This window comes from Tepidimicrobium xylanilyticum, from assembly GCF_900106765.1.
GTDB lineage: Bacteria > Bacillota > Clostridia > Tissierellales > Tepidimicrobiaceae > Tepidimicrobium > Tepidimicrobium xylanilyticum.
The window spans coordinates 1-42,624 of record NZ_FNNG01000017.1 but is presented as its reverse complement, the minus strand read 5'-3'; the positions used below and the strand labels follow the sequence as shown (position 1 = coordinate 42,624).

Below are 42,624 nucleotides of genomic sequence, written 5' to 3'. Positions count from 1 at the left end.
CTTGGTATATCTAACTCAATTTCTCCAAAACGAGTGCTTACAGTCTTTTTCGTAGTACCATTTCTACGATTATCTGTATTTTTGTTCTTTTTATCTCCTTTTACATATCCTAATTCTACCTCTAATTCTGCCTCTAACATCTCTTGTAGTGCATCTTTAAACATTTCTTTAAGATATGTGTGGAGATCATTTACTGTTTTTAAATCTCCATCTACTATCATATTTCTTAAAACTTCCTTTGGTAAAGTTGCCATAAAAAATTCTCCTTTCTAGTTTTGGTCTTATTTAGATTCTTGCCAGAAAAGAGAATTTTATTTCCTAAAAGCACAAATTATTTTACACTACCTAAGTTTGTGCTTTAAACAATTTAAAATTATTCTAATCTGTCAAAAAATATTAACTAATTTAGTATAAATCAAATTTTATTTAGTATTCTAATATTTTTACTAGGTCATTGTATCTGTAAATTAGGTCAAAGGCTTAATTACAGTACAATGACCTTTTGCATTATTTTATTAAGTTAACTACTATAAATTAAATTGAAACTATTTTAAAGATAGCTTTTTATTCTACTTTAATGACATATTAGTAATCTGCTTAAAATAGAATCCAATTTCTATGTTTTTAAGTACTTTTATATCAATATTCTGACTTGTTAAATATGATATTTTTTCTCATGATTGATTCACTGGAGGTACAGTTACTACTTTATATATTTTTTACGTTACATCTAATATAGGCAACTTTACGCAAAATTTAGCATTTCTTCTTAATTTTATGGTGTGATGCATTTAAGCATGAAGGGATATTTTTATCTACTTTTATATATGCTAATTAAGTCTATAACTTTGTTTAACATCTCATGCAATATATCTTTATGATACGAAAGGAGCTTACTTGCTGTTTTAAATTTTCATTAGTAATTGCTAAGATAAGCAATCAACATATTTAAATACTATTTCTAAATATAGTTTTGCCAACAGCTTGACACACCAATTTATGCTTTGATATATTTAACTTATGGAGGGATACTTGTGGAAAATAGATCATCGGTTAATGCAATATCCAATAAAAGACTAAATCGTAGTAACTATGAAGACAAGCTACTGTGTTTGGAAAAAATTATTGATAACCTTGATGATGGAGTACTTTTAACGGATAAGAATGGCAAAATAATAATTTATAATAGAGCTATGGAAGAATTGGAAAAGAGGAAAGCCTCAGATATGGTTGGCAAATTTATATGGGAAGCCTATGAATATTTCGATAAGAATAAATCTGAACATATGAGAGTGCTAAAAAGCGGCAGCCCCATTACAAAGAGGTATAAAGCCCATGCTTATAACGAAGATGGACCTGTCTATAAATTATATAGTACCTTTCCGATAGAAATTGACGGTGAAATAATCGGAGTATATTCAATAAGTAAAAATGAAACTAGATTGCAGTTTTTACTATCTGAAATTACTGAAATGAAAAATGAATTCTTTAGACAGAGGATTCTTAAGTCAGATGATATTAACCCCAATGGTACGAAATTTACATTTTCAGATATAATTGGTTCAAGTAATGTAATGAAGAAATTAATACAGGAAGCACAATCTGTTGCTTGGATAGATAACAATATATTATTAGTTGGAGATACAGGAACAGGGAAGGAAGTATTTGCTCAAAGCATTCATAACTACGGAAATAGAAATTCTGAACCGTTTATAGGAGTAAATTGTGCTTCTATTCCAGAAAATCTCCTTGAGAGTACTTTATTTGGAACGGTTAGAGGAGCTTATACAGGAGCTTTAGATTCCCCAGGCTTAATTGAACAAGCGGGAAGTGGAACCTTATTTTTAGACGAGATTCACAATATGCCAGTGAACATGCAGGCCAAATTATTGAGAGTATTACAGGAAAGAATCGTTAGAAGGATTGGTGGAAGTCAGAATTACCCGGTTAAGTGTAGAATAATCAGTGCCATAAATGAAGATCCCTTTCAGTTAATAGAAAATGGGCAGCTAAGACAGGATTTATACTATAGATTGGCAGGATACTGTCTTTATATCCCTCCTCTTATAGAAAGAGAAAATGATATATTTGAGCTATCAGAATATTTCATTAAGAAAAGCAATTTAATTATGGGCAAAAATGTAATATATATGACTGATAGATTAAAGGAGATTATGAAAAACTACAGCTGGCCAGGAAATGTAAGAGAACTTGAACATTTTATTGCCAGCATAATGATTAGGACTAATGTAAATGATAAGTATTTAAGGGCTAAGAACGCACCAAAATATTTAATAAATATGATGAAGGCCAATTGTGGCAATTACTATGAAATCCAAAGTGGTTCAAATTTAACACTACAAGAAAAATTGGATAGTATAGAGAAAAAAATGATCTTAGAAGCCTTGGACAGCAATTTATGGAATGTAACAAAAACTGCGAAAGAATTAGGAGTTACAAGGCAGAGTTTAATATATAGAATGAGAAAATTAGGTATAAAAAGGAAGGAAAATAGAGATTAATAGATGTTGAAAAATGAAATAAAATAATTCAAAATGAACTATTATATAAATTAGGGCAAATAAAAAGTGTTTGATAATCAAACACTTTTTGCTTATCAAATATTAACCAAAAAATAAAGTGTGCAAAAGGGTTGATTTTTTATAGTTTTTAAATTGGCATAAAAATTGCAAGTATATAATTTTAAATAAAATTATATGAATTTAAATCGGGAGGTAATAGAATGATTGACAATAAAAAGATTTCAGAATCTATGACTATTAAGCTCACGGATGTATTTAAAGAATTGCCACCAATGCCCAAATTTGTTGAAGGGATAAGAAGGGCACCTAAAAGGGAGTTTAATTTAACCAAAAGGGAAACTGAAATTGCCTTAAAGAATGCATTAAGATATATACCAGAAGAATGGCATGAAGAATTGGCACCAGAGTTTTTAGATGAGCTGTTAACCTATGGTAGAATTTATGGTTATAGATTTAGACCTGAAGGAAGAATCTATGGAAAACCTATCGATGAATATAAGGGGAAATGTTTAGAGGGAAAAGCTTTTCAGGTTATGATAGACAATAATCTGGATTTTGAAGTAGCTTTATATCCCTATGAACTAGTAACCTACGGAGAAACAGGGCAAGTATGCCAAAACTGGATGCAATATCAACTCATTAAAAGGTATTTAGAGGAATTAACAGAAAATCAGACATTAGTAGTAGCATCAGGCCATCCATTGGGCTTATTCAATTCAAGTCCAAGTAGTCCAAGGGTAATAATAACCAATGCATTGATGGTAGGAATGTTTGATGACCAAGACCACTGGATAAAGGCCACAGCAATGGGAGTAGCCAACTATGGTCAGATGACAGCAGGAGGTTGGATGTATATAGGACCTCAGGGCATAGTTCATGGAACATATAATACCATATTAAATGCAGGAAGAAAGGAACTAGGAATAAAAGAGGATTTAAGAGGCCATTTATTTGTAAGTTCAGGATTAGGAGGCATGAGCGGGGCTCAAGGTAAAGCAGTAAAGATAGCAAGAGGAGTAGGAATAATAGCAGAAGTAGACTACTCAAGAATACAAACGAGACTAGAACAAGGTTGGATAGATGTAGTGATAGACGACATCAAAGAAGTTTTTGATGTTGCAAAGGAATATATGGATAAAAAAGAAACCATAGCAATAGCATATTATGGAAACATAGTAGACTTACTTGAGTATGCAGTAGAGAACAATATAAGGATAGATCTACTATCAGACCAGACATCATGCCATGCCCCCTATGATGGAGGATATTGTCCACAAGGATTAACTTTTGAAGAAAGAACTAAAATGTTAAGCACTGATAAAAAGAAATTTAAGGAATTGGTAGATAAATCTCTAGCTAAGCATTTTAGACTAATCAAGGAATTAGTAGATAGAGGCACTTACTTCTTCGACTATGGAAACAGTTTTATGAAAGCGGTATTCGATGCAGGAGTAAAAGAAATAGCTAAGAACGGAAGAGATGAAAGTGAAGGATTTATATTTCCATCCTATGTAGAAGATATAATGGGACCGATGCTATTTGACTACGGCTATGGGCCATTCAGATGGGTATGTTTAAGCGGGAAAAAGGAAGACTTAATAAAAACTGATAAAGCAGCTATGGAATGTATTGATCCAAATAGAAGATTACAAGATAGAGACAACTGGGTATGGATAAGAGATGCAGAAGAAAACAATTTGGTAGTAGGTACCCAAGCAAGAATCCTTTATCAAGATGCGTTAGGAAGAAGGAATATTGCCTTAAAATTCAATGAAATGGTTAGAAAGGGAGAAATTGGTCCAGTAATGCTCGGAAGGGATCATCACGATACAGGAGGAACCGATTCACCTTTCAGAGAGACAGCTAACATCTATGATGGAAGTAACATTATGGCAGATATGGCCACCCATTGTTTTGCTGGTAATGCAGCTAGAGGAATGAGTTTAGTAGCCTTACACAACGGTGGAGGAGTAGGAATAGGGAAATCGATAAATGGAGGATTTGGATTAGTATTAGATGGAAGTGAGAGGGTTGACAATATAATAAAGACTGCCATACCATGGGATGTTATGGTAGGAGTAGCAAGAAGGTCTTGGGCAAGAAATGAGAATGCAATGGAAACTGTAATAGAATATAATAATCAATTTAAGGATACAGACCATATTACCCTTCCATTTATGCCTAATGAAGAGTTAATTAAGAAGTTAGTAGATGAGAAATATAAATAAACTTTCTGAAATGATGCAGTGTTTGAATTTTAAACATAATGTTTAAGATTCAAACACTGCCCAAATTATTTATTACTATAAATATGAACATAATGTGTTTTTAGTTTAAACATTTATATTGAGTTTAGCCCATGTATTGAATTATAGAAACTCATAAAAATAAGATTTATGTATAGGTATAAAACTTGCATATATAAATAGCGAGAATAGTCGATTAATTCGGAAAATTATTAATACTATGACAAATATTGGATATTTTTTTAAAGGAGGTTAAAAAATGAGCAAAGTTATTATTACAGGGAATTCTTTGACAATAGAAGACGTGGTGGCAGTTTGTAGGGAGTACAAAGAAGTGGAACTTTCTGAAGAAGCAAAGGAAAACATACTGAAATCTAGAAGAACAGTTGACGAATTCGTAGAAAATGGTGAAGTAGTATATGGAATAACAACTGGTTTTGGGAAATTTAGCGATGTGACTATATCAAAGGAAGAAACAAAGCTCCTTCAAGAAAATTTAATTGTATCCCATGCAGTTGGAGCAGGAAAGCCTTTCGAGACTGAAATAGTCAGAGGTATTATGCTTTTAAGAATAAATAGCTTGGCAAAAGGCTATTCTGGTGTTAAAATTGAAACTATACAAACTTTAATTGACATGCTTAATAAAGGAGTTCATCCTATTATACCGGAGAAAGGCTCATTAGGTTCAAGCGGTGATTTAGCTCCTTTATCTCATATGGTTCTACCTATGCTTGGATTAGGTAAAGCTGAATATAAGGGAGAAGTAATGTCTGGCAAGGAAGCTATGAATAAAGCGGGGATAAGCATTATAGAATTAACATCTAAAGAAGGCCTTGCCCTTATAAATGGGACTCAAGCTATGACTTCTGTTGGGGCTCTTACAGTATATGATGCTATTAACTTATTAAAAGTTGCAGATATAGCAGCTGCATTGAGCTTTGAAGCTCAAAATGGAGTAGTTAATGCCCTAGATAATAGGATTCATCAATTAAGACCTCATAAAGGGCAGATTGATACAGCCAGGATTATATTGCAATTGTTAAAAGATAGCAACATGACTACAAAACAGGGAGAAATCCGAGTTCAGGATGCTTATGCTTTAAGATGTGTGCCCCAAGTTCATGGTGCAAGCAAAGATGCCATCAACTATATCAAAGAAAAAGTAGAAATAGAGATAAATTCCGTTACAGATAACCCACTGGTATTTGATGATACTAAGGAGGGCATTTCAGGAGGTAACTTCCATGGTCAGCCTATGGCATTAGTATTTGACTTTTTAGGAATAGCATTAGCTGAGATAGCTAATATTTCTGAAAGGCGTTTGGAAAGGTTGGTGAATCCTGCATTAAGCGGACTTCCAGCATTTTTGGTGGAAAAAGGTGGATTGAATTCAGGATTTATGATAGTTCAATATTCTGCAGCAGCTCTTGTATCTGAAAATAAAGTTTTAGCTCACCCTGCAAGTGTAGATTCAATTCCATCCTCAGCTAACCAAGAGGACCATGTTTCAATGGGGACGATTGCAGCAAGGAAAGCAAGGGAGATAATGAAGAATGTACGAAGAGTGCTTGCTATGGAAATAATGGCAGCGTGTCAAGCCATAGATTTAAGAGGGAATAAAGGTTTGGGAGTAGGTACAAAACCTGCTTATGAACTTGTAAGACAATATGTAGAAAAACTTGAAGATGATAGACCTCTTTATGAAGACATTAATAAATGTGAAGATATTATAACAGACGGAAAAATAATTAAATCTGTGGAAGATGCAGCAGGTGAAATGGTATTTTAATGTTTTGCAGCAGGTACAGCTTTGCTGTACCTGATATTCTATATTAAGAAAGGAGTGATTAAAAGGCTAATTTTAATTCATTGATTTAGTATTAATTAGATTCGCATTATTCAAAAATAATATTAGAGTGAGGTGAATTATATGCCTGTTGTTGTATCCGTTCTTGTAATGACAGTTTTATGCTTATTAAAGCTAAATGTAATCATAGCATTAATAATTTCTGCCCTCGTTGCTGGAGTTCTTTCAGGTATAAGTATGACGGAAAGCATTTCATTATTAATTGCTGGTATGGGTGGGAATTCAGAAACAGCTCTTAGTTATATTTTATTAGGTGCTTTGGCTGTAGCCATCAATAAAAGTGGTATTGCCAATAGACTAGTAATAAAGTTGTCTAAAAGCTTAAAGGATAAAAGAGTATTGTTTGTGTTGATAATTGCTTTCATTTCATGCTTTTCGCAAAACTTAATTCCTGTGCATATTGCATTCATACCAATTTTAATCCCACCACTTCTTGGAGTAATGAATAAATTGAAAATCGACAGGCGAGCTGTTGCATGTGCTTTAACCTTTGGCTTAAAAGCTCCTTATATTATGTTACCTGTTGGGTTTGGTTTAATATTCCACAACACAATAAGGGATGCACTTATTGATAATGGAATGCCAGTAACTACTAAAATGATTTGGAAGCCTTTACTTATACCTGGGGTAGGTATGATTATTGGCTTGTTACTTGCTATATTTATAGCTTATAGAAAACCAAGAGAATATGAAGATATTAGCTTTGGCGAAATTGCAGCGACCGATGAAGAACAAAGTTCAAACATGACCAAGGAAGAAGTAGGAGTATTAATAGGTGCTATAGTAGCTTTTGCAGTTCAATTATTGTCGGATTCTTTAGCTTTAGGAATATTAACTGCTCTATTAGTAATGTTGTTATTTGGTTCCTTCAAGTTTAAAGATATTGACAATTTAATGGATGGCGGAATTAGAATGATGGGCTTTATAGCCTTTGTAATGTTAGTTGCATCTGGATATGGTAATGTATTAAGGGAAACTGGAGCTGTAGAAGCTTTAGTAAATAGCTCAGTAGAACTAATAGGCGGTAGTAAATTATTAGGAGCTATATTAATGTTGTTAATTGGATTGTTGGTAACAATGGGTATAGGCACTTCCTTTGGTACAGTTCCTATTATAGCCACATTTTATGTACCTTTATGCATCCAATTGGGATTTAGTCCTGCAGCAACTATAGCTCTTGTAGGTGTTGCTGGAGCATTAGGAGATGCAGGTTCACCTGCTTCAGATAGTACATTAGGACCTACATCTGGCTTAAATGCAGATGGCCAACATGATCATATATGGGATACTTGTGTTCCAACATTTACCTTCTTTAATATACCTTTATTAATATTTGGAACAATTGCAGCAATGATTTTATAAATTGGATTTTAATACTAAACACCCTAGATGCGGGAAAGCTCTTATATCTAGGGTGTTTTTAATTATAAATATGCTATTCCTTCTGATACTATTTCAACTAATCCATCTAGCTTAATGGAGTCTATATTATTAGATTTCCAGTCAATAGAAATTTCTAAGCTACCACCAGGTTGCTGGATTTCTTTTGATATGGAGCTTTCGCTTTCATAGGCCAAGGCTGCTCCTAATGCTGCAGTTCCAGAGGCACAGCTTCTTTCCCAAAAAAGGCTATCAGTGTTTTTTACATATACTAATGGGGTTAAGAAATTGCTTTCTCTATCGTAATACATGATTCCAAAGGCATCATATTCTTCTTTATCCATTTCATTCTTAATTACTTTGAAAAAACTATCTTTATCTTGTACTTTATTGGCATCTACAATGAAATGAATTATACCAGGCAAACTAACTTTAATCGATTTTATACTATTATTGCCTTCTTTGAAATGAAATTCTTTAATTAATAGGGGTAGTGGCATGTTAATTTCTGAGAAAAAACTATTTCCCTTTTCTGTAGGAGTAACCTTACAAGTAATAATGCCTTCTATGCCTGAGGTTTTTATAGTGACTTCATATACTTGATCTATCTTTTTTATATTGGGGTATTGGCTATATACTATGAAAGCTGCTAGAGACCTAGAAGCATTACCACAAAATTCTCCACCCATCATCTGAAGCCTTATGAGGTCCTGTTCCCTCTCTATAAACCCTACCTGTTCTCCATGAATATTGTTATAACTCATAAGTTTATTGGCGATTTTCATGTGGAATTTCCTAGGAACTGGATCCAGCACAAATATAGTCATATTTTCTACAGGGTTTACCTTTACATATCTAAGTTTCATATTATTCCCCCTTTAGTTAGATACTCATATTTTTTGCTTTTTTCATAATTCCTTATGTTATAATTCAATATGGTTTATAATTAAATTATAGCATTGCTATCTGAATTATCAAAATTATTTAAATAGTCCATAACATGTTTTGGATTATAAAATAATCATGAACTATATGTTATAATGAAAATACCAATTCTAGGGAGGAATAGCGAATGGATAATGGATATATACATGTATATACTGGAAATGGAAAGGGAAAGACTACTGCTGCGTTGGGGTTGGCCCTAAGGGCTATATGTGCTGGTAAAAAGGTTTTCATAGGCCAATTCATAAAGGGAATGGAATACAGTGAGCTTAAGAGTGTAGATTATTTGCCTAACCTAGTTATAGAACAATTTGGAAGGGATTGTTTCATATATAAGGCCCCGAAGGAGGAAGATATTAGGTTGGCAAAAGCTGGGCTTAATAAATGTAAAGTCATTTTGAAGGAAGGAAACTTTGATGTGGTTATTTTAGATGAATTGAATATAGCATTGTATTACAATTTATTTACTGTGGAGAAAGTGTTGGAAACGATTAAAGGAAAAGCTTCTCATGTTGAGGTCATAATTACAGGCAGATATGCAGATGAAAGGATAATCCAAATTGCAGATTTAGTTACGGATATGGTGGAGATTAAACACTATTATAACAAAGGAGTAGTGGCAAGAAAGGGTATTGAAATATAATAAATAAAGCCATAGGTTACAAATTATCCTATGGCTTTATCTTAGAGTTTCTCCTAATATCCTTATCCAGTATTTTCCTGTAATCTTTCTTACATCTTCAGTTGAATGACCTTTGCAAAGCCTAAAAAAGCTCCAGTTAAAGAGAATACAAACATATTAACATATTAGCTACTTTATGGATTCCTGCTTCTATAGCACCAGTAGAAGTAATAATTTGAAATGAGCCTGCCACTATAAATATGAAGAAGGTCATTTGAGCTGCAACCATCATTCCTCTAGGAACAATAGTTAATACTTCAAATATATTTACCCCACCTCGTATAATAACCTCCTAAAAAGGATTAAAATTTGATTTACAAGTATTATGATGCAATTACTATTCCATCATGTTGGAAAATAATATTTGAACTTAAATTTCTCGCTATAAGCCTTTAGATTTAGGGTTTTACAATTAAAGAAAAATATGAAAATTCAAATAAATGATGATTATATTTAAGATAAGTTATATCAATCTTAAAAAAGTGTACAGCATTTTACTTTGGGAGGGAATAGAATTGTCAAATTATTTTACACATAGGACTAATATGAAATTTCAGTAAATTGCAGGGTTTTAGACTATATGGTAAAATATCATTAATAAACTATGTTGTATTAGAATTACCAGAGAGGAGAAGGCCTATGTATAATTTAATCATAAAAAGTGGAGAAGTTATAGATGGTTCAGGCAAAGGATCATATTTTGCTGATATTGGCATTAAAGATGGATATATAAAAGAGACATCTCGATATATAGATTCAGATGCCTTGAAAGTCATAGATGCAAAAGGCTATATTGTAAGTCCGGGTTTTATTGATATAGACTCTCATTCCGATTTTCACTTTGTTAAAGGTAATAAGAGTAAAGCAGCAGAACTTTTAGGAATTAGAAGGCAGACTTTATATAATAAAATGAAAGAATATGATATAGATATATGAGCTTAATAAATATAGAAGCTACAATTGAGTAAATATGAAAAGGAGGACTATATGAACAAGAAATATATTGTATTGTTACTTTTGATCATTATAACTTCAATGTTAATTACTGGATGTATGCCTGGAAATGGAGAATATACTAATTCAGATCCTGCGGGATTTCTATCAGGAATATGGCATGGTTGGATTGCCCCTTTTTCCCTGATAATAAGTATTTTCAATCCTCAAATAAGAATCTATGAACCAGCAAATACAGGTTGGTGGTATGACTTTGGATTCTATATTGCAATAATAAGCGGATTCGGTGGATTATCCTTAACTAGGAAAAAATCCAAAGATAAATAGATTTGACAATAATATTTGCTTCAATTTGACATGCTGAATTAATAAATTACAAAATTCTTGCATACTTGACATCAATGAAATAAATGCTATAATATATTAGTGGTCATTACCGCTTTTGTATGGGAGTAGATGGGTGCTGGTGTGCCCTCTGGTCTTCAAAACCAGTACGAGGGGTTAGGAGCCTCTTGGGTGGGTTCGATTCCCACATACTCCCGCCATTGATAATAAGCCGCTTTGGCGGCTTTTTGTTTTTTGAAAAGTTCTAACAATATAGAAATCAATAACTTTACAGATTGGGATTTAATTTGAGATGAAAATATATATTAATTCTGTGAAAATCCCTTTTTTCATATGTTTTAGTATACAAGAGTGATTGTTAAGGTGCTAAAATATAATAGCTTAACTGTTTTCTTACTAAATTTATAATTGATATTTAGGCTATTTCTCTAATATAGCATTGATTTGAATCTAGCTTGCTGAAATATCTAATAATTTACTTAAAAATAAAAGTGCTTAAGAATTATAAAATGAAAAAAATCCTAAGAATTTTGGTTTTTGCATTAAATGCTTTAAATTCTACTTCCTCAAGGCTACTTAGTAGACTAATCTGTCATCGTATTTCTTAAAGATTCATTTTCATCTTCTACATCCTTTAGGGTTATGCTAAAGCCCCATAATATTATACCCATAATTAAATAGGCCAAGGCGGACTTATAATTGTAAAGGATAGCAAGTTTCGGTGCATGAATAAGGCCTATGGCTGATAAAATTATTGCTACAAAAGAAACTTTAACTGCTTTTTCTAACTGGTTATCGATTATATATACCAATATTGCTCCCCATATAGCTGCGGTAAACATGGCTCTCTGTCCTAATGCGACTATAGATGGCGAGAGAGCATTTAAAGCTTCTGGGGCTGTGTTTGCAAAAAATTGCAGGAAGACCCACAAGGAGTCCACTTGTAATTGCAGCACTGTTTTCTTTTGAATCTATGGATAGTAGAGGTAGAACTCTTAATTTAGGGGAAACAGTGATATTGCAAAGAGAAATAAATCCTTTTATATCAGCCTTAAGAGAAAGAAATATAGAAGTAACAGCTTTACACAATCATTGGCTGTTTGATAAACCTAGGTTGTTTTATATTCACTTTTTTTCTATAGAGGATCCTTTGAGCTTTGCAAGAAAAGTTGCTGAAGCTTTTCAAGTTTTAAAATATTAAATGAGATCAGGTTTTGCCTGGTCTTTTAATTTTATATTTAACAACAATATATTACTATCCTAAATTCCTCAAATTGGATGGTATTGATTTTACGTTATTAGATAAAATAAAATGGAGAGAATTCTATTTTATGAGGTGATAAAATTGGGAAAAAGACCTATAGATACAAATGCAATCAAAGCATTAAACGAGATGAAAATTGAATTAGCTAATGAATTAGGAATTTCAGATGCTTTAGAAAATAAGAAAGAACTAGATCCTGTAACTAATATTTTTACAGCCGGGCCTGTAGGAGGGCTAATGACTCAAAAATTAGTGGAAATGGGAGAACAAGAGCTGATTGATGAAGAATAGGGTAGGTTAGCCTATCCTATTTTTAGTTTAAATAGTGTCTCATAACTTAATAAATTATATTATAATCAATACTTTTTTAATCAATTCATGTTATAATGTAATAGGCGCCACTCTTTTAAAGGGGGATTTCATATGGAAAAAGCTAAGGTCATGGTCTGTGTAACTCAGCAGAAAACCTGTGAAAGATTGATCTTAGAAGGTTATAAATTAATTAAATCTAAGGAAGATAAACTTTATGTAATACATGTAGTTAACGAAAGAGAAAACTTTTTAGAATATGCAAATGATGGAGAGGCTTTAGAATATTTGTTCAATGTTTCTAAAAAGGCAGGAGCCGATTTAACAGTATTAAGGTCGAAAGATGTATTAAAGACTATCATTAACTTTGCAAAATCAAACAGTATTACCCATATTGTTATGGGGAGTTCTCAAAATCAAGGAATGGAAGAAAAAGCAGGTATTGGAATGCAATTGCAAAATGCTTTACCGGACGTAAAATTCATTATTTTATAAAAGGACAGTAGAAGTAAATTCTGCTGTCACTTTTTTCAAAAGGAAGTGAAGATAATGAATTCAGTATCAGAAAACACAAAAAAAGTTACCCTTTGGACTAGACAGGATATTAGAAGTTTAGAAGACTTAAAAAATAATAGTTTAATTAGAATTAAAAAGAAACATCTAGATGAGAAATTTGAAGAAATAGCAGATTATATTATTGAACTATACAATTGGTTTACATCTAATGCAAGCAAAATTGTTCCAAAACCTGAAGGGGTAGAGTTTCCTATTTGGTGTTCTATTAGTGAAGAAAACATGTTAAGGCCTACTAAGGATACAGTTGTTTATGTACTAGAGGTAGATGAATCTGAGGTTATTTATTTTGATGGGATGAAATGGGATTATGTACTTAATCACTTATATATACCAAAGGATGAAAAGGATAGGGAAGAATATTTAAAAGATATAAAGAGGAAAGGCTTTAAAGATGCTTTTTCTGTTATGGATGATAGGATTGTCCATTTTTATCCAGAAGAGAGGAAAAGGATTATGGATAGTTGGATGAGGATATTCGAAATAGATGTATGGGATATATTTAGAGTACAAGCTAATATTTGGGAAATTAGGTCTGAAATGGTTAAAGATATATTATACTATGACTATTGAGAGGATAAAGAAACAGCCTTTGTCTTTAAAGATAAAGGTTGTTTTTTGCTTTATAAAAGAATTGGGTTTGTAATTTATAAAGTAGATTAACTTTTAAATTTATGTTATATAATTGAAATTGTGGGAAAGCATGCGGATAAAGGATATAATATTAAATGTAATATATTTGGTTGTGAGGGGATTAACTATGAAAGATTTAGAAATAGCAATTAAATTAAGAAAAGAAGGGAAGCTGGAGGAATCTAATAGGCTATTAGTAAGTCTTGCAAATAAGTGTCCTGATGACCCTATGATTAACTACCATTGTGCATGGAGCTTTGATGCACTTGGATTAGAAAAAGATGCAGTACAATACTATGAAAAGGCTATTGCAATTGGATTGCCTGATGAAGAATTGAGAGGAGCTTATTTAGGTTTAGGGAGTACATATAGAACTTTAGGAGAATATGAAAAATCGAAAAAGACCTTTGAGGAAGGATTAGATAAGTTTCCTCAGGATGAAGCGATGAAAGTTTTCTATGCAATGACATTATATAATATGAAAGAATACTCTAAAGCAATGGAAATATTATTATTTTGTATTGCTGAAACATCCTATGATGAGAATATAAATAGGTATAAAAGAGCCATTAAGTTTTATGCAAACAAGTTAGATAAAATATGGTGATTTTTAATTACTTTTAACAATGCTGTCTAATCTTCTAGGAACGTTGATGAACTTATTTGTAAAGTAAACAGTATTCCAATTAAAAGAATAGAAGATAATAAGGGAATATAACAAAAAACATTGTTTATCATAAATAAGAATAACCTTATAAATGATCTGAAATACTCGTTTAATTCTACGATATTTTTAAGACTAGTTATAATTATACATTGAACCCTTTAGATTTTAATCTGTAGGATATAAAACCAAAAATTAATTTCTGATGTAAAGTCCATGGAAGTAGTATAAATTGCTTTTTGATTGTAATGTTGATCAATTGTGGTTGTAAATTGTAGGAGGACTATATTATGAAATATGAGTTTGAAAATCAAAAACCACAAGCGTGACAGTATGAAGTTTTTAATTGGGTAGAGTATCTTATAGGTGTACCAATGCCTATATTTTTAATTACAACCTACAAAGAAAATGGTTTGCCTAATGTATGCTTACATTCCTGGTCTTCCTTTTCAGGAGATGGAGGAGGTCACTTCTGCATAATGTCCGGTATTCCAATAAATTATGGCCATACAATAAAAAACATTATAAGAGATAAGGAGTTTTGCATTAACTTTCCTAATAGAGAGATTTGAGATAAATGCCATAAGACCATTGAAAATAATAAATATGTACTTGATGACATAACAGAAAGTGGATTAACGGTTGAAAAAGTATTTCTATTAAAGCTCCAAGGATTAAAGAATGCTTCTTAAATCTAGAGTGTACTTTAGAATGGATTAAGCATCTATATGAAGGCAGCAGATACTGTGTTATATGTGGTCATATTAAGCATATAGCAATGGATAGTCAATACTTTGACGAAAACAAGAATGGTCGTTATGGTGAAACCGGATTCATTATGAATATTCACCCTTTGACTGGAGAAACATTAGAAAGCAAACTGGGTTTTGTGAAATATGAGTAAATAGGCAAACAATATATCTTTATACTAATACTTAACCACAGATATTAACCCTCCAAACTGAAATATTTGGAGGGAATGTTTTGAAGAATTTAAAAGTTATTATTAAAGTAACTACCCATAGTGATTTGGAACACATTGAAAGGTTATGAAATAATGGCCATGTCAAGAAATTTGTTGGTTTTCCTAATGGTTTAGGAATTACTATAGATAAGCTTCAAGAATGGATTAAAAGGGCAATAAAACCACCATATCGTTGTCATTATTCTATCTATTTAGAAAATGGTACTTATTGTGGGGAAACTTTTTATGACGTGGACATTGATACCAGAATAGATGTGTTCGATATCAAATTAATGCCTTCTGCAGGTGGGAAGGGAATTGCTTTAAAAGCATTATCCTATTATAGCTAAAGTCTTTGAAGAAGGGAAGGCTAGAAAGGTATATGTTGAACACCATCCTGACAATGTTAAAGCGTGGAACCTATATGAGAAATTAAAATTTATTAATAGACCACGGCCTGCCTCCATTGAAGGAGATAATCGTTAGCTTTAGTAGCATTTATAAACTGCTTTGTTGCCAATGGCATAAATGAAATTTATACACAGATTTGGTTGGGTAATTGTAGAATGGTTAAATTAGCTAGAAAAATTGGTTTTATTGAATTGACACGCTTAAAGAACTATGGACTTGTAAAAGGAAATATGTACGACTCCCTAACTTTTAAACTAGATATAGATAGATTTAAGAACTTTTATAATAGTTTGTTGTATAGTGATTAAAAGACCATTAGCTTTCAAGGTGCTTTTTAATGAATATATATAATGAATTTTGGTAATGAAGGGAGGTAGCAATGGAAAATATAAAATATAAAATATCCTAAAGAGTTAAAAGATATACTTAAGGGGATGAGATGTGAAGGAGATGATATAGGCAAGTCAAATTTTAAAGTGCTAAGGTATTATAATAACAAAACAACCTATTATTTGAAGATTCAATCCAGCTATGAAATAAAGAGGGAAGGGTTGGCTTAAGGGAAAATTACCAGTTCCTGAAATAGTATATTATAGTTCTAATGAAGGATATGATTTTCTATTGATCACTGAAATTAAAGAGCCCATGCTATATTCTGCCTATTATCTAGGAAGGCCAGAGGAGACTGCAAAATTATTGGCTGATGGAATAAAGATGTTACAATCAATTTCAATTGATAATTGTCCCTTTGATGCTAGATTAGAAAAAAAGCTGGAGCTTGCTTTATTATAATATTAAAAATAACTTAGTAGATACATCTGATTGGGAAGTAAATAATGGCTTTTCCTCCCTAGAGGATTTACTAACGTATTTAAAAGACAATAAACCTAAAAATCAAACACTTTCATTTACTCATGGGGATTATACTTTGGCTAATATTTTTTAGAAAGGATAATAGGATAAGTGGCTTCATAGACTTAGGGCGTGGAGGAATAGCGGATATATATCAGGATATTGCATTAGCAGTCAGGTCCTTTAAAAATAAATTTAAAACTGATAAATATATAGATTTATTTTTTGAATATTTAGGTATAGAACCAGACTGGGAAAGGATCAATTATTATATATTACTTGACGAGCTATTTTAATAATTCATCCAAATTATATATTCGTCAGTATTGAGTACTAATATTGAGGATGTAAAAGGAGTTAACTGTGATAATTTACCGATTAACTCTTTTTTAATGTTAATTTTAGAAGGAAATTATATGTTTATGTAGAAATATATTATGACTATAAGTAAAATTAAAGGGAGGATTGGTATACCCATTTTAGGTACTGAACAATCAGAAGTAATAAATATTAATAATGAATTAAGGTTAAGGAAATTTGATAGTAAATATGATTTTGCATTAGAATGGTATCAAAATGAGGAAACAGTAAAATTGGTTGATGGGCCCAATGTAGAGAAATATGATCATGTTACTTTAAAGAGAATGTATGAGTATCTAAACAATATTGGTGAATTATATTTTATAGAAATACGAGAAAATAATGGGTTTATACCAATTGGGGATGTTACGTTTTGTAAAGATGATATGTCCATGGTTATAGGTGCTAAAAAATACCGTGGTAAAGGTATAGGTAAAAAAGTTATAGAAGCATTGATATTAAGAGCAAAGGATTTAGCTTTAAAAGAACTTAAGGTTAGAGAAATTTAATCATATAATACTGCTTCACAAAGATTATTCGAAAGTTTTGGATTCAAAAAATCAGACCCTACTGATAACGGTTATTCATATATTAAATTTCTAGAATAATATTTGCTTAAACTAAACATTTAAGTAAAAAACACTTATTTACACAACAGGAGGTATATTAATGTTAATAGATACTAGTTTAGATAATTTCAAGATAAGATTTGCAGAAGAAAAAGATGTACCACTGATCTTAGAATTTATAAAAGAATTGGCTGATTATGAAAAAATGCTTAATGAAGTGGTAGCAACCGATCAAATCTTAAAAGAATCTCTATTTGAAAGAAAGATGGCGGAGGTTATTATTGGGGAATATGATAATAAGCCAGTAGCTTTTGCATTATTCTTTCACAACTTTTCTACTTTTCTAGGAAGACCAGGTATTTACTTGGAGGATCTATACGTCAAACCTGAAATGAGAGGTAAGGGAATAGGTAAAATTATGCTTTCTTTTCTTGCAAAATTGTGTGTTGAGAGAAAATGCGGAAGATTGGAATGGTGGTGCTTGGATTGGAATGAGCCAGCAATAGAATTCTATAAACAAATGGGTGCAATTCCAATGGATGAATGGACAGTATACAGAGTATGTGGTGATGCGATAGAAAAATTAGCTATGAAGGTTAGTAAATAAATTATTTTAAGTAGGAATATAATGCTTAGCATGATGACCTTTTGAACATAAATTATAATGCTATATGAGGTGTTAAATATGCTAAAAGTTATGAGAAAAGCAACTAAAGTTTTATCATTATTTTTAGAATTGATGTTTATGGAGAAGTTTATTATAATCTAGAATCTCCATCAAGGATATATTATTCAGTATTAGGATTATTATATTCTTCTGGAAGCGTCAAGATTACCAGAGGAGGGCGAATAGGAGTAAGAGAAAATGTAACTGCTTACTTTGAAGTTTCTAGATAAGGTAACTTCTATGATAGAGTTTTAGGTAGTATTTACTTAAGAGACGTAAAATCTATCATAAGCAAGGAGTAGTAAATATGAATAAAAAGTTAGCTTAATTTTAAGTATACTAGTAATAATATATCCATTTTTATTAACAGGAAGTGTTACGGATGATCATCTGGTAGAACCTATGAATTATATTACTTTTATAATTAAAGTTCCATGCTTTATAATAGGAGTATATTTTATAAATAAATATCACTTGGAGTAATAAATTATAGCTTAATTGTTTTACAAAGATGGTATTTTGTAATGAATATAATTTTTATAGGCTTAAAGTTATATTGTTAACTATAAACCTATCAGACTGAAGACAAAGTATAATAAATTAATAAAAAAGCAGAAAATCCTTTTTGAATTTTTAAGGATTTTCTGCTTTTAGTTTAAAAATTATTATACTCTGTTTTTAGTTTGTAAACTCTTAAATAAGGGTTCTTTTTTATTATAAACAGATCAAAAATTTTGTCATAAAATTCAAAAGAAAAAAATATGGTATAAATAAGTTAGCGAAAAATTCAAAATATTCTATCACAACCTTAAAGGAGGGGAGGAGGATGAGAAATTACATTAAGAAATTGACAGCGATAGTTTTAGTTATATTATTACTGTTACCTGGTATTAGTTTTGCTGCAGAGCAAGAAAACTATTTAACAGCTGAAGAAGTATTTACAGAAGATGAAGTCGAGAAATTGGAAAAGAAGGTTGATAAAAAGAAGTTGGAGCTTGATAAAGGGATAAGTAGTTTAAATAGCAAACAATCAATGGGAACTTATCCAAGGAGAAAAGGGGTTATACTTGTAACAAAAGATAAATATAAAGGTATAATTCCAACGGGACATGCAGCAATTGTTTATAGCTATGGAACGGTAGTTGAATCCTTAGCAAAAGGTGTAACGACAGGAGCCAATGATTGGTACCAAACAAGAAAAACCTGTTATGGAGTGACCGTTAAAGGAACCACTATAGCACAGGATGAAACAGCAGCTGATTGGTGCTACAAACAGATAGGTAAACCATATAATTGGAACTACCTTAATCCTTATACTAGAAATAAATTTTATTGTTCTCAATTAATATATGCAGCATTTTTAGATAATTATGGGATCAATTTGGATACATCGGATTTTGGAGTCGCAATTCATCCGATGGAGTTAATAAACAGCAGCAATACTATAAAAATATACGAAAGATAAATGTGATTTAGCCAAAGGGCTTTTCTATGTCCTTTGGTTAGATTTTTTAGTGAGGTTATGAATATGAAAAGTATAGTTTATATTATAGGAATGATAGTGATTTTAGCTATTATAAATTGGCACAGATATGAGGCAGAAGATTTTAACTACCAAGGTATAGAGGAAATTAAAATTGGAGTAATAGAAACGACAGCTAATGAGCATAAAAGCTGTATTCACTGGTATGATGAAAATTTAAATAAGATTTCAGAACAAAAGTTACAATATGCAATGTTAGGCTCTCCATTTCATAATCCAGTTTATTATAACAACGAAATATATTTAATACCTCAAGGGTTGGGAAATAGAAAGGATAGTAAAAAGGTAATAAGTTTAAATAGGGAAGATTTCAATATTACGGAATATCCATTTAATAATATAGCATTAAACGATATTGCAGTTAGTGAGGATTACATTTATACAATAAATACTCTAAATGGAAATACTCATATATCCAAATTAAGTAGGAGGGATTCCAGGTTAGAAGAAGTGGTTATAGAGGACGAGTATATAAGCGGAATAGTAGCAATAAAAGGGAAATTGTATGCCTTTAGTTCAAATATGCAAACTTCATCACCCAAATTTTATATTTACATTTATAACGAGGAATTAGACCTTTTAGATATAAGAGATATTACTAAATATGGTACAGGGCAATACAAATTTTCCAATGACGAAAATTATTTGTATGCTAATGTAATGGTAACAAAGGATGAGAAACCAGGAACTATGATTTTAAAAATATCTATTGAAACTAATGAGATTGAAGCAATAGATATAAATGAAGAATTTCCAAATGATATTCTTCAATATAAGGATAAAATAATAATAACAAACCATGATTTAATCATGTATGAAGGAAATAAAATAACCATTTTAGATAAAAATACTCAAGAAACTGAGACTATAGAATTAGATAGGAAGACTGAATTTGCAGGTATAATAGGGAATTTGTTGATAATAGGAAACCAGGAGAATATAGGTTTATATAGTATCGAGAATAGATTTGAATTAGTAAAGGAAATCTTCATTGATAAAAGCAATGAGTCGTATATTTCTAATATTATAGTATTGAATTAAGATTAGAGGTCAGATGATAAATCTGACCTTTAATATCAATAAAGCCTACATATAACCCCACAAGCCAATCTTTTCCCTGCATTTCCAGAAGGCTGGGTTCTATAATCGTCGGGATTTTGATGAATTATTACTGATTTCCCTATAATATCCTTTGGTTTAAATTTATCAGTAAAAAAACTCATCCTAGCATAGCCATTATTTGAGAATATTACAGGAAAATCCCCTGCGTGATTTCCATGGGGTTGATTAGTTGGATTATAATGCTCACCAGCAGATTGGAAAGGATTTTCAGGGTCAGTTATTTCACAAACACCCAATTCATGAATATGGAAACCGAAAGGGCCTATTGGTTCTTTACCATTTTTTGCAGGTTGGTATAAGGGTAGTCCCCATACCTCTATATATACTTCAGTCCCTCCCGCCACATCATCAAAAAATATGTTACCATATATATTAGGAGCTAAATTTCCACCTCTGATGTTTGCGTATGCAGTTATTTTATAATTGAAACTCATATATGGACTCCTCCCTTCAAATACATTTTATGCAGAAGGTTTATCTTAAGTTCATAATAATATTGGAGGTGATAAAATGGCAAAAAAGTTTGGTCTGGTTCTTGAAGGAGGTGGCATGAGAGGAGCCTATACTTCTGGTGTTCTAAGGGCTTTTATGGATGAAGGGATTAAATTTCCCTATATAATAGGGGTATCTGCTGGAGCGAATAACGCAGCTAATTTTATAGCAGAGCAAAAGGACAGGAATAAAATCGTTTTTGTAGACTATGTATCCCATAAAGAATACTCAGGATTAAAATATTTTATTAAAGGAAAGGGCTATTTTAATATGGACTTCTTATTTAATACCTTGCCAAATAGATTAGTTCCTTTTGACTATGAGACTTTTTTTAATTCTAAAACCGTATTTAAAATCTGTGTAACGGATGTGGAAACAGGAGAACCAGTATACTTTGATAAGAGCCAATTGGATGGGGATAAGAAGATGATCAATAAGGTATTGAGGGCATCGAGTAGCTTGCCTATATTTTCTCCTCCAGTTGAAATTAATGGTAAACTCTATTATGATGGAGGTGTTACCGACTCTATCCCTATAGAAAAATCTATTGAAGATGGGAATATTTGCAATGTAATAGTTCTAACTAGAAATAGAGGATATGTAAAGAAAAAACAGAGATTAGGGCCATATTCAAAGCATTATCTAAAAAAGTATCCTAATATACTCAAAGCACTTAGTGCCAGACACATTAAATATAATAAGGCCTTAGAAAAGATTAATATACTGGAAAAGGAAGGATATGCTTTTGTATTTAGGCCAATAGCACCTTTGAAAGTTAACAGATTGGAAAAGGATATAACTAAGTTAGAGGAATTATATAATCAAGGTTATAAGGAAGCAATGGAAAGAATAGATCAATTGAAGAGATGGATTGAAGAGGTTTCTAAGGAATAAGCATTCATATCCCATTTTTAGTAGTCATATATTTAATTGAGGCTATTGGAAATGGGGGATATGGTGGCTATAAACGTGGAATCGATAGATCTAATGATTAAAATGTTTAAAAAGGATAATTTAGATAAGGATTTATTTCGATCTCTTATGCGGACTAAAGGGATAAAAGAATTTATTAATCATGAAAAAAGTATGGGAAGGTTTAGACTAATTAGTCCTTTAAAAGATGAAATTAAAAGGGTTATTGAAGATAAGGAATATGAGGATGTATATGATTTTTATATATTAAAGAATAATCTAGAACAATTGGAAATAGATATTAAAAACATACTGAAAAACTCAAATTCAATTATAGAGGAAGCCAAGGAGAAAGTCTATGAGATAGTTCCAAAGGATATACAAATAAGAACTAGCATATATCTCTATTGGGGAGGAATAGACGGTGCATTTACTCTCAATAGAAAAGAAATTTTCATAAATTATAGAAAATATTTCGGGGATAGGGAGGAGTTTATTAAAGTATTAAGCCACGAAATGTATCACGCTCGAAAACTTACTCTTATGAATAGGATTAAATATTGTTTTAGAATGATATCGAGAGATAATAGACTCCTCTATGATATTATTGGACGGATCATTGAAGAGGGTATGGCTTTGGTGGTGCAACATGGTCCCAATTTAGCAAAGGATGATTTAACGGGAATGTTAACCAAAGGGAATATTCTCTTTGTTAAAGAAGAATTCCAGCATTTAAACAGTATTTTAAATAATATAAGAAGGAGGAATGGCAATTCAATTACCAAAAGGCATTTGAATATCTATGTAATTGGCTATTGTATAGTAAGTCTCATCTATAAGGAAAGAGGAATAGAGATTTTAAATTATTGGACTGTAGACTTAAATTTAAGAAGGATTATTAGAGAATATGTAGAATTAAACAATAGGAATAAAACCTCATCTAATCTTGACAAAAATATAATCAGATGGATTTTAAAGGAAAGGAGTATTTGATATTTTATTCTTAATAATTTTGGCAATATAGGATTGAATAGAGGCAGCAAAACTTTACATGATATAAATTGATGACAATATATGTTTTTCTGTAAAATAGGGTATAAAAATAAGAGAAAGCTTTTTACTAAGATATTGGGATTATTGTAAACTACTCCTGTGCTTGGATAAGTCTAAAATATTGAGGAATTTGAAATAGGGGCTATTAATTTCACTAAAGTAATATTCTCTATCTTTATTTTCAGTTTAATCCAGTCCGCATATCATGGAATTATGTCAAAATATGTAGGAACATTAATATAGGTTTATATTTCAATAAACCCGGAAGAGGTGATACTAAATGGCAAATTTTTTTAAAAAGAATAAACCAATTCACATATTATCTCCTATGACAGGCAAAATAATCCCATTAGAAGAAGTAGAGGATGAAGCATTTTCAGAAAAAAGGTTGGGAGATGGAATAGCAATAGAGATTACCGATGGGAAGGTAATAGCCCCTTTTGATGGTGAAATAACTAGCACTTATAAGGCTAATCACTGTGTTGCTGTCAGGTCCAAAGAAGGAATAGAGCTTTTAATTCACATTGGGCTTGAGACGATTAAGTTAAAAGGGGAAGGTTTTAAACAGCATGTAGTATTAATGCAGCAAGTAAAGCAAGGAGATGTAATTTTAGAGGCAGATTTAGAGTTTCTCAAAGATAAGGGCAAGTCTTTAGTATCTCCTGTAGTCATTGCTAACACAGGACGAGTAAAATCAATTGAAAAAGCAGAGGGCAATGTGGAAAAGGGAGTTTCAACTATTATGACTGTCACCATGCACAAAAGCAAATATTAAGACAAGAATTTCCATTCTTGTCTTTTTTAATGATTAAATTGAAAAAACATTACAAATATTAATTATTTATTGAAAAATATTTTCACATATATTATAATGAAAATAATAAGGTTGCAGGGGTGATAAATTGGATAGGTCAATTTTAACTAAGATAGAACAGGGGATGGAGAGTTTTACAGCCTCAGAGCAAAAAATAGCAAAATACATTTTAAACAATCTTAATGAAGCTGTGAATTTGTCCATTGTAGAAATGGCAAAAAAAAGTGGGACGAGCGAAGCAAGTATTGTAAGGTTTTGTAAAACTTTAGGGCTTAAAGGCTATCAGGACTTGAAAATAGCCCTGTCCTTAAATACCGTTCAGAATGTAAAAAGAGATAAAATACTTCACGAAATAATAAATGTAGATGATTCAACTAAGACAATATTAGACAAGCTGTCTGCAGGTAGCATACAAGCTATTCACGATACTTGTAACTTATTAGACATCCAGAGCTTAAATGATGCTATAGAAGCAATAGACAAATGTGATAAAATACATATATTTGGTGTTGGTGCATCTTTAGTCGTTGCCCTTGACGCACAATATAAATTTACCAGAATTAATATTCCCACCTTTGCATTTATGGACCACCATATTGGAATAACAGCTGCAGTTCACTTAGATGAAAGGGCAGTAGCAATTGGAATTTCAAATACTGGAAGAACGGTCGAAATAATTGAGAGCCTTAAAATAGCTAAGGAAAAAGGAGCTACTACAATAGCTATTACCCAATATGGAAAGTCCCCTATCCAAGATATTGCTGACATTGTATTGTTTACTGCAAATGTAGAAAATAACTTCAGGAGTGGCGCTATGGCTTCCAGAATTTCTCAATTATTTGTCATTGATAGCCTTTTTATAGGGGTAGCCTGCAAACGTTACGATGAAGTTATAAAACATTTGAGAATTACAAAAGAAGCATTAGAAAACAAAAAATATTGATAGGAGGAGCAAATGAATCTAATAACAGAAAAATCCAATATTAAATCTATAGGAATTGATAGAAAAACGATTTCTGATATTTTACAGATTATGAATGATGAAGATAAACTTGTAGCCTACGCAGTAGAAAAAGAATTGCCCAATATAGAAAAGGCTGTGAAAGAAATAATAAAATCCTTTAAAAAGGGAGGTAGGCTAATTTATATTGGGGCAGGAACTAGTGGTAGACTAGGAATACTTGACGCTTCAGAATGTCCGCCTACCTTCAGCACAGATCATGATCAGGTTATTGGAATAATTGCAGGAGGCTTAGAAGCAATGACTGTTGCAATTGAAGGAGCGGAAGACGATGTAGAAGCTGGAAAAGATGATCTTCAAAATATAGATTTAACTGAAAAGGATGTAGTTGTAGGGTTAACAGCCAATGGAAATACTCCTTATGTGCTAGGAGCGTTAGAATATGCAAATTCTATAGGCACTACAACTGTTGGAGTGACTTGTAACGAAGATAGTAAAATTACTAAAGTAGCTAATATTGCAATTACACCGGTAGTTGGCCCAGAAGTAATTGCTGGTTCTACAAGGCTAAAGGCAGGAACGGCACAAAAAATGGTATTAAACATGTTATCTACAGCTTCCATGATTGGATTGGGGAAAGTCTATAATAATCTAATGGTAGATGTGAATCCTACCAATTCCAAGTTAATAGATAGAGCTACAAGAATTATAATGGAAGCTACAAGAGTGGAGAGAAAAGAAGCTGAAAGGTATTTGGAGTTATCTAAAAATAAACCTAAAGTGGCAATAGTCATGATAAAAAAAGATTGCAGTTATGAGGAAGCCGTTCAACTTCTTGAAGAACATGGTGGATATGTATATAAGGTTTTAGAGTAGAGACTTACATTTCCTCTGTTCCAAAATGTATGCAATTGTGTATTTTATATTCATAATTAAAATATAAAGGGGAGGAAGTTAAATGAAAAAAACTTTTAAAATTTTATCGTTAGTATTAGCTTTATCATTAATTTTAGCTGGATGTTCAGGCAAGTCAGCTGATAAAAGCAGTACAGATGACGTAGCTCCTGCAGTACCTGAAGATGAAGAGATAACATTAAAGGTTACTTTTTTTGAAGCTGGTTTCGGAAGAGCATGGCAAGAATGGCTAAAGGAAGAGTTTGAAGCAAAACATCCAAACGTTACTATTGAACTTGTAGGTGATGCAAACTTAGTTGAAACTATTACTCCTATGATTGAAAGTGGAGTAGATGCCCCTGATGTATTTATGACTAACGGCAGTGGATGGGAAGAATGGGGTCCTCAAGGATTGGTATTAGATTTAACTAGTCTCTATGAAGAAGTAGTTCCTGGTACTGATATGACTCTAAACGAATATATAACTGATGTAGCTAAGGACAAGTTTTTCTTCGATTTAGGAGAAGAACTTGGGGGAGTTAAAAAATATGCAGTACCCTGGTCTGCAGGTCCTATGAGCGTTGTTTATAATGCCAAAATGTTTAAGGAGTATGGATGGGAATATCCTGAAACTTGGGAAGAATTTGAAGCATTATGTGAGGAGATTAAAGCTGCAGGAATAGCACCTTTAACATATCCAGGCAAGTACCCCAACTATGTAAGACCTTTTATTAGAGCTTGGCAGTTACAAGATATGGGTGAAGAAAAATTCTTTGGAGAATTCAAGAATCCAACAAGTCCAGAGATATACAACGATCCAGCAATTTTAAATGCTTTTTCTAAGTTTAAATCTTTATTTGATAATGGTTGGATAATGGAAGGAACTACAGCTTTAGACCACACTCAAGTTCAAATGGAGTTTATTAATAATAAAGTGGCTATGATATTAAATGGTTATTGGCTAGAGCAAGAAATGTCTGAAGCGTGGCCAGAAGGATATGAAATAGTAATGGCACCAGTACCACAAGCTGGCAAAATCGATAAGCCTGTTGCTTTCATGAACATGCCAGATTATATGGCTATATATGGCAAAACGAAACATCCAGAAGTTGCTAAAGAATTTTTACTATTTAGCTTGAGCCCAGAGTCCTGTGAAATGTTCGCGAAATTAGCAGGTGGATTGAGGCCTTTCAAATATGACCTTGACAATGTAGATGTAACAGACTTTACAAAGAGCTGTCAGGATGTTGTAGGAAATTCTAATTATTATCAGTTTACAGATGCAAGTAGCAATCCATTAATGTTTAAAACTTTAGGAAATGATTATCTAACACAAATTTCAACTGGAGAAATGACTCCAGAAAAGGCTGCAGAAGAGTTCTATAAAGAAGCACAAACTCATTATGAGCAGACTAAGGAAGATTTGGGTTTATAAATTAGAATAGTATAATTTTTCAGATAGGAATGCTTTATAAACCAAAGTTTATAAAGCATTCCTATAAATATAATAAGCATCCTGTGAGGTGAAAAAGTTGAATAAAAGATTGAAACAGAAAGATAAAGAAAAGTTTAATCCTCAATATTCACTCCAATTAGATTCTAAAAAGAATAACAGGGCAAGGAACATTTTTATTTTTTTAATGCTAGCATGGCCAGTATTAAATTGGCTTATATTTACTTTTTACATGAATTTAGAGACGGTAATTTATTCATTCCAACGTCTTAATCGATTTACAGGTGAGATGAAGTTTTCAGGACTAACTAACTATAAGATTTTATTCCAAAAAATAATCAATAATAGCGATTCCTATGGTACAGCTTTTAGAAATACCTTTTTATGGTTAGGCCTTAATGTATTAGTTATTGGCCCTATATCTTTAGTCGTTTCATACGTATTATCTAAAAAGATCCCACTACATAGATTTTATAATGCAGTATTGTTTATACCAAATATTATTTCTATCGTAATATTAACTATGGTATGGTCTTTTATATGGGCTCCTAATCAAGGAATAGTAAACGACCTATTGAGAATGTTAGGCCTGGAAAAGCTTACCCGAGTTTGGTTGGGGGATCCGGATACTGCTTTAATCAATGTATTTATCTACTGTGTGTGGGCTGGAATTGGATTTAACAACCTTATTTTAAGTGGGGCTATTGCTAAAATTCCTAAAGAGATATTAGAATCGGCAGAATTAGATGGAGTTTCCAATTGGCAAGAATTCATCCATATAATAGTACCAAGCATATGGCCTACATTTGCAACGGTAACTATATTAGGTGCAACTGCTGCTTTTAGGGTATTTTTGCAACCACAACTATTAACAAATGGTCAATATGGCACTTCTACCATAGCATTAAAGGTAGTAGATGAGGTATTAGGTGGAGGGGATTATGGTCTTGCATCTGCAGCAGGTGTTGTAATGGCCATCTTAGGATTTATAGCGGTATATATAATTAAGAAATTCCTTGATAAGATGGAAGCAAAATGGAGTTAATATGAAGGAGGTATGAATGTGGGCAGGAAATTTAGCAAACCCGTTCTTATAATTGCAGAAGTATTATTATTTATTTATGCAGTTTCGCTGATTTTCCCTTATATATGGGTATTTATAAATTCTTTTAAATCGGTTCCTGAATTCTATTCTAGTACTTGGAGTTTACCCGAGAGCTTTAGTTTAACTAATTATCTTAGGGCTTTAGAAGAGACTAATATGCTATCCTATTTTAAGGTAAGTATAATAGTTACATTAGTTGGTACGGCTTTACAATTGATTTTTTCTGCTATGACTGCTTATATTTTAGCTAAATACAAATTTAAGGGAAATGCTTTTATTTATAGCTGTGCAGTTGCAGGTTTCTTAATACCTACAACTGGTACTCTAGCACCATTATATGTATTTTTGAAGAATACGGGCCTTTTCAATATCTACGGTCTAATAATAATGTATGCAACCGGTATGGGTACTAATATGGTCATTTATTATTCATTCTTTAAAAAGATCTCGTGGAGTTATGCAGAAGCTGCCTTTATAGACGGAGCTGGACACTTTAGAGTATTTTGGAATATTATGCTACCCATGGCTAGGGAAGCTTCCATTGCTGTTGGAATAACTACTGCAATCCGAATTTGGAATGATTACTTCCTTCCATCAATCCTATTAACAAATCCAAAATTGCAAACGGTGGCAGTAGGATTAAGGACTTTACAGGTTCAACAGCAGTATAATGCAACATGGACAGTCCTTTTTGCTGCAGTTATACTTGCTAGCTTCCCAACCATACTAATATATGTGTTATTCCAAGATAGGATTAGTAAGGGATTCCTTATGGGTGGACTAAAAGAATAATAGGAGATGGGATTATGTTTATAGATGAAAGAATAGCTTTATTAGAGGATTATCTTAATAAACTATGTCGAGATGGAGTATTTCCAGGGGCTGTATTTAGTTTAGTTGATTCTCAATCCTGTTATATCAACTATTTAGGCAAAGCCCAATTAGTTCCCGAAGAGGAATATGTTAATGAAAATACAATATACGATTTGGCTTCCCTTACAAAAGTAGTTGCTACGACTACAGCAATAATGATGCTAATTGAAAGGGGCTATTTTACATTGGATTCTTTAATATCAGACCTTCTTCCCCGTTACACAGTACCAGGTGTAACTATTAGGCACCTCTTAACTCATACATCGGGACATGATGCGGATATAGACTGTAAGGGAATGACTCGTGAAGAGTTAATCGATGCTGTATATGATTCAAAAATCGATCCAAATAGATATAATAAAATGGTTTTATATTCAGATATTGGATATATATTACTTGGTTTTATCATAGATAGAGTTACAGGTTCCTTTGAAAATTTCGTAAGTGAGAACTTATTTAAACCCTTAGAAATGACCGAAACCTTTTTCAATCCAAAGGAAGGGTACCAAAAAAGATGTGCTTCTACTGAATTTTGTGCTATGAGAGGAAAACTTATAAAAGGCATAGTTCATGATGAAAAATGCTATGTTCTAGGAGGGGTTTCAGGTCATGCTGGGTTGTTTTCAACAGCTAAGGATCTTTCAAAGTTTGTAAATATGCTCTTAAATGATGGTGAATATAATGGTAAATTGATTTTGAATAAGCAGACCATTGAAACTATGGTTAAATGCTATACTGAAAATATGGGATCTGAGAGAGGGTTAGGATGGATAGTATTAGGAGATAACAATAGATTCTGTGACTTTGCAAGTGATTATAGCATTTATCACACTGGTTTTACTGGTACATCTATCATGGTGGACTTAAAAGCCAAAAAAGGTTTCATACTATTAACTAATAGGGTTCATCCTTCGCGGGAAAATGTCAAACTTATTGAGTTTAGAAGAAACATAAATAATATGGCTTTTTCAGCCATAAAGTAAAGGAGTAGGGTTATGGAATATTTAATAGGGATAGATGCAGGGGGTACAAAATCTGAGTTAGTGGCTTACGATCTAGATTATAAGCCCATATATAAAAGCATAGGTGGATATGGAAATCCATCGGTGAGTTATGATAATACTATTAGGAATCTCAGTGCACTAATAGATGAATGTTTAAAGGAATTAAATCCTAGTAGATGTATTTTTCTAGCTGCTGGAATTGCTGGAGTGGAAAAAGGCAATACAAGAGAATTGATAGAAAAATATGTTAGGGATAAATATGGAATTGAAAATATAATCTTAAACGATGTTATTATGGCTGCTAAAGCTTATTTTGGTGAAGGAGATGGGATTCTCGTAATTTCTGGTACTGGTTCATCTTGTTATGTCCAAAAGGATAATATGGGACAGGTAGTAGGAGGTTGGGGACATCTTTTAGGCGATGAAGGAAGTGGATATCATACCGTAATAGAAGCTTTTAGAAGGATTACCTATAAGATAGATAGGGGAGTTCCTCTTGATGATTTAAGCAATAGATTAATGAAAGAAATAGAGAATCTAGGCCATTCTGATATTAAGTCCTTCATTTATGGAAGTGAAAAGAAGGATATAGCTGCTTTATTCCCCAAAATAATAGAGCAGGCAAATAGGGGAGATTATGAAGCGATTAGTTTACTAAAACAGGCAGGAATTCATTTAGCAGACTTGACTATTACTGCCTATAACAGATTTGAGTTCGATAGTAAAGTAACAATTGCCTTAAAAGGTGGAGTGTTTTACAATAGTGAACATGTTGTCTCGTCTTTTGAAGATGCAATTGCAGAACATATAAAGGATTTTCAATTGTTAAAGAAGGATATATCAGTTTCTAAGGCTGTATGCAATATCTATAAAATAAGGAGGTAATACTGTGGCATCTATTACATTTAAGAATATACGCAAAGTCTATGACAATGATGTAGTGGCGGTTAAAAATTTTAATCTTGAGATAGATGAAAGGGAGTTTATAGTTCTTGTAGGCCCTTCAGGTTGTGGTAAAACAACTCTCTTAAGAATGGTGGCAGGACTAGAAGAAATTAGCTCAGGGGAATTATATATCGGGGATAGATTAGTTAACAATGTAGCACCAAAGGATAGGGATATAGCCATGGTATTTCAAAACTATGCCTTATACCCTCATATGACGGTATATGATAATATGGCTTTTGGTTTAAAAGTTCGTAAGTTAGACAAGAAGGAAATCGATGAAAGGGTTAGGAATGCTGCAAAAATACTAGGTTTAGAGGATTTACTAAAGAGGAAGCCTAGGGCTTTATCTGGAGGACAAAGGCAGAGAGTTGCTATAGGAAGAGCCATCGTAAGAAATCCTAAGGTATTCCTAATGGATGAGCCTCTTTCAAACTTAGATGCTAAATTGAGAAACGAAATGAGGGCAGAACTACTTAAGCTCCATAATAGATTACAGACTACTTTTATATATGTAACGCATGACCAAACAGAAGCTATGACCTTAGGTGATAGGATTATAATTATGAATTATGGAGAAGTACAACAAATAGGCAATCCTCAAGAGGTTTATGAGAATCCATCGAATGAATTTGTAGCAACATTTATAGGAACTCCAAAGATGAATATATTTGATGGGGAATTGATTAAAGAGGATAATAGATATTTCCTGTTTTTCAATCAGAAGAAAATTGAATTATCAGAAGATATTAATAAAAAATTAATTGAAAGGGATATAAAACCTCAGCCAATAAGGTTTGGTATAAGACCTGAACACATTGATTTAACTGAAGAATTAGAGGACGGTTTCAAAATAAGTGTAGAAATGTCAGAACTTATGGGACATGAAATGTTGATTCATACTGATATTGATGATAATCCTTTAGTAATTAAAATCCCAACCCGTTTTGATATCAAAAATGGCGATAGGGTAGGTATCGCCTTCAGAGTAGACAAAATACATTTATTTGATAAAGAAACAAGTTTTAATTTATTATATAATGGCAAATAATCTTTCCCAAGCAAATGATGTTTGAAAGTACTATCTTTTTTTTACAAGAGAGTGTATAATAAATAATAGGCTACAAGATGTAGCTTATTATTTATTTAGAGAATTAATTAGCAGTTATATCAATAAATAAAGAAAAGAAGGGTACAAATTGAAATAAACAAACACGATTCATAGAAAGGAGATCATCGATGTTTAGATTTTTTAGAAAAAATAAATCCATAGAAATTGTTTCACCTGTTACTGGAAAAATAATACCCATTGAAGAAGTGCCTGATCAGGTCTTTTCAGAAAAGATGATTGGAGATGGATTGGCAATAGATCCTAAAGAAGGAAGGGTTTTATCCCCTATAGATGGAGAAGTGGTTACCATATTTCCAACTAACCATGCAATCGGATTAGTTTCCAAAGAAGGGCTGGAAATCCTTATACACATAGGAATAGATACGGTTGAATTAAATGGAGTTGGATTTACACGAATAATTGAAAAAGATAGCAAAGTAAAAAAAGGAGATTTATTGGTGGAATTCGATATAGACTTAATTAAAGAAAAAGGCAAATCACCCATAACTCCTGTAATAATATCCAATATGGATAAGGTTGAGAATATTGATAAAATTGATAGTGGGGAAACTGTAGGTGGGGAAACGGTTATTTTTACAATAGAATTAGCTTAATACTGGCATTAAACCCTAATAGAGAATGTAATATCTATTAGGGTTTAATGTTTTTTAATGTGTTAATCTATGATATAATTTGAAATGGCAATAGGGGGGAAATATAGTGATAAAATTCATCCATACAGGAGACTTGCATTTAGGTCTTCAATTTAGGAATGTTAGCTTTGATGCTTATAAGGCAAATGAAAGGCGATTAGAATTATGGCAGACATTTGGACGAATCGTAAAAAAAGCAGTAGAGGATAATGTAGATTTTCTTTTCATAGCAGGGGACTTATTTGAAGAAAAATACTTTACTTTAGCTGATATTAAAAAGGTCAGAGATATTTTGGCTAAAGCAAATGAAACTCAAGTCCTTATAGTCGCAGGAAATCATGACCCTTTACATGGCAAGTCTCTGTATAATATTGTAGAATGGTCTGAAAATGTAACTTTATTTAATTCAATAAAGTTGATAAAAAAAGAATTTCCAGAAAAAAATACTTGTGTTTATGGCTATAGTTGGGAAGCTAGTGAAAATAGAAAGGATATATTTAAAGATTTTAATGGTATAGATGAAGATAAAATAAATATATTGATCATTCATGGGGATATATTTGATAAGGAAAGTCCTTATCTACCTTTGAATAAAGATTATATAGAACAATTGGGTTTTGATTATATTGCTTTAGGCCATATACATAAACCACATATTATATCACCTAAAATTGCTTATTGTGGTAGTCCTGAACCCTTAGATTTTGGAGAAATAGGAGAACATGGCATTATCGTAGGGTCTATAGAAAAGAGTAATACTAGGATTGATTTTTTACCCTTTAGCAAAAGAAAATTTATAAAAAAGATTGTAAGAATAGATGAAACATTAGGGTACCTAGATATTTTAAACAGAATAAGGGAATGCGATATAAAAGAGGAGCGGGAAGACCATTTCTATAAGGTTAAATTAGAGGGTGTAGTAGATAGACATGTGGATATCAATGTGATGGATTTAACAAAAGAGTTGGAGGAGGATTTCTATTATATAGAGGTAATAAATGATACGATAATCGATTATGATTTAGATGGACTAGAAAGGGATAATAGAGATAATATAATTGGATATTTTATACGGGAGATGAGACAAAAGAATTTAGATGATAAGATAGTTAGAGACGCTTTATACATAGGCCTAGAAGCTCTTTTGAAAGGTAAGGTGGATATATGATTTTGAAGGAACTAAATCTAATATCCTTTGGTAAATTTGAAAACAAAATTTTTAAATTAGAAGAAGGCTTAAATATTATTTATGGAGAGAACGAATCTGGTAAAACTACAATTCATAATTTTATTTATGGAATGTTCTATGGTTTTTTGAGACCTTATGCAAAAAAGCGATATTATCTGGAAGAATATGAAAGATACAAGCCTTGGTCCAGAAATGAATATATGGGAATTTTGAAGCTTGTTAAAAATGGAAAGGAATATAGAATAGAAAGGGATTTCCATAAAGGAGAGCTAAAGGTATACGATGAATTGACAGGAGAGGATATAACATCCAAGATAGATAATGGAGAAAAGGTTAAACTCCATCTGCCTGGAGTACACTTTTTCGACTTTAATTCTATAGTTTATAAAAATACCATATCCGTAAGTCAATTGGGAAATAGAGTTGACCTGGACCTATCTAAAGAAGTAAAGGATAGATTAGCCAATATAAGTACTAGTTTAGATGATGAAGTATCTGTAAAGGAAGCAGTTGCCTATTTAGAGGATGAATTAAAAAAGATTGGTACAGGTAAAGCTTATACAAAGCCTTATGGCAAGGTTTTAATTCAGTTGGAGAAGTTGAGAGAAAAAAGAAAGCTAGTAATGGAAAAACAAAAGGAGTATAATAATACTGTTGATGAAATAAATATTATAAGAAAAAGAATTGAACATGAAGAAGAGGAACTTTTAGGTCTCAAAGATCTATTGGTAAAAGCTGAACTATTGGAGAAGAAGAGGTTTTATGATGAGATATTAGATTTACAGGAACAAATTAAATCTTTGGATAAGAATATTGAATTATTGAAACCCTATTCTTTCTTGAACTTAGAAGATTATACAACAGGCCTAAAGTTTGCAAAGGATTTGGAAATTTTAGATAACCAAATAGAGAGCTTAAGATCAAAGATAGATGGTTTGGAGTTAAGGATCAAGAAAGATGTTTTGAAAGAAGATGGACAAATTATAAAGGATATAAAGGTAGATGAATTAACTGAAGATGTAAATTCATTTAATGAGATGGAAGATGAAAGGAATGACCTAGTTTTAAATAGCCAGCAGAATAGATTGGAAATTCTAAATGGAGAGGCAAAGAATTTAGAGGAAAGAATAAAGGGATTGAAAATTAAGGGATATGCATTCCTGTTATTTGGAGCTATTGCTCTTGGATTAGTTTTAGTTAATCCATTAATTGGAATTTTACTCCTAGCATTTACAGGCCTTTTTATAGCTACCAGAAAAACCATTAGTAAATATAGTTATGAATTGGATAAGTTAATGAATAATATAAAAATCATTGGGGTAGAGGAAGAAAAGAGGAAGAATAGGTTGTATGCAATTGACGAAAAGCAAAAAGGGATATTACACAAATATAGCTGTTCTTCAAAAGTAGAATTAAACCAATTATATGAAAAAGTACGATTGATGCAAATTAAATATAGTCAAGATTTGGAATACATAAATCGCCTAAAGTCAGAGTTAGAAGAAGCTAAAAATCTATTGGAAAGGAAAAGCGGAGATAGGCAATATATTAAAGAAAGATTAGATGAAATACTTTACAAAAACAAATCCAATACATTAGAGGAATTTAAAGAGGGTTTAGATAAGAATAAGGATTATGAAAGATTGCTATTAGATAGGGAAGGAAAGGTAGAAGCTATAAAGAGGATTTTGGGAGATACTACCTTGGAAGAATTAGAGTCAATACTATCGGAGTTTGATGAGGATTATTTTAATATAGACAAGCTGGATATTTCCCATGTAAAAAATCAAATTAAATTGAAGGAAGAATCCCTTTCTACTCTCAAGAGTACTTGGGCTAGATTGGAAGGACGAATTAACAGCTTAAATGATGAGATAAAATATTTGGCAGATATTGAAGGTGAAATAAATAGGCTGGAAGCTGAAGCCAAATATTATAAAGACAGGATTAATTCTATAGAAATAGCAAAGCGCACAATAGAAAAAATTTCTCGGGAAATACATAATCAGTTTGCCCCAGAAATAAATAGGCAGGTTAGTAGAATAATAAATCTTATTTCCAAGGGTAAATATGGAAGGGTAAAGGTAAGAGATGATCTAAACATGGCAGTAGAAAACCCCTCTACTGGTGAAATAATCCCAATAGATAGCTTAAGTGGAGGTACTGTTGATCAGTTATACTTTGCTTTAAGGTTTAGCATAACAACCTCAATAAAAGGTGCTAGTTTACCATTAATACTAGATGATTGCTTTATTCAGTACGATAACCATCGATTAGGAAATATATTAAAATTTATTGCAGAAATAAGTAAAGAAAGACAGATAATTCTTTTTACTTGCCATTATCGAGAAAAACAGATATTAGATAAATTGGGCTTAGAATATAATTTTATAAGTTTAAGTTAATATACTTTATTTTCTTCCTATGAGGTGATTCCGTTGATATATGGAATTGGAGATTTACATTTAGACCATACAAAAGCAAAACCCATGAACATATTTGGCGAGAATTGGGTTAATCATGACGAGAAAATATACAAAAGTTGGGAAAAAATGATAAAGGATGATGATTTAGTATTATTGCCTGGTGATATATCCTGGGCACTGAAGTTAAGTGAGGCTTACCATGATTTAAAAATGATAGACGATTTGCCTGGTTATAAGGTAATAACTAAAGGGAATCATGATTACTGGTGGACAGGACCTAAGAAATTAAAGGAGTTAAACTTAAAAACCATAACCTTTATTCAAAACAATAGCTTTGTTTATAATAATATTGGTATTGGAGGCACTAGAGGTTGGATATCAGAAGATTATGAAGGTTTTAGTTCACAGGACAGAAAAATATTTAATAGGGAATTAAATAGATTGGAATTGTCTTTGTCAAGCATTGTTGATAAGGTAGATTTTAAAATTGCAATGCTTCATTATCCTCCTTTTAATATGGATAAGAGTCCAAATGAATTTGTAGATTTAATGGTAAATTATAAGGTGGATATATGTATCTATGGTCATTTGCATGCAGAAGGGCATAGATTCGCAGTGGAAGGTAATATTCTAGGGATACAGTTTTACTGTGTTTCTAGTGATTTTATAGATTTTAAACCCAAAAAAATATTTAATGGGAGGTATTAGTATGAAGGTAATTGTTGAAAAAAACTATGAGGAGCTTAGTAAAACTGCAGCTAATATCATTAAAGATGAAATAGCAAAAAAACCTAATTTAGTATTAGGCTTGGCAACTGGAAGCACTCCAGAAGGAATGTATAGAGAATTAATTAGGTTACACAAGGAAGAAGGATTGGATTTTTCTCAGGTAACGACCTTTAATTTAGATGAGTATGTTGGAATCGATAAAGACCATCCAAATAGCTACCACTATTATATGAAGACTACCTTATTTGACCACATTAATATTGATCCTAATAATACATTTATTCCCGATGGAAAGGTTGAAAATCCAGAAAAATACTGTAAAGAATATGATAGGTTAATTGAAGAAAAAGGCGGTATAGATTTGCAAGTATTAGGTATAGGAGAAAATGGGCATATTGCCTTTAATGAACCCGATGAAGCATTAAATGTAGGTACTAGCGTTGTAAATTTAACTGAATCCACCATTCAGGCAAATTCTAGATTTTTTGACTCTATAGATCAAGTACCTAAAACTGCAATTACCATGGGGATAGGCAGTATAATGAAGGCAAAGAAGATCATTCTACTAGCTAATGGAAAGAAGAAAGCTAATGTAATTAAAGAATTGTTAAAGCAAGATAAAATCACTACAAAACTGCCAGCGAGCATCCTACTATTGCACCCAGATGTTACCGTAATAGTTGATGAAGAAGCGTATAATGGTTAAATCAGGAAAGCTTCTAATTAGGAGGCACATTCTATGGCCAAGGAAATAGAAGTCAAGGTATTAAATATCGATTTGCAATATATGGAGAATAGGTTGAAGGAAATGGGAGCTAAACTAATAGCAATAGAAGATCAGAAAAACTTTGTTATAGATTCTAAAGATAAGTATATTGAAAGGGAGCTAAATAGCTATCTTAGGATTAGGGAGAACAAGAATCTTATTACCGATGAAACTAATATATATTTAACCTTAAAGAAAAATGTTAGCGTAAAAGGAAGTAGAAAAAACATTGAGATTACTACTCGAATAGAGGATATAGAGTCTATGCTATCCATTTTGAAAGATTTAAAATATGGTGTTGTTGCAAAGGGGCATAAATTAAGGAAATCCTATCTTTATGAAAACATTAGGTTTGATTTAGATCAATGGGACGAAGAAACTTATCCCTATCCATATATGGAAATAGAAGTTCATAATGAAGAAGATTTAGAAAAAGCCATAGAACTCTTAAATATTGATAGAAAAAATATTTCAACTAAATCCATAATAGAATTGAAGGAGGAATTAAAGGAACCAAAAAACATACACTGAATAATATATAATAAAGTATGTTTTTTGGGGAGGTTTAAACATTGGCTGGGTTATTTGAAGGATTAGCTAAAGGTGGTGAAAGCAGTATAATATTACTGTTAATACTGCTCCTATTATTTAGCAGTGGATTTAAAGGAGGATATGGTCGTAAATTTGATGAAGAGATAATACTTCTATTTCTAATCATATTCATATTTGGCATATTTTAAACACAGTAGGAAGACTACTGTGTTTTTTCTCTATCCAGAAACAGGAATTTAATAGAATACAAACCTGCTAACCCAACTAACCCATATATTAGCCTGCTTAAAGCTGAATTTACACCTCCAAAAATTGTTGCAACTAAGTCGAATTGGAACAATCCAATTAGTCCCCAGTTAAGGGCACCTATTATAACTAGTATTAATGCTAGAGTATCCATTTGATCACTCCTCTTTTATTCTTTAGATTGATGAATGTAACATTCCTATTCTTGAAATATGATTCCCAGAAAACTAAATTATATACAAAATAGTAACCTTATTGGAATTAATTACATAATATACAATGAGAAAGTAAAAAAGGAGGTTCGAATCATGGTAGATGATAATAATATTGTTGGAGGAAAAAGGAAAAGAGGAATTGGTGGCATCTTTGACCAAGTTGACGATGAACTATTGTTCTTCTTCTTATTATTAGTAGTATTATTTAATAATGGATGTTGGTTTAATGGAGGAGACGATTCTTTACTATTCTTCTTCCTATTACTAGTTATACTGTTCACAAATGGTTGGTGCTTTTAACCCCGTATTATAATACGGGGATTTTTTAATTTAGAATTGATTTTTAATATGTAATTAGAAATTATAACCAATATAATAATATTAATTTTAATAAAGGTTTAAAATACTTTAAGAAATAATTTCTAAGGGTATTTTTTAAAAACAAATAAAAAGTATAGCATATTAATATAAATATGTTATAATATATATATAAAATCATTCAAATAGGAGGATACAATATGTCGCGTTACAGATATATTAAATGGTTTAATCAGATCGGGAAAGGTGATATACCCATTGTTGGGGGCAAGGGGGCAAATTTAGGAGAGCTGACCCAAAAGGGATTAAACGTCCCACCAGGTTTTTGTGTAACTGCTCAAGCTTATACTTATTTTATAAATAAAGCTCAATTAAATGATAAGATAAAATTACTAATTGAGAATACAGATGTGAAAGATTCTATTGATCTACAAAAGACTAGTGTAGAAATTCAAGAGCTGATAAATTCAGCTAATATTCCAAATGACTTGGAAAATGAGATAATATCAGCCTATGATCAATTTAGCCAAGAAATAAAATTAGAAAATCCAGAAGTGGCTGTTAGGTCATCTGCCACAGCCGAAGATTTGCCAGAGGCTTCCTTTGCAGGGCAACAGGATACCTACCTTCATATAAGGGGAAAGGAAGAACTATTAAACCACATTAGAAAGTGCTGGGCTTCATTGTGGACAGCAAGAGCCATATTTTATAGAGAAGAGCAGGGGTTTGATCATTTTCAAGTAAGTCTTTCCGTAGTAGTGCAGAAGATGGTCAATAGCGAAAAGTCTGGGGTGATGTTTACTGCTAATCCAGTTAATGGTAATAGGGATGAGATGATGATAAATGCCAGTTGGGGTTTAGGTGAAGCAGTAGTATCTGGAGCTGTAACTCCGGACGAATTTATAGTAGATAAAAGGACAAGGGAAATTAAGGAAACGCATATTGCTGAAAAGACGGTGATGGTGGTTAAAAAGGATGAAGGTATAGGTACTATAGAGATAAAAGTGGGAGATTGTATAGGCTATGAAAATGTAAACAGGAAATGCTTATCTGACGAAGAAATATTGAAATTGATTGATTTTGGGCTTAAAATTGAAGAGCTATATGGAAGTCATCAAGACATAGAATGGGGATTTGACAAGGAAACAAAGGAATTGTATATATTACAATCCAGACCCATTACTACCATAAAGGAGGACGAAAAATTGGAAAATAAAACTGAATCTTTAGAGTTGAAGTCTTTAGTTAGAGGGCTGGCGGCTTCCCCAGGTATTGGTATGGGAAAGGTAAAAAAGATAAAGGACATTTCAGAAATATCTAGAATTGAAGAAGGGGATGTTTTAGTAACCGTTATGACAAATCCAGACATGGTTCCAGCTATGAGAAGAGCCAATGCAGTTGTAACGGAAGAAGGTGGTAGAACTTGTCATGCTGCTATCGTGTCGAGAGAATTAGGTATTCCATGTATTGTAGGAGCAAAAGGAGCAATGGAAATATTAGAAGAAGGTGGTGTAATAACTGTAGATGCAAAAAGAGGAGTAGTATATGAAGGAGCAGTATTAAAAGAAGAGAAAGAGGAAATAAAAGTACAATCTGTACCTCAAGGATTTGCTTTAGATAGCAATCTATTAAGCCAATTAGCACCTATTACAGGAACTAAAATATATATGAACTTAGGAGAACCTTCTATAATTGGAAGATATAAGGACCTTCCTTTTGATGGAATTGGGTTAATGAGAACTGAATTCATATTTACTAATATGGTAGGAGCTCATCCAATGTATTTAGTAAAAACTGGGCAAGGTAAGCTTTTAATAGACAAAATGGCAGAAGGAATTACTATGGTAGCTCAGGAAATCCATCCAAGGCCTGTAGTAGTTAGATTGAGCGATTTTAGAACAAATGAGTTTAGAGGATTAAAGGGTGGAGACGAAGTAGAACCAATTGAAGCTAACCCAATGATAGGATGGAGGGGGGTATCTAGATACATTTCTCCAGAATATGAAAAAGGATTTAGATTAGAATGCAGGGCATTAAGAAAGGTAAGAGAAGAATTTGGTTTAGACAATGTGTGGGCTATGTTACCTTTTGTAAGGACTACCTGGGAACTTGAGAAGGTAAAAAAGATAATGGCAGAAGAAGGACTAGTTCAAAATAAAGGATTTAAGATCTGGATAATGGCTGAAGTTCCATCCGTAATATTTGAAGCAGAAGAGTTTGCTCAAATGGTTGATGGATTTAGCATTGGAAGTAACGATTTAACCCAGCTTGTCATGGGGGCAGATAGGGACTCAGGAATATTGAATAATATGGGATATTTTGATGAGAGAAATGAAGCAGTAAAAAGAGCTATATCCATGTTGATTAAAGCAGCCCATAAATATGGAAAAACTGTTTCTATCTGTGGTCAAGGTCCATCTCAATATCCAGAATTTGCAGAATTCCTAGTACATGAAGGAATAGACAGTATAAGCGTTAATCCTGATACAGTAGCCTATACTAGAAGATTAGTAGCAGCAGTAGAACAGAGGATAATATTGAATAAATTGAGGAATTTATAATTAAATAACCATTAATAGACCCATATAAAAATCTAAGAGGATTTATTAAATTACAATAGATATAGAATAGATAGTTTAATACAACTGCCTATTCTATATCTTTTTTTACATAATCTTTAGTAGGGTAATGCAAAAAATAGTATTAATAGTATAATATGTTTATATTAGTAAAGCTTTGATGTAAAAGTGTTAAGATACGAGAAGTTATTTTAGAGAATAACAAAAGGAGATATTTGCTAATTGATTATAATGGTATATATAGGTTCTAGTATTAAAACGAAAGATATTTAGTTTCGATGAAAGTGCTAAATTTAAAGAAGAAAACAAGCAATTAAGGGATTATGATCCAAAAAACATATGACAGTTGTATTTGTCAACCGAAAACTGTACCATATTTCAATCGAAAACTGGGCCAGTTGAAATAAAAAATTAATTGCTCTTTTCTAACCACTCTCTGGT

45 protein-coding genes and 1 tRNA gene are annotated in these 42,624 nt (G+C 32.0%); 40 read left to right on the top strand and 6 right to left on the bottom strand.

The window, feature by feature from the left end; genetic code table 11:
- Positions 1-254 (bottom strand): transposase (locus BLV68_RS13690; RefSeq protein ID WP_200773569.1); only part of this gene is annotated, 254 nt, incomplete at its 3' end.
- A gap of 780 nt (positions 255-1,034) precedes the next feature.
- Between BLV68_RS13690 and BLV68_RS13685 the strand changes: the two genes are divergently transcribed.
- From BLV68_RS13685 to BLV68_RS13670, 4 genes are all read left to right on the top strand, one after another.
- Entirely contained in the window at positions 1,035-2,522 is a 1,488-nt protein-coding gene (locus BLV68_RS13685; protein ID WP_143035293.1) for a sigma-54 interaction domain-containing protein, read from the top strand.
- Positions 2,523-2,743: 221 nt separating this feature from the next.
- On the top strand, positions 2,744-4,771 hold the full coding sequence (locus BLV68_RS13680) for a urocanate hydratase (RefSeq protein ID WP_093754767.1): 2,028 nt from the start codon (positions 2,744-2,746) through the stop codon (positions 4,769-4,771).
- A gap of 277 nt (positions 4,772-5,048) precedes the next feature.
- Positions 5,049-6,578: a histidine ammonia-lyase gene (hutH, locus tag BLV68_RS13675; protein ID WP_093754765.1), complete on the top strand. Its 1,530-nt coding sequence runs from the start codon at positions 5,049-5,051 to the stop codon at positions 6,576-6,578.
- Positions 6,579-6,719: 141 nt separating this feature from the next.
- Entirely contained in the window at positions 6,720-8,018 is a 1,299-nt protein-coding gene (locus BLV68_RS13670) for a Na+/H+ antiporter family protein (RefSeq protein WP_093754763.1), read from the top strand.
- Positions 8,019-8,080: 62 nt separating this feature from the next.
- Here the strand turns inward: BLV68_RS13670 and BLV68_RS13665 are convergent, their stop codons facing one another.
- On the bottom strand, positions 8,081-8,902 hold the full coding sequence (locus BLV68_RS13665) for a diaminopimelate epimerase (protein ID WP_093754761.1): 822 nt from the start codon (positions 8,900-8,902) through the stop codon (positions 8,081-8,083).
- 206 nt (positions 8,903-9,108) lie between these two features.
- On the opposite strand from BLV68_RS13665, the gene BLV68_RS13660 reads away from it, so the two are divergent.
- Positions 9,109-9,624, top strand: coding sequence for a cob(I)yrinic acid a,c-diamide adenosyltransferase (locus BLV68_RS13660; protein WP_093754759.1), 516 nt, complete (start codon positions 9,109-9,111; stop codon positions 9,622-9,624).
- Between the two features lie 136 nt (positions 9,625-9,760).
- Here the strand turns inward: BLV68_RS13660 and BLV68_RS16155 are convergent, their stop codons facing one another.
- Entirely contained in the window at positions 9,761-9,895 is a 135-nt protein-coding gene (locus BLV68_RS16155; protein WP_268807644.1) for a hypothetical protein, read from the bottom strand.
- Positions 9,896-10,302: 407 nt separating this feature from the next.
- On the opposite strand from BLV68_RS16155, the gene BLV68_RS13655 reads away from it, so the two are divergent.
- The 3 genes from BLV68_RS13655 to BLV68_RS13645 all read left to right on the top strand — a co-directional run bounded on the left by BLV68_RS13655 (position 10,303) and on the right by BLV68_RS13645 (position 11,162).
- On the top strand, positions 10,303-10,599 hold the full coding sequence (locus BLV68_RS13655; RefSeq protein ID WP_093754757.1) for a helix-turn-helix domain-containing protein: 297 nt from the start codon (positions 10,303-10,305) through the stop codon (positions 10,597-10,599).
- Positions 10,600-10,650: 51 nt separating this feature from the next.
- Positions 10,651-10,944, top strand: a complete 294-nt coding sequence (locus BLV68_RS13650) for a hypothetical protein (RefSeq protein ID WP_093754755.1) — start codon at positions 10,651-10,653, stop codon at positions 10,942-10,944.
- A 121-nt stretch (positions 10,945-11,065) separates the two neighbouring features.
- Positions 11,066-11,162, top strand: a tRNA-Sec gene (locus BLV68_RS13645).
- 384 nt (positions 11,163-11,546) lie between these two features.
- Here the strand turns inward: BLV68_RS13645 and BLV68_RS13640 are convergent.
- Positions 11,547-11,804: a hypothetical protein gene (locus BLV68_RS13640; protein ID WP_143035292.1), complete on the bottom strand. Its 258-nt coding sequence runs from the start codon at positions 11,802-11,804 to the stop codon at positions 11,547-11,549.
- A gap of 62 nt (positions 11,805-11,866) precedes the next feature.
- Between BLV68_RS13640 and BLV68_RS13635 the strand changes: the two genes are divergently transcribed.
- The 12 genes from BLV68_RS13635 to BLV68_RS13585 all read left to right on the top strand — a co-directional run bounded on the left by BLV68_RS13635 (position 11,867) and on the right by BLV68_RS13585 (position 20,812).
- Positions 11,867-12,163: a DUF1259 domain-containing protein gene (locus BLV68_RS13635; protein WP_234949930.1), complete on the top strand. Its 297-nt coding sequence runs from the start codon at positions 11,867-11,869 to the stop codon at positions 12,161-12,163.
- Positions 12,164-12,307: 144 nt separating this feature from the next.
- Positions 12,308-12,517, top strand: a complete 210-nt coding sequence (locus BLV68_RS13630) for a small, acid-soluble spore protein, alpha/beta type (RefSeq protein ID WP_200773800.1) — start codon at positions 12,308-12,310, stop codon at positions 12,515-12,517.
- Positions 12,518-12,649: 132 nt separating this feature from the next.
- Complete coding sequence (locus BLV68_RS13625) at positions 12,650-13,030, top strand: universal stress protein (protein WP_093754749.1); 381 nt, start codon at positions 12,650-12,652, stop codon at positions 13,028-13,030.
- A 54-nt stretch (positions 13,031-13,084) separates the two neighbouring features.
- Positions 13,085-13,681, top strand: a complete 597-nt coding sequence (locus BLV68_RS13620) for a DUF3841 domain-containing protein (RefSeq protein WP_093754747.1) — start codon at positions 13,085-13,087, stop codon at positions 13,679-13,681.
- Positions 13,682-13,868: 187 nt separating this feature from the next.
- On the top strand, positions 13,869-14,348 hold the full coding sequence (locus BLV68_RS13615; protein ID WP_093754745.1) for a tetratricopeptide repeat protein: 480 nt from the start codon (positions 13,869-13,871) through the stop codon (positions 14,346-14,348).
- A 1,587-nt stretch (positions 14,349-15,935) separates the two neighbouring features.
- Positions 15,936-16,088, top strand: coding sequence for a hypothetical protein (locus BLV68_RS15525; RefSeq protein ID WP_159428709.1), 153 nt, complete (start codon positions 15,936-15,938; stop codon positions 16,086-16,088).
- 313 nt (positions 16,089-16,401) lie between these two features.
- On the top strand, positions 16,402-16,572 hold the full coding sequence (locus BLV68_RS15520) for a hypothetical protein (protein WP_159428708.1): 171 nt from the start codon (positions 16,402-16,404) through the stop codon (positions 16,570-16,572).
- A 122-nt stretch (positions 16,573-16,694) separates the two neighbouring features.
- On the top strand, positions 16,695-16,928 hold the full coding sequence (locus BLV68_RS16365; protein WP_093754741.1) for a phosphotransferase: 234 nt from the start codon (positions 16,695-16,697) through the stop codon (positions 16,926-16,928).
- Positions 16,929-17,069: 141 nt separating this feature from the next.
- On the top strand, positions 17,070-17,501 hold the full coding sequence (locus tag BLV68_RS13600; protein WP_093754739.1) for a GNAT family N-acetyltransferase: 432 nt from the start codon (positions 17,070-17,072) through the stop codon (positions 17,499-17,501).
- Between the two features lie 160 nt (positions 17,502-17,661).
- A complete protein-coding gene (locus BLV68_RS13595) occupies positions 17,662-18,168 on the top strand; it encodes a GNAT family N-acetyltransferase (protein ID WP_200773799.1) in 507 nt (168 codons plus the stop codon).
- Between the two features lie 886 nt (positions 18,169-19,054).
- A complete protein-coding gene (locus BLV68_RS13590) occupies positions 19,055-19,693 on the top strand; it encodes a YiiX/YebB-like N1pC/P60 family cysteine hydrolase (RefSeq protein WP_093754737.1) in 639 nt (212 codons plus the stop codon).
- A 63-nt stretch (positions 19,694-19,756) separates the two neighbouring features.
- Positions 19,757-20,812, top strand: coding sequence for a hypothetical protein (locus BLV68_RS13585; RefSeq protein ID WP_093754735.1), 1,056 nt, complete (start codon positions 19,757-19,759; stop codon positions 20,810-20,812).
- A 35-nt stretch (positions 20,813-20,847) separates the two neighbouring features.
- On the opposite strand, the gene BLV68_RS13580 is transcribed toward BLV68_RS13585, so the two are convergent.
- Positions 20,848-21,327 carry a superoxide dismutase family protein gene (locus BLV68_RS13580; RefSeq protein ID WP_093754733.1) on the bottom strand — a complete coding sequence of 160 codons (480 nt, stop codon included), beginning with the start codon at positions 21,325-21,327 and terminating at the stop codon, positions 20,848-20,850.
- A gap of 76 nt (positions 21,328-21,403) precedes the next feature.
- Between BLV68_RS13580 and BLV68_RS13575 the strand changes: the two genes are divergently transcribed.
- From BLV68_RS13575 to BLV68_RS15880, 18 genes are all read left to right on the top strand, one after another.
- Entirely contained in the window at positions 21,404-22,279 is an 876-nt protein-coding gene (locus tag BLV68_RS13575; RefSeq protein ID WP_093754731.1) for a patatin-like phospholipase family protein, read from the top strand.
- Positions 22,280-22,342: 63 nt separating this feature from the next.
- Positions 22,343-23,290, top strand: coding sequence for a DUF5700 domain-containing putative Zn-dependent protease (locus BLV68_RS13570; protein ID WP_143035291.1), 948 nt, complete (start codon positions 22,343-22,345; stop codon positions 23,288-23,290).
- A 340-nt stretch (positions 23,291-23,630) separates the two neighbouring features.
- Positions 23,631-24,125, top strand: coding sequence for a PTS sugar transporter subunit IIA (locus BLV68_RS13565; RefSeq protein WP_093754727.1), 495 nt, complete (start codon positions 23,631-23,633; stop codon positions 24,123-24,125).
- A gap of 127 nt (positions 24,126-24,252) precedes the next feature.
- Positions 24,253-25,107: a MurR/RpiR family transcriptional regulator gene (locus BLV68_RS13560; protein WP_093754725.1), complete on the top strand. Its 855-nt coding sequence runs from the start codon at positions 24,253-24,255 to the stop codon at positions 25,105-25,107.
- Between the two features lie 12 nt (positions 25,108-25,119).
- Positions 25,120-26,001 (top strand): N-acetylmuramic acid 6-phosphate etherase, encoded by an 882-nt coding sequence (murQ, locus tag BLV68_RS13555; protein ID WP_093754723.1) that lies wholly within the window; start codon positions 25,120-25,122, stop codon positions 25,999-26,001.
- A gap of 82 nt (positions 26,002-26,083) precedes the next feature.
- Positions 26,084-27,454 carry an ABC transporter substrate-binding protein gene (locus BLV68_RS13550; RefSeq protein ID WP_093754721.1) on the top strand — a complete coding sequence of 457 codons (1,371 nt, stop codon included), beginning with the start codon at positions 26,084-26,086 and terminating at the stop codon, positions 27,452-27,454.
- A gap of 97 nt (positions 27,455-27,551) precedes the next feature.
- On the top strand, positions 27,552-28,517 hold the full coding sequence (locus BLV68_RS13545) for a carbohydrate ABC transporter permease (protein ID WP_093754719.1): 966 nt from the start codon (positions 27,552-27,554) through the stop codon (positions 28,515-28,517).
- Positions 28,518-28,535: 18 nt separating this feature from the next.
- Entirely contained in the window at positions 28,536-29,369 is an 834-nt protein-coding gene (locus BLV68_RS13540; RefSeq protein WP_159428707.1) for a carbohydrate ABC transporter permease, read from the top strand.
- A gap of 14 nt (positions 29,370-29,383) precedes the next feature.
- On the top strand, positions 29,384-30,433 hold the full coding sequence (locus BLV68_RS13535) for a serine hydrolase domain-containing protein (RefSeq protein WP_093754715.1): 1,050 nt from the start codon (positions 29,384-29,386) through the stop codon (positions 30,431-30,433).
- A gap of 12 nt (positions 30,434-30,445) precedes the next feature.
- Positions 30,446-31,339, top strand: coding sequence for a BadF/BadG/BcrA/BcrD ATPase family protein (locus BLV68_RS13530; protein WP_093754713.1), 894 nt, complete (start codon positions 30,446-30,448; stop codon positions 31,337-31,339).
- Positions 31,340-31,343: 4 nt separating this feature from the next.
- A complete protein-coding gene (locus BLV68_RS13525) occupies positions 31,344-32,450 on the top strand; it encodes an ABC transporter ATP-binding protein (protein ID WP_093754711.1) in 1,107 nt (368 codons plus the stop codon).
- A 188-nt stretch (positions 32,451-32,638) separates the two neighbouring features.
- Complete coding sequence (locus BLV68_RS13520; protein WP_093754709.1) at positions 32,639-33,124, top strand: PTS sugar transporter subunit IIA; 486 nt, start codon at positions 32,639-32,641, stop codon at positions 33,122-33,124.
- Between the two features lie 106 nt (positions 33,125-33,230).
- Positions 33,231-34,331 carry a metallophosphoesterase family protein gene (locus BLV68_RS13515; RefSeq protein WP_093754707.1) on the top strand — a complete coding sequence of 367 codons (1,101 nt, stop codon included), beginning with the start codon at positions 33,231-33,233 and terminating at the stop codon, positions 34,329-34,331.
- Positions 34,332-34,333: 2 nt separating this feature from the next.
- Entirely contained in the window at positions 34,334-36,757 is a 2,424-nt protein-coding gene (locus BLV68_RS13510) for an ATP-binding protein (protein WP_159428706.1), read from the top strand.
- 33 nt (positions 36,758-36,790) lie between these two features.
- A complete protein-coding gene (locus BLV68_RS13505; protein WP_093754703.1) occupies positions 36,791-37,486 on the top strand; it encodes a metallophosphoesterase in 696 nt (231 codons plus the stop codon).
- A 1-nt stretch (position 37,487) separates the two neighbouring features.
- The gene (nagB, locus tag BLV68_RS13500) at positions 37,488-38,213 is read left to right on the top strand and encodes a glucosamine-6-phosphate deaminase (RefSeq protein ID WP_093754701.1); all 726 of its coding nucleotides are present in this window, start codon (positions 37,488-37,490) and stop codon (positions 38,211-38,213) included.
- Between the two features lie 33 nt (positions 38,214-38,246).
- On the top strand, positions 38,247-38,804 hold the full coding sequence (locus BLV68_RS13495) for a class IV adenylate cyclase (RefSeq protein ID WP_093754699.1): 558 nt from the start codon (positions 38,247-38,249) through the stop codon (positions 38,802-38,804).
- Between the two features lie 41 nt (positions 38,805-38,845).
- Positions 38,846-39,013: a hypothetical protein gene (locus BLV68_RS15880; RefSeq protein ID WP_200773798.1), complete on the top strand. Its 168-nt coding sequence runs from the start codon at positions 38,846-38,848 to the stop codon at positions 39,011-39,013.
- A 14-nt stretch (positions 39,014-39,027) separates the two neighbouring features.
- Here the strand turns inward: BLV68_RS15880 and BLV68_RS13490 are convergent, their stop codons facing one another.
- Positions 39,028-39,225, bottom strand: a complete 198-nt coding sequence (locus BLV68_RS13490; protein ID WP_093754697.1) for a DUF378 domain-containing protein — start codon at positions 39,223-39,225, stop codon at positions 39,028-39,030.
- A 154-nt stretch (positions 39,226-39,379) separates the two neighbouring features.
- Between BLV68_RS13490 and BLV68_RS13485 the strand changes: the two genes are divergently transcribed.
- Together BLV68_RS13485 and ppsA are read left to right on the top strand one after the other, a co-directional pair.
- On the top strand, positions 39,380-39,586 hold the full coding sequence (locus BLV68_RS13485; protein WP_093754695.1) for a hypothetical protein: 207 nt from the start codon (positions 39,380-39,382) through the stop codon (positions 39,584-39,586).
- A 218-nt stretch (positions 39,587-39,804) separates the two neighbouring features.
- Positions 39,805-42,165 (top strand): phosphoenolpyruvate synthase, encoded by a 2,361-nt coding sequence (gene ppsA, locus BLV68_RS13480; protein WP_093754693.1) that lies wholly within the window; start codon positions 39,805-39,807, stop codon positions 42,163-42,165.
- Positions 42,166-42,624 lie beyond the last annotated feature (459 nt).

What these genes read in the sequence shown, in the direction of transcription:
- BLV68_RS13680 (WP_093754767.1), top strand. Translation starts at nt 2,744, where the DNA reads ATGATTGACAATAAAAAGATTTCAGAATCTATGACTATTAAGCTCACG.
- hutH (WP_093754765.1), top strand. Translation starts at nt 5,049, where the DNA reads ATGAGCAAAGTTATTATTACAGGGAATTCTTTGACAATAGAAGACGTG.
- BLV68_RS13670 (WP_093754763.1), top strand. Translation starts at nt 6,720, where the DNA reads ATGCCTGTTGTTGTATCCGTTCTTGTAATGACAGTTTTATGCTTATTA.
- BLV68_RS13665 (WP_093754761.1), bottom strand. Translation starts at nt 8,902, where the DNA reads ATGAAACTTAGATATGTAAAGGTAAACCCTGTAGAAAATATGACTATA.
- BLV68_RS13660 (WP_093754759.1), top strand. Translation starts at nt 9,109, where the DNA reads ATGGATAATGGATATATACATGTATATACTGGAAATGGAAAGGGAAAG.
- BLV68_RS16155 (WP_268807644.1), bottom strand. Translation starts at nt 9,895, where the DNA reads ATGATGGTTGCAGCTCAAATGACCTTCTTCATATTTATAGTGGCAGGC.
- BLV68_RS13655 (WP_093754757.1), top strand. Translation starts at nt 10,303, where the DNA reads ATGTATAATTTAATCATAAAAAGTGGAGAAGTTATAGATGGTTCAGGC.
- BLV68_RS13650 (WP_093754755.1), top strand. Translation starts at nt 10,651, where the DNA reads ATGAACAAGAAATATATTGTATTGTTACTTTTGATCATTATAACTTCA.
- BLV68_RS13640 (WP_143035292.1), bottom strand. Translation starts at nt 11,804, where the DNA reads ATGTTTACCGCAGCTATATGGGGAGCAATATTGGTATATATAATCGAT.
- BLV68_RS13625 (WP_093754749.1), top strand. Translation starts at nt 12,650, where the DNA reads ATGGAAAAAGCTAAGGTCATGGTCTGTGTAACTCAGCAGAAAACCTGT.
- BLV68_RS13620 (WP_093754747.1), top strand. Translation starts at nt 13,085, where the DNA reads ATGAATTCAGTATCAGAAAACACAAAAAAAGTTACCCTTTGGACTAGA.
- BLV68_RS13615 (WP_093754745.1), top strand. Translation starts at nt 13,869, where the DNA reads ATGAAAGATTTAGAAATAGCAATTAAATTAAGAAAAGAAGGGAAGCTG.
- BLV68_RS15525 (WP_159428709.1), top strand. Translation starts at nt 15,936, where the DNA reads ATGGTTAAATTAGCTAGAAAAATTGGTTTTATTGAATTGACACGCTTA.
- BLV68_RS16365 (WP_093754741.1), top strand. Translation starts at nt 16,695, where the DNA reads ATGGGGATTATACTTTGGCTAATATTTTTTAGAAAGGATAATAGGATA.
- BLV68_RS13600 (WP_093754739.1), top strand. Translation starts at nt 17,070, where the DNA reads ATGACTATAAGTAAAATTAAAGGGAGGATTGGTATACCCATTTTAGGT.
- BLV68_RS13595 (WP_200773799.1), top strand. Translation starts at nt 17,662, where the DNA reads ATGTTAATAGATACTAGTTTAGATAATTTCAAGATAAGATTTGCAGAA.
- BLV68_RS13590 (WP_093754737.1), top strand. Translation starts at nt 19,055, where the DNA reads ATGAGAAATTACATTAAGAAATTGACAGCGATAGTTTTAGTTATATTA.
- BLV68_RS13585 (WP_093754735.1), top strand. Translation starts at nt 19,757, where the DNA reads ATGAAAAGTATAGTTTATATTATAGGAATGATAGTGATTTTAGCTATT.
- BLV68_RS13580 (WP_093754733.1), bottom strand. Translation starts at nt 21,327, where the DNA reads ATGAGTTTCAATTATAAAATAACTGCATACGCAAACATCAGAGGTGGA.
- BLV68_RS13575 (WP_093754731.1), top strand. Translation starts at nt 21,404, where the DNA reads ATGGCAAAAAAGTTTGGTCTGGTTCTTGAAGGAGGTGGCATGAGAGGA.
- BLV68_RS13565 (WP_093754727.1), top strand. Translation starts at nt 23,631, where the DNA reads ATGGCAAATTTTTTTAAAAAGAATAAACCAATTCACATATTATCTCCT.
- murQ (WP_093754723.1), top strand. Translation starts at nt 25,120, where the DNA reads ATGAATCTAATAACAGAAAAATCCAATATTAAATCTATAGGAATTGAT.
- BLV68_RS13550 (WP_093754721.1), top strand. Translation starts at nt 26,084, where the DNA reads ATGAAAAAAACTTTTAAAATTTTATCGTTAGTATTAGCTTTATCATTA.
- BLV68_RS13535 (WP_093754715.1), top strand. Translation starts at nt 29,384, where the DNA reads ATGTTTATAGATGAAAGAATAGCTTTATTAGAGGATTATCTTAATAAA.
- BLV68_RS13530 (WP_093754713.1), top strand. Translation starts at nt 30,446, where the DNA reads ATGGAATATTTAATAGGGATAGATGCAGGGGGTACAAAATCTGAGTTA.
- BLV68_RS13520 (WP_093754709.1), top strand. Translation starts at nt 32,639, where the DNA reads ATGTTTAGATTTTTTAGAAAAAATAAATCCATAGAAATTGTTTCACCT.
- nagB (WP_093754701.1), top strand. Translation starts at nt 37,488, where the DNA reads ATGAAGGTAATTGTTGAAAAAAACTATGAGGAGCTTAGTAAAACTGCA.
- BLV68_RS13495 (WP_093754699.1), top strand. Translation starts at nt 38,247, where the DNA reads ATGGCCAAGGAAATAGAAGTCAAGGTATTAAATATCGATTTGCAATAT.
- BLV68_RS13490 (WP_093754697.1), bottom strand. Translation starts at nt 39,225, where the DNA reads ATGGATACTCTAGCATTAATACTAGTTATAATAGGTGCCCTTAACTGG.
- BLV68_RS13485 (WP_093754695.1), top strand. Translation starts at nt 39,380, where the DNA reads ATGGTAGATGATAATAATATTGTTGGAGGAAAAAGGAAAAGAGGAATT.
- ppsA (WP_093754693.1), top strand. Translation starts at nt 39,805, where the DNA reads ATGTCGCGTTACAGATATATTAAATGGTTTAATCAGATCGGGAAAGGT.